The following is a 57,671-nucleotide window of genomic DNA, read 5'->3' on the forward strand; positions in this document are numbered from 1 at the left end:
AAGCTTCTAAAGAGCTCACAAAAGCGGGAATAGCCGTAACCCTCGGGATGCGACCCACGATACTCCTCCCACAGGATGAGCAGGGTGACGCCGGGCTTCTTTAGCTCGACGGCAAGATCGGCCCAATTGGGTTCGACGCGTCGTCTCGTGCCCTGTTTGATGCCGTTGCGAGCGAAGAGCTTGTTCTCGAGCGCATCGTCAGTGAGTTCGCCCGGCAAGGGCCAGCTCAATCCAATTGCTGCTGCGCGCTGCAGATTATCCTGCACCGTACTGCGCGCTATTCCCAATACGACCGCAATCTCACGGGAGCTGGTCCCGCTTCCGGCAAGTCGCAGCATTTGTCGTAACTGTCTCATGGTCAGCCTTCTCTTTGCCGGCATCAAAATGTCCTCGTTCATCACGAGGTATCGATGCCGAAAGTTGCTGACCCAGGAGGTAATCTTCAGTGCCGAAAACCGGCCGGTCTTTGATTGGAACGGTGGCCGGCTTCAAATCGGAATGGTGGCCGGTCTTTGATCGGATTGCCGGCCGGCTTCACGTCGGAATCCGCATTGATGTCTTCGCAGTATCGCACTTCTCTCCGGGATCGACCTGTGTGGCCCTCCCACTATGGGACCAGAAGAATGAGGCGGAACAATCTAATCGGCGACCTGATCGCAATAAACGACCGTACCAAGACAACACGCGAACTCACCTCATCCGTCGTCCTGCGAAGGACATCTTTCCACCACCGGCGGAATCTTCTTGTCTCCTTTTTTTTCGTTACCCTGGTTGCTAACTATGCAGCAACAGGCAAGCTCTCCCGTGTCCAGCAGAATTCGGTTCCGTCACTCCACATGCGATGCATGATCACCGCAAGCCGTCGTGCCAACGCTACAACCGCCTTTTGCCTCCCGCGGCGTCTGGCGATATTCATCGCCCACGCTTTCAGCCACGACCATTTCTTGACGTTTACAAGCAGGACTTGTGCTGCTTCGTAAAGCAGGGATCGCATCATCGCGTCACCGCAACAGGATACGCGCCCGACCCGCTTGCTTTCACCAGACTCGTTCAGTTTCGGCGTCAGCCCGAGCACAGAACCGACCGCCTTTGAATGTGCAAACCGCGCAGGAATATCGATGGTTGCCGTATAGGTGAGAGCGACCACGGGGCCGACACCAGGGATCGTCGTCAATCGGCGACAGACTTCATCCTCGCGGACCAAATCCAAAACCTTCTTGTGCAGCTTGGTGAACTCGTTGCGCAACAGTTTGCGTGCAGCCAACAATGGCTGCATGATTTCGTGTAGATCAGGCCTGTCTTCGACGAGCTCATTGATCCGCTCCTCGAATTTGATCTTGCCGACCAATCCGACTTTCAGACCGAAGTTGCGCAACAATCCGCGAATGTCATTCGCGATGGCGATGGCTTTCTCCTGCAAAAGTTTGCGCGCGGTCAGCAATGCTCGGTGCTTCTGGCTCGTCAATGTCTTCACATGCACAGGCCGATAGAGATTGACGCGCATCATCTGGGCCATGCCACGCGCATCGTTGCGGTCCGTCTTATTCGGTTGGGCTTTCAAAAATGCCTTGGCATGCCTGGTCTCGATGCAGATCACCGGCAATCCTGCCTTGGCAAGTCCGTCATAAAGCCATTGCGACAGTGGTCCGGCTTCAAGACCGATCCGCTCAATCTGCCACTTCGGATCCTTGATCACCGAGATCAAATCCTCAGGGTGAGTGGCTACTTTCGTCTCCCGGCAAATCTTGCCTGTCTCATCAACAATGCAGACCGCGGTCTCTTTCACCGACACATCCAGTGCACAATAGTGTTTCATGCTGCGCTTCTCCCTTTGATGTTTGAGGCTGTTGAAAGACATGACCTCGTTTTACCATCAGCCAGAAGCGCAGCACCCCAATCCACAATGGTCAACGCTGAGACGCAAAGCCGAATATCCCATCTAATCGCACGGCATTTTGCAAGCGTTTTTTTCAAAGATGGGCCGGCCGGCACTGTGGTTAGTCTAGTGCTGAGCAACGAAGCAAAGGCATTCGTGGCCATAGGTGAAAGCTTTGCCGTACACGAGACGGTCAACCACTCCAGCCGCGAATATGTCCGGGATGCCGTCCACGTCAATTCAGCCGAGGGGTTCAATGCTCGGGTCCGGCGAACCATTGCAGGCGTCTTTCATCACATCAGCCCGGAACTTGCCGACCTATATTTCCATGAAACCGGTTTCCGCTGGTCCCAGCGCGTTGTTACCGGCCAAGCAGTGCGGAAAAGCCGAAGCGGCAAGGAAAGCACGAAAACCCTCTGGTCACGGGTAGCTCCCGCACTGCAATTGCAGCAGGTCTTCCGCGCTGCTACCGGCCGCCAGCTGCGCCATAATAGCCCGGCATTCGTGTTCCGCACGGTGTAGAGCGCGGCGCCGGGTAGAATTAGCCGTCCGTTCGGCGCTGTGCCTGCCTTCATCAATCGACGCAAAGATTACGGCACGCGCTGCGGCTGCACCAGTTCTTACCGTCTCATTCGAAAACCGCCAGGGATACTTCTCGACGCGCCCGCCTCCCAACAAGGAATGCATCGCCGAAAAACCTCTGCGACTGTCGCGGCATCGAATAGCCGCACTTCTCTACGACCGTGCACACCGGCGACACCGTAATAGGCATAGTGACCGCGTAGGACAGCGTTAATCGCGCCGACCTGTTTCTTGATCGTGTGATGCCGCATTTCCCGCATCAGTCCCTGCAGCGACAAGACGCTCCGTCGAAGTCTCGCCTTCTCCGTGCGCATGCCAACCTTAAAGTTATCCTTCAGGTTGCGCGTGCAGTACAGCGTCATACCCAGAAAGTAAAATGTCTCCGGGCGGTTTCTGCCGCGTTTGCTCGCGTGCCGCTGTGCGAACCGGCCGAACTCGACCAACTTGGTCTTGCTCGGCTCAAGAGTGAGGCCAAATTTCCCCAACCTGTGACGCAGAGCCTCCTCGACCTGGAGCGCGTCCGAACGATATTGGAAGCAGATTACAAAGTCATCGATATAGCGCACCAGCCGAGCCTCGCCCCGTAACCGGGTCTTCACGACGCGCTCGAACCAAAGGTCCAGCACATAGTGGAGGTAAACGTTGCTCAACAGGACGCTGCTCGAACCGCCTTGTGGCGTTCCTTCATCGCTCGGGTGGACGGCTCCGTTCTCAAGGACGCCCGCTTTCAACCAGCGTCTAATCAAGCTGATCAGACGCGGGTCCCCGACTCGATGTTCGATAAACCGGAGCATCCAATCATGGGACAAACTCCCAAAGAAATTCTTCAGATCCGCCTCCAGCACCCACCGCAATGAGGGCGAGGAACTTCGCCAATCGATCTGCGGTCTCGAGCCTTGCCTTTTCGGCGCCGCAGCCGGATTTCATCACCTTGTGAAAGACCTCGACTTTCCAGCCCAAGCGGCGCGCCTTCCAGCGTTAACGCCAGGCTCGAATGAATCAACATTCCGCACAAGGTCACCGCGTAGGATCGACCCGCCTTATACCCCCCGGCGTTGACGGTTCGGGTGAAGCCGATCTTACCCAGCCGCGTACGGCTGTAAGTGAACTCAGTGGTGTCCTGCACGATAAGGATCGGGCCTTCACTGTCTGCGCAGCGCTTGGCGGTCGCTGCGAAATGGCCAGCCAACACTCCGTGCTCTGTAACCCGAGGATTGTCAAAGAACCGGTACGCCGCTTTCGTCGCGGCCCAGTCGCCACACGCCGCCGGGATGGGGTGACCAGGCGCCGACGTCATCTGGTCAAGCAGCCGGTGCATCCGGCGCGCCAGGCGTTTGTCTGGCAGACGCGATGATATGATCTCATCACCAAGCCAGCCCGCTCCGCCAGCTTCCGTATCCCCGCTCATCTGCGACGCCTCCGTGATTCGGCGTCACAGACAGAATCACAGACGATTCAGCGGATGCAACCTCGCCTGCAGCAGATGTGGGTAATCGGAAGCCACCTCGGATGGATACGACATGACTGCTGTAATTGCGAATACAATCGGCAAAGTTGGTATCATATTGCAACCGTAACCGTACATTCTTGGGAGTCGGGGGGCCGCGTGTTTATATTGATAAGCACTCGTCACGAAAGATGAGCATCCAAATGCAGTAAGATTTTCCTCGTAACCGTCGGTCCGTTATGAGACTTCTACTATGACCTATGATGAAAAGCCGGTCTTATCTGAGCTCTCAAATCCTACAGCAGGCCAGGTAATCAACCGTATCTGGGGCGTGGCGGGTTACATCAGAACAACCGGAAACGAGCCCTGCCCCGCCAACCGCAGCTTCAAGCCGGTGCTACAAGAGACAAAATCAAAGAAGCGTCCGGCCATTATTTCAGCAGAGCCTTCAGAAGACCCCTCGGGAAAAGACGCCGCCTTTAAAAAAGGGACTAACGCCCGCGCAGGCTGAGGTGAAAAGCGACGCCCAGAAGCCGTCGATTTTTAGAGAGGCTGCCGCACACCAAGCGACAAGGGACGATGAAATGATGGCGATGTCAGCGGACTGGGAAGCCGAGCTGGGCAACGAATATGATGACCCAACGAACGTGATCGTATTTGAAGCGAGAACGAGTCCAATCCGGACATCAGGATCCATAAAGCAGACAGTTCAAATCAAGAGCGCAACGGCATGCGCGATGATAAAACCGGCCGTTCGAACTAATTCCAGCTTATGCGACGATCAAGGGTTTCGAGGTTATGCGCGCTTTGCGCAAGGGGTAGGCGGCAATTTTCAACCTGACGGGCGATGTTCGCGGTGAAGCACGCATCGTTGAACGTGCCTTTGGGATCGGACCGAGCACGCTGACGGAGGCCGTCGCCTTGCTTGCTCAAAGTCTCGAAAACGCGAAGCCATAAGATAATTTCGGTTCAAACCAACAGCTACCATAACTAACGTCGAAATTTGCAATAGAGAAGAGTCAGTTCAGGCATGAAAACCTCTAACGACAATCAAACTCGTTGCTTACAAACTTGCCTCACTCTCAAGAGGAACAGCCCAGGCCAACAGAGGATCAGGCAGCAGCCAGCACCAGGGGCAACCATCAATCACTTGGACGGCCGCCGGCCAAACGGCGGCGGATAGAGCCGGATGAACCTGGGACGTCGACACGACGCGGCCAACCCTTGTCTGTGAATGCGCGAACCGTAGCCAGCGAAGGCGCATGGGACAGTCACGTTCGGCAACACGCGGTCACCCACTCGCACCGGCGCGATGATCCCACCGAACGACGCGGTACCGCGCCCGAGCGGCGCCCGGACAGAATGCCCGCTGACGGCAGCGTATCGTCGTCGCATCGTGGGCCACAACGACCAACGCATGGTCTGGAGGCGACGGCAGGTCGCCTGACCGAACAACAGTCCGACCGGACCGCAGGAAAACGACCGCGGGAAGAGCCGTACAGGCAGCGAAAGCGGCCGATGCATCGCTTGGAGTTGACGGTGGCGGATCTGCGCCCGACCGAACATCAGCTCGACTCGGCGGCAAAAAAGCGGCTGCAGGCAGAGCGAGAACTGTATCAGCAACAATTGAGTGCGTCCAGCCAAATAGCTCAGAACCATAACGCCGGCCTGTGCGTGTCCATGGCACGGGACAACGAGCTGGCGCGTCGCATCACTGGCGGGCTGGCGTTGCCCTTCCTGGAAGGGAGCGTCAACGCGCAAACCAACGCACAGCGGCTCGACAAGTACCTTCAGATGATTGCCAATGCAAGGCGGGCCAAGGGGGCAGGCATAACGCACCGCGATCTCGATCGTTGCACCGAGCTCGCGGCGCAGTATCTCTGCGAGACCGGGTGGTTCGAAGGTGCATCGCTGAAGCAGCTGGCTCATGTGGGCAACAAGCTGAGCAAGCACCCGAACCAGCAAGCGTGCATGGATGCAATCGCGTGGATCGCCAGACAGCTCGAGCAGGCCGATGATCTATCGGGGCTGAGTGGCACCCCGTCAGCCCTACTCCTGAACGCCTTCGCCAAGAACATCAACAGTGGTAGGTGTAAACGCGCGGTGGCTCGTTTGGCACGTTACCTGCAACGTGACGACCAGGCCCGGCAGTCTCTGAACGCGCGGGACATCGGCCTGGCACTCAATGCCTTCAGCAAGTGGTTCGATAACCCGGACTGCCAGTCCATGGCGCACTCGCTCGCCGCGTTTCTCGCCAGCGACAGCCGCCTGCGTCATGCGATGGATGCGCAGAGCGTCGCCACGGCGCTCAACGCCCTGAGCAAATGGCCCGACACGGCGGTCTGTGCGGAGGCCGCCGGTGCGCTGGCCGGGCGGCTGGCCGACGAGCCCGGGTTGCGCAAGGCCCTGGACCCGCAACAAGTCGCCAACGCGCTCAACGCCCTGAGCAAATGGCCCGACACGGCGGTCTGTGCGGAGGCCGCCGGTGCGCTGGCCGGGCGGCTGGCCGACGAGCCCGGGTTGCGCAACGCCCTCAACGCGCAAGGCGTGGCCAATGCGCTCAACGCCCTGAGCAAATGGCCCGGACGTGCGAACTGCGAGAAGGCCGCCGGTGCGCTGGCCGGGCGGCTGGCCGACGAGCCCGGGTTGCGCAAGGCCCTGGACCCGCAACAAGTCACCAACGCGCTCAACGCCCTGAGCAAATGGCCCGACACGGCGGTCTGTGCGGAGGCCGCCGGTGCGCTGGCCGGGCGGCTGGCCGACGAGCCCGGGTTGCGCAAGGCCCTGGACCCGCAACAAGTCGCCAACGCGCTCAACGCCCTGAGCAAATGGCCCGACACGGCGGTCTGTGCGGAGGCCGCCGGTGCGCTGGCCGGGCGGCTGGCCGACGAGCCCGGGTTGCACAAGGCCCTCAACCCGCAAGAAGTCGCCAACGCGCTCAACGCCCTGAGCAAATGGCCCGACACGGCGGTCTGTGCGGAGGCCGCCGGTGCGCTGGCCGGGCGGCTGGCCGACGAGCCCGGGTTGCGCAAGGCCCTGGACCCGCAAGGCGTCGCCAACGCGCTCAACGCCCTGAGCAAATGGCCCGACACGGCGGTCTGTGCGGAGGCCGCCGGTGCGCTGGCCGGGCGGCTGGCCGACGAGCCCGGGTTGCGCAAGGCCCTGGACCCGCAACAAGTCGCCAACGCGCTCAACGCCCTGAGCAAATGGCCCGACACGGCGGTCTGTACGGAGGCCGTCGATGCGCTGGCCGGGCGGCTGGCCGACGAGCCCGGGTTGCGCAAGGCCCTGGACCCGCAAGGCGTGGCCAACGCGCTCAACGCCCTGAGCAAATGGCCCGACACGGCGGTCTGTGCGGAGGCCGCCGGTGCGCTGGCCGGGCGGCTGGCCGACGAGCCCGGGTTGCGCAAGGCCCTCAACCCGCAAGGCGTCGCCACCGCGCTCAACGCCCTGAGCAAATGGCCCGACACGGCGGTCTGTGCGGAGGCCGCCGGTGCGCTGGCCGGGCGGCTGGCCGACGAGCCCGGGTTGCGCAAGGCCCTAGACCCGCAAGGCGTCGCCACCGCGCTCAACGCCCTGAGCAAAAGGCCCGACACGGCGGTCTGTGCGGAGGCCGCCGGTGCGCTGGCCGGGCGGCTGGCCGACGAGCCCGGGTTGCGCAAGGCCCTAGACCCGCAAGGCGTGGCCAACGCGCTCAACGCCCTGAGCAAATGGCCCGACACGGCGGTCTGTGCGGAGGCCGTCGATGCGCTGGCCGGGCGGCTGGCTAAAGATCACGATCTGCGACAAGCCATGGATGCGCAACACGTGGGCATGTCGCTCAATGCGCTTAGCAGATGTCTCGGAAGGCCGGCGTGCCAAACAGCAGGGCTGTTGCTCGCAGAGCGCGCAGGCTTGGCCGAACTTCCATGGCAGCAGTTCGAGATGCGTGGGATCGCCATGGTGGCCAACGCGATGTCCCGCCTGCTGCACCTTGACGAGGAACAGCTCCAGACCTTGGGTGGCGCCAAGCTGCAGGCGATAGCCGGGCACCTGGAGTTGCACCGCGAGCGTTTTGAGTCCGCCTCGGTCCTGGAGATTGGGATGCTCTTCAAGGCCCTTGCAGCGGCGCGGCTTCATCGCCAGATGCGTCCGCTGGCACGGCCCGCGCTGGAGCGGGTTTCGGTGCTTATGGGGGACGACAGATTACGTGAGACCAACCTCGAGGGTATCGGCAGCCTATGCATGGGACTGTTGCCGTTAATTCGCAGTCCGGAGCTGAACTCTCGCCATCGGGGCCACGCATTACGGGTGTTCAACACGTTGCAGCCTATCGTCGAGCGCAAGATCGACTTGTACCTGACCGGCGGCGATTCGCAGTCTTCGACCGACATTGATCAGCACGCAACGCGATGCCCGGCACTGACCTTTTTCCAGGTACTCAAGGCCTACAGCATGGTGTCCCGGCAATGGAAGCCGCGCCACGTCGAAGGCACTCGCCAGGAACTGCGCCAGCGCCGCGACCAACTGGCGACATGGGTGGACCGGACGCTGGAGCGTACGCGCGAGGCCATCGAGGCGGACCTCGGCGAGATGAGCTGGAACCTGATCGCGCAGATCGAGGCCGATGACCAGACGTTTGACGCCCTGGATCTGCGCATGGCGAAGGAGGCGCCGACGATTACGCAGGCCCACCCACCGACCAGCTTCGACCTGGACGTTGGGCGCTTGAGCATGCGCTCGGCTCCCGGCCAGCCTGGTGTGCCGGCCAACGGCAGCACGACCCATGTTGTGGTCGACTTGCGGGGCAGGAGGTATCGAACAATGCGACTGAGACGAACCAGCAGTACTCGCTGTTTGCACGGCTGACGGGTCTGCCGCTGGTGGAGGTCCAGCTGCCCGGGGCGATTTCGACGTTCATGCTCGCGCGTACGTTCAACTATCAGGGTGAGCCCTGGCGCTTCGACTTGTTCGGCGGCAGCCGCGCCACGCGCGGCAACATGAGCCGCCCCGCCCAGCTGTTGTCCGGCACATCCGCGGCGCCGTCGCTGCTGCCGGCAATCCGCTATGCCGACACCGCGCCGGGCAGTAGCTTGATGACGCTCGTCGCCAAGCTTGCCCCGCAGCGCGAAGACTGGTCGCGCATGCAGCGTTCACTACTGGAGATGGTGCCGAGCGATCACGTTATTGAGGGCACACTGCGTCTGGGATTCTTTGAAGACGTCAGCGGTCCTGCACACCCGTTCAAACCCTTGGCAGTGGACGGACGCCCCCTGGCGCTGTGCCCCAACGATGGCTGCGGCTTTTTGAAATTAGAGGTAGCCTTGTGCATCCCCGCCTTCCGCAAGCACTATGATGCTTGGCAAGCAGTGCAGGCTGGCCAGGCCAGCCAAGAGCAGCGTGACCTTCTGGCAAACGACAAGGGTCCCACACGGCTGGCACCGCAGGCGCTACAGCACTTCTCGCGCGACGAGGCGGCGCTGCAGGAGGCGCATGAGGCGATGCGGCACCGGCTTGAGGCGCTGCCGCCAGAGCTCAGCCAACTCACGCTATTCGAGCTGGCCACCAGTGGCGGCTACCAGGGCCAGCGAGTCCGGGCGGTGCCCTCCGCCGACGACAAGGTGCATCTGCCGCGCGAGCGCAGCCGGGCCTTCGACGCCGCAGGCGGCCCTTGCTGATTGGCAAGCCACCCTACGACAAAGAGAGATCTGCTACCGGTGCCAGAGGAACGCGTGGCGACCGTGGCGAAGGGCGACGCCACCGCCGAGTTCCTCTCGCAATCCTTCGGCATTCAGTACAGCTACACCGGATTCGACGACCGATCGGGCGACGATGCCCAGATGCTGCACAGCAAGGGCATGCTTATCGTGGTGCCGGAGAAGAACTGGCCGGCCGATTTTGTGAACACGGACCTGGTCTGCTCCAAGGAGGACCTCAAGACGCTGTCGTGCTGGACGGCCGGGCGCGACCGCAGCGCCGTGCCGCGTGACATGCTCAGCACCGGCAGCTTGCGGCTAAAGGACATTGTGGAGCCCGGGCGCATGAGCGCACTGCCGATTGCGGAGCTGCGCAAGCGCAACATGGATACCGACGGCGACGACGCGTTCGTGTACGCGGGCTACCCCAGGCTGGCGGCGCTGATCGCGCGAGATGGCCGATCGCGAGGACAGGCGCGGCCAGCCGCAGTCCTTCAAGCCACCGAAGACGGCCACGCCGGCCATTGATCGTGAGACCGGTCATTACAAGGCCGGGCGGCTGTCCGAGATCATGTCGCTGCAGCTTGGCGGTCAGATCATGGGCGCTGCCAGCACCCTGGCGGCGCGCTTCATGGCGCAACCCGACCAATTACGCGAGGCGATGGCGCGCAACATGATGTTCGGCACCTACGATGGCATTGAGCGCGATCTGCGCACCGGCTTGCGTGAGGTACTCGAAGGTGACGCCCGCGATCCACAAGTGTTGGCGAAACTACGCGCCGATGCGCGCGATGCGATTGAACGCGCCCACATGCCTGAGGCACGTGAAGCCGCCCAACTCCTGCACGCGCAACTGCTTCACCTTGACCACCAGGTGTCCTCCGCTGACGTGCCGCAGCTGCCCGATGCGCTGGCGGAGGCCTTCCCGAACCTCGCCAAGGCGTACGTTGCTGCGCCTTCTGCTGAGGCACGTATCCACGCCATCCTCGACAACTACCCTGTGTGCAGGCTCTCACATGCGCAATTCCCTGCCGGACAACCGGGGTTCATCCCCGACGAGCCGGAACTGACCATGCGCAACCTTTTCACCATTGCGATCAAGGTAGGCACCGATGCGCTGAAATCCGACACCGGCACGGCGCTGTTTGCCAAGATCGTGGAGGCGTGCGAACGATCCGAGCGGGGGTTCGCCGAGCGGGTGCGCGTGGTGCCGTACAGCAAGGCGACAGCCCGGGCCATGCACGATGGGAGATTTGATGCTGAGCAGACCAAGGGGTTCCTGCAGCACATGCCCACAATGGCCGCGGGTGTGATGCAGGATGCGCTGCACGCGCTGCAGCAGGCGCGCCTGATCGATCCGCCACCGCCACCGGCCGAGCGCCTGCGCGACGTAAGGACCGAGGACATCACGCTTAACGCCAAATCCCTGCTGACACGCGCCCGCGATATGGAGCCCGTGGTCACCGACATGCTGAATCGTGCGGCGGAGCCCTATGGTGGGCGACTGGTGGGAACACAGCATCAACTGAAGTCGCACGGCTCGCTGATGGAAAAGCTCAAGCAGCAGATGGCTTTGAAAAAGCAGACCCTGGAAGAAGCGACGGCCGGCGTAAACGACGCGCTGCGCTACAGCGTGGCACTGAATCCGCAGGACTTCACCGTCGGCCTGCGTGGCGTGCTGGCCTCGCTGGACGATCAGGGGCATGTGCGCGTCAAGTTGACCAACACGTTTACGAAGCAGAGGCAGGCATTCAAGGCAGTCAACGTCACGTTGCGCAGTCCCAAAGGCGCGCTCTGGGAAATCCAGTTCCATACACCGCAGACCTTCGCGCTTAAGGAGCAATTCCATGATCTATACAAGCGCAACCATGCGCTGCAGATGAAAGGCGCTCCACTGGCTGATCAGTGGGAACTGCAGGCGGCGCAGGAGGCCTTCAGTCGCGTGGCTTTGCCGCCGGCGTGTGAGGAGATCGACGATTGGGCCCTCGAGATATTACACTTTAGCTCGTCAGGAGAAAGCGGTTCGAGGGTGGCAGGGACCTCCAGGTCGCGCACCGTCGCAAGAAAACAGGCTGCGGTCGCTCGCTCGCCGCAAGCCGGCGAAATCCTCGCGGCCCTGGGCACGCGGCCGGTCGTGCTCGTCGGCATGCCGGCGAGCGGCAAGTCGACCATCGGCACCCAGCTTGCCAAGGAGTTAGGGGTGGAGTTTGTCGACACCGATGAGCGTATCGTCGCCGAGCACGGCAATCTGATGGAGATGTTCGCCGACCCTGGCCGCGGCGAGGCCTACTTCAGGGACCTGGAGACCAAAGAGCTCGCCAAGCAGCTGGAGAGAGGGCCCATCGTCATCGCAACCGGCGGCGGCGGCTTTGGCAAGGAGTCCAATCGAGCCCTGATCCTTAATAAGGCGACGTCGATCTGGCTCGACACCGACCTGAAAGAGCTCTGCAGGCGCCTCAAGAGCGACACCACCCGGCCGCTGCTGCAAGGCCCCGACGTCGAGCAGAAGGTTGAACAGCTGTACGAAGAGCGCAGTCCGCTCTACCAAAAAAGCCGATATCAGGTTGGCCTTGGCCCCGCCCTTTCAAAAAGACAAGAAAAAGCTCGCGCTTGCGTGGAGAAACTCTACGCTTTCCTGTGCCGCGACAGAGAAGCCGCCCTGCCCGCTGCCGAGATATCGGATGTCTCCGGTGCTTCCGGCACCGCCATCAGCATGCCACCCACCGCGCGCCGCATGCACAATGATCATCACAACGGCTACGATTGCGGGGGCGGCGTCGTTGAAACCATCCAGGCGCCGGCGGCACCATTGAGTGAAGCGGAACGGCCGCCGCCCCCCGACTCCCTCACCGCCGCCCCGCAGCCTTTGCTAGCCGGCAGTAACGCACGAGCGGATTTAGCGTCTTCCACGAGAAGCAGAGAACGCTCAAGTCGAGGTCGATAAACTCTAGGCGGCAACAATCAAGGGTTCTTTCGCAATTTTGGTGCAGGCAGGGTGCGGGGTTCAACGTAGACGACCACGCCGGACGAGATCACGCCTTGCGGACCGCCCGTAGTATCTTCTGTGGTTGCCGCCCGTGGGGCAAGAAGTTTCTAACCCAAATATGCGAGTGATCGAGTGCGGTCTTCTGTCAGGCCTTTAAATGCGGCATGTCAAAAGCCGCTGGCCGGTATGGTGATCTGCGGATAAGGCCCAACTCTTTCAAACGAGCTCAGATGCTCAAGATACTACACTGGTTTTCCTGATCCAGATCTGTTCGATCATTTTGCCCATTCGGGTCGTCGCCTTCTTACTCCTCTTTATCCGAAACCAAGCAGCAGTGGCATATCGATCATGCAACGGCTGCCTGTGTCGGAACTCGATAATCCTCATTTTTCGTGAGCACGGCCCAAATCGTACGCGCCATTTTGTTGGCCAATGCTATCGCAACAAGCATTCGTGGCTTTCGCGCGGCAATGCGCGCGAGCCATGAGCCTTCAATGATCGCTTTGCGGGTCAGCCAGGTTAGGCGCGACATCGCGCCAATGATTAGGAGTCGGCGGATATCAGCTTGGCCCGCCTTAGAAATGCGTCCGAGCCGCTCTTTTCCACCGGAGGAGAATTGGCGCGGAACAAGACCTAGCCATGCGGCAAAGTCGCGCCCGCACCGAAAGCTCTCCATGGGCGGGGCAAAGGCCTCAACAGCCAGGGAGGTCAACGGGCCGACACCTGGAATTGTTTGTAGTCGCCGCGCTGTGTCGGCTTCAGCCGCCAGCGCCTTGATCTTCACTGTTCGTGCATCGATGCGGACCGTCTTCTCGGCAATCTGGTCCATCAGGTCGCGACACTCCTCGCGCATCAAATTTGGCAAGTCGCTATTTGGGTCATTGAGGATCTCATCAACGCGTTTCAACTGATGCATTCCCTGCGCAATAACATAGCCATATTCATAGAGGCAGCCCCTGAGTGCGTTGGCCAGTTCTGTGCGCTGATGCACAAGGCGCTCTCGAGCGCGAAACAAAATTGCCCTGCTTTGTTGCTCGGCAGACTTTGGATCTACGAAGCGCATTTCAGGTCTCTGAGCCGCGATTACGATCGCTTCGGCATCTGCCGCATCGTTCTTCTGACGCTTTACAAAAGGCTTGACGTAATGCGGGGCGATCAACTTCACCTCGTGGCCATACCTGCTCATCTCGCGGGCCCAGTAATGCGCGCTGCCACAGGCTTCCATCACGACCACCGCTGGAGGCTGCTCGGCCATAAATTTGGCAAAACTCCCCCGTGACAATTTCTTCCGGAACTTCAGCTCCCCAGTCATCGACGCACCATGAAGCTGAAAAGCCGTCTTTGCCAAATCCACCCCGATCATTGTATCTTTCGTCACGGTTGCCGTCCTTTCCGCTCAGTGGCTGTAAACACCACTATCCTGGCACATTGCGATGCCGTCTGGGGAGGGCGGCAACCACTCCATCTTGCCAGGTGAGCCGGCTCGATTTCGCCGGGGACGCGCACCAGGACATCACCGATGACGATTTCCACCGTAGAACTTGCCACCGGCTCAACGCGGGCGAACTTCACTTCCTCCTTCACGGCTCCCGGCAGGTGTGCAACCAACCCCGATGACAGTGCCTTGCGACGCCACCCGTAAAGCTGCGAGGGATCCAATCCCTCAGAACGCGCATCGCCGAGACATCGGCCTCAGGCAACAACGTCTCGGCAATCAGCCGCTCCTTCTCCTCATCCGGCCAGTCACGCGGTTTGCGTCGCGCCCGCACCGGCGCCGCCGTCAAAACCTCGAGTGTTCGTGGCTGATTCACACTGTCGCTCACAGGATTCTCCGCATGTCATGCAGAAAATCCCCGATCAGCGGACCAATGCTACGTGGGGGCCCCGACGCGTCTCTGATATCCATCCTCGATGCTTTGTGCGCGAAGAGCCCTCGACGGCCCTCAACAGCCGGGTGAGCGCGAGCGCATCTCGACGGTTCGTCTTAACCCGCTCGCCCGGCTTTCTCGGAATCAAGGATGGAGCGACGACCATGCATTCGTGGCCAAGTGAGACGATGAGCCGGTGGAGACCGTACCCAGTGGGGCCGGCCTCGTAATAGAAATGCACGCGATCAAACTTAGCTGCTATTCGCTGGATGATGCGGCGCATGCCGGCGTCTGTCGCCTCTACTTCGTCCAAATACCGCACCTCTCCATCCTGGCCAGATTCGGCAGCCGCAATCGCATTCTTCAGCTTAGCAACATCGACGAAAGCTTCTCTATAATCTGCCACGGCTCGTCCTCCTGTGATGAGGATCGGCTCGGCTCATCCGAGCAACCCTCGGAAGAGCAGTGTAGGGCGAGCCACCTCGGCCACGAAGACGGACATACAGTCTTGCAATGGAATTGCGTAGTGGTCGCGATCTTGTGTTACATTTGTAGGATTCACAGAAGAACAACTAGGGAGCGAAGCAGGGCATCTCCTCCTTAATTATCTGAATACATTTGAAATTCGGGCTGCCAGATTTTTCGGATTACCCAGCTGTTAACCATTAGGTCTTGCAAACTGGAGGGTTTTCGGACGGTAAATCTGACGTTATGGTAAAAAATACGTGATGAGAGATTCTAACGCGACCCTCGCGACAACCCAAACAGCAGGGCGTTGCCCAGCGTCAATCAAACAATTGGTGAGGCTGATTTGCTAAGCTCGCACCTTCAGTCGATTAGTGAAGCGCTCTTTCCGCCCACGTCTCAGAAGTTCCCGCCCGGCGAAGCCGGGCGGTTGATGGGTGTATTTGATTCCACGGTGAGAAAGATGAGCTTGGCTGGTGAAGGCCCGCAGCCTGAACCCACTAGCAACGGTAGGCGGCTCTATACTTTGTCTGACATAGATCAAATTTGGCCTTTGCTCGCGCAATCAACCCGCGTGCGCGGAGGTATCGAGTTCACTTCTCATCGCCGCCCCGGTGAGCATCTTCAGGTACTCGCGGTAATCAACTTCAAAGGTGGCTCAGGTAAGACGACAACGTCGGCGCATCTAGCGCAATATCTAGCGCTGCAAAGTTATCGCGTTCTTGCGGGGGATCTCGATCCCCAAGCGAGCTTATCTGCAATCTCGGCCATGGGTTCGTCGTTGCATGAAAAGGCTGAAAATGCGAAATTGGCGATCAAACTCCAGCAGCAGTTCGCCGAAGGTGAAGCTGTTATCTCCATCGAAACGGCATCGATCCAATCGTCGAAGATCGTCGGCCGAATCACAATCGATGTAGATCCTGCATTCGATGCGTCGGTCGCGAGTATAGCAGAACACCGACAGCAGGTCCCGATCCTCGTGCGGCCTAACCTACAGGCGTCAGCACGATTCCAGATAACTGACGGTCACCGCCGTGTGAAGGCTGCAGAAAAACCAAGTCGTCCTGTCCGCGCGATCATCCGCAACCTTTCGGACGGTCAGCTCTATATTACCCAGGGCCGCGGAAACCTGGATCGAAAAAACGTAACTTTTATCGAAAAGGCGTTCTTTGCAAAGAACGTTGAAGACCGCGGATGCGACCGGCCTACGATCATCGCAGCGCTTACCTCGGACAAAGCAGACGTGAGCCGCTACGTCGCTATCGCGCGGCAGGTGCCTTGCGGCTTGTTCAAGTTGATTGGCCCAGCCCCGAAAGCCGGACGCGCGCGTTGGTATGGCGCTTGTCGAACATTTCTCCCCCGCCAATCTTCAAACTGCCCACAAGCTACTCGTTGGTTTCGCGGAGAGCAAATTGGAAAACGCGGTTGGACGCACTTTTGCGTGCCCTTAGCGAGCCGAGCAAGAAATCGGCGCAGAGAAGAGCATGAATTAAGCCTTGATATAGACAGCACCCACACTGCAAAGAAAAAGGCCCTGAAACTGATCTCATAAGCCCTTATCAATTAGTTCTCAGCTAAGAGATTCGCATTTCCCGGAATCTACGTCAAGAGTCTATGGCATGGTTTTAGTGAGCGTTTTTCTGTTGCCTTTCGAAAGGTAGAGGAAAATGCAGACGGAACACATAGCGGCGCCCTTTGGGCGGCGGCGGATGACGCTTGCGTTGATGAAGACCCAGTTCGATTCCGCGGCGATCAAAAAGGGCAAATCTGTCAGCAAGTGGAAGATCTACCGTGACGTCTGTGAGGCGCGTTCCCTGCTCGGGCTGCGCGATCGCGCTCTAGCAGTGCTCAACGCACTTCTGTCGTTCTATCCCGAAACCGATCTGATCGAGGGCGGCAACCTTGTTGTGTTTCCATCAAACGCGCAGCTAATTGTTCGTGCCAATGGCATCGCCGGCACGACGCTTCGGGAGAATCTTGGGCTTCTCGTGCGGGCTGGTCTGATTCATCGAAACGATAGCCCAAACGGCAAGCGTTATGCTCGAAAGGGGCGGGACGGTTCTATTGAAACCGCTTACGGCTTCAACCTTGCGCCGCTGCTCGCTCGATCGGAAGAACTGGCGCTCATGGCTCAGCAGGTTGCAGAAAAAAACCGGCGCTTGAAGGTTATCAAAGAGAAGATCACGATTGCTCGTCGAGATATACGTAAGCTCATTTCCGCCGCGACCGAGGAGGGCGTTGCGGGCGACTGGCAGAGCATTGAGGACCGTTTCGTTGCGATCACCAGCGGTCTTCGGACCGCAAAAGCGGACGCTCACCTGGCGGAAAGCCTCGACGAACTCACATTGTTGCGAGAAGAGATCGTCAAATTGTTGAAACTTTACATTATTTCAGAAAAATCCGATGGCAATGGTGCCGAAAACCGTCAGCACATACAGTATTCAAATACTGAATCCATCCATGAATTTGAACCAAGCTCCGAAACTGAGCCGGGCGAGAGGCCGGACCAAGAGTCGAAGCAACAACGTGAGCCGATAAGATCTTTTCCGCTTTGGATGGTCGTTAGAGCGTGCCCGGAGATATCGTATTACGCCCCCGGCGGGCGAATTGGCCAATGGCGCGATATGATGACCGCTGCTGTAGTGGTTCGTTCCATGCTGGGTGTTTCGCCGTCGGCATATCAGGAGGCTTGTGAGGTCATGGGGCCGGAACAGGCCGCAATTGCGATGGCCTGCATCCTGGAGCGGGCGCGCTACATTAACTCAGCCGGCGCATATCTTCGAGATCTAACGGCGCGGGCGGGAAGGGGCGAATTTAGCCTCGGTCCCATGTTGATGGCGCTGATGCGGATCGCTGCGCCACCTCAGACAGTGAACTGCCCCCCATTTTCGACCGGAGGCACTGTAACTTATCATGCTCGGGTCGAGGTGCGCCGTGATTTGGTGATCAAGCCACCTGAAGATGGGCGATCTCGCTGCACATCACCATCGCGGCACCTCGCAGTTCGCGATGGTGGTCGGATGGAATGTCGTGGCGAGGAATTTGAAAGAGGTTGGCAATCGGGTCGTGGATCGAAACGAAACGCTGAAGCTGTCGCGCTGACTTGAAGCGCTTCATTATCCTTTCCCGTCGTCGGATCGGTTGATGGGAGTTTTCTGCCCGATTGTGGCATCGTAAACTTAATGGCAATAGGGCACAGACTCTGACGCTGGCCGACTTTATCGTTCACGCCCGAGCGATTTTCCCCCACAGGCTCATGGCCGCTGTGCGCAGTTCTCGGTGATGGCTGGATGGGATGTCGTGGCGCGGGATGTGAAAGAGGTTGGCAATCGGGTCATGGATGGAGACGAAGCGTTGTAGCTGTCGCTGCGACTTGAAGCGTTTCATGATCCGTTCTCGCCGCCGTACGGGCTGATGGGAATTCTCGGCCCGATTGTTCAAGCCTTTGTGCGAGCGATGCTCGACGCCCGGCATTACCTCTCGCTTGGCAGCATCGTAGGACCGAAGCTTGTCGGTGATCATCACCCGTGGAGTTTGACCCTGGCCCTTCAGGAGTTTGCGCATCAGGCGCTTGGCCGCCTTCGCATTGCGGCGGCTTTGCACCAGAACCTCCAGAACAAAGCCGTCCTGATCCACGGCGCGCCAGAGCCAATGGATTTTGCCACGGATCGAAATGACGACCTCGTCGAGATACCATTTGTCACCGAGTTGACCGGATGATCGACGACGGATGCCGTTGGCAAAGGCCCGACCAAATTTCTCCGCCCAAAGTCGGACCGTCTGATGCGAGACAATGATCCCACGGGCAGCCAACATGTCCTCCACCATCCGCAGGCTGAGAGGGAAGCGGAAATAAAGCCACACGGCATGAGCAATGATTTCAGCGGGAAATCGATGGCGGCGGTAGAGCGGATCACGGTGTGTCATGGCCAATAATCGCACACCGATTTCCACGGTTCGTTAAGTTGACGACGCCCCATCGGGACCATAGCGGGCGTTGAGGTCGCCGATCGCCTCAGCGTGTCCGCCCGCCGGAAAATACTGGCCATCGGAGGATGACGTTGTACCATCGCCCCACAAGCTTGCCAGAGGCAATTGTCTCTGGGCGTTGACGAGGATGGCGTGAGCGGCGGTGTAGCCTTCCTCGCGAATGTGCCAGTCATGCGCCCAGGCGAGTTGGCGCATCGTAATGCCGGGGGAAACGTCCGCCATTCTCGTGAGACCGAGATTGATGCCGTCCGCCAGGATGGCAGTGAGGAGCGCAAGCTTGTTGTCGGCCGTCCGACCGCTGCGCAGATGGGTAAAGGCGTTCGAAAATTCCGTTCGGTCGTCAACCTCAAGCAAAAGGTCAGTGATGCGGATCGCAGGCAGACGGCTTTCCACCTTTAGCTTCAGCGACTTGGCGATGTCCGGAAACATAGCCTTGTGCGGCGTGACGCTAAACCCCGCCCCGGTCAGTTCTACATCGTCGAGCTCGCCGGCTGCGGCCAGACGCGAGAGGTCAGCCAGTCCATCGTTCAGGAGCTGGCGCTGCTGGCGAAGATACGTCTCGACATCGGTATCAACAGCGATTGGAAGCGGTCCTTCCTCACGCATCAGCTCGAATGTCGGCGTGGGAATGAGAAAGCTTTCGAAAGACTGGAAGCGTTTGGCTCCTTCCACCCAGACATCGCCCGCATCGAGCCGGCGTTTCAGTTCACTGAATAGGCAAAGCTCATAAGCCCTGCGATCAATCTTTCCATCTTGGAGTATGAGAGGCATCCAGCCCTTCGGCGCAAAGGAGATCGGTGCCTTGTCGGGTATGGCCCTTTTGCCCGTACGATATAGACCCGCGACCACGGATAGCGCCCGCAAGAGGTTCGCCGCCACGGCGTGACCGCGGAACACGAGCGTGGAGAGAAACTGTGGCGCCAGTTTCCTGATCGTCGGATAGCGCTGGAGCATTTCGATTTTACCGTCGATAACATCCGGCGCGATCAGCGTATCGACCGCCTGGACACTGTTTGTAAAAGCTGGCCATTGGATGACCCGATCAAGCGCTTTGGCCATGTCCTCACCCTTCTCTCTGGCCTCGATGATCGCATGGCAGACTTTCGAAACGTCCTTCAACGGATTCTGCACTTCCCGAACGGATCGGGTGACGCGAGCAGCCGCCTGGTTATTGGCTCGCCGCGTCAGGATGCCCATGAGTTTCTTAAACATGTCGATCGCGCAATCGGTGAGATGGCGGGAAAGGTGGAGCACTGTCGCAGCCAGGACAGCATGTCGGCGTTCGGTGTTAAGGTCGCGCAGATGCTGCGCGCTCATTCGCGTCCCCTCTGCAGCAAATTCGTCAAAGACCTTGGCCGGAATGCGATCCATCAACGTCGTCGGCAGGTTCAGAGACCGGAGAAAGCGAATGCGCTCGGCAATTCTGTCGAGGTTGACGGCGGCTGGCGACAATGCCGGTGTTCTCGCCCAGGCAAGGATGGTCACGCTTGTCCCCTCACGCGGATCGAGAAGCTTGTCCAGATCGAGCTTTTGGCCTTCTGAGATCCCGCCGGCCAAGGCCCGATGAGCAATACGAATGCCGCGCCTGACCGCCACATGAATGATGGCTTCGAGCGCCGGTCGCGCTGGCAAGAGAATTCTCCTGCGTCGCAGTTCTTCCACCACCATTTCCGCCAATACATCGGCCTGACGCAGGGTTTGCGCGGCAGGTGTCAGCCAGCCTGTGAGTGCCCGCACGTCCGAAGGCACAAACGGACGCATCTTCATTCTGTCGAAAAGCAGGGCCAGATGCTCGCGCCGCGTCTGCGGGCGCTCGAAATAACGATCGATCTCATGGTGATCGACGCCGATCTGCCGCGCCAGAAATCGTAAGACGCCAGCCGGCAGGACCTCGCCATCCGCAAGCGGTCGGCCCGGATATCGTAGCGTGGCCAGAACACAGGCGAGGCCCAGCCTGTTCGAGGCCTTGTTCTGTCGCATGATCAGGTCGAGATCCGATCGATCCAGCGTGTAATTTTTGGCGATCTCTCTTTCGTCATCCGGGATGATCGTCGCCTGTTGCCACCATGCCTCGCTCACCAGTGCTCTTCGCGCCATTCTCTGATCTTCCCGTTTCGTTGCGGAGAGTGCAGCGAACCGGAAAATGCGTGTCCGACAAACGAACGTTTTGCGGCATCCACAAGTTTTGTCCGCAAACCTTGTCATGAAACGGCAAATCGGACAATGTCCGAATTCAACGGAAAAACGGACAAGTCACAGATCATGACCGCCATCGGCTATGCAAGGGTCTCTACCGGGGATCAGGATACGGCGTTGCAACTCGACGCCTTGCGCAAGGCGGGCTGCGAGAAGCTGTTCGAAGACAAGGCATCCGGCGTGAAGACTGACCGACCCGGATTGGCTGAGGCGATCCGCTACGTTCGCGACGGCGACACGCTCACAGTCTGGAAGCTCGACCGCCTCGGCCGGTCGATGAAGCACCTCATCGAGATCATCACCGAACTGGAGGCCAAAGGCGTCGGCTTCCGATCCATCACCGAAAACATCGACACCACGACATCCGGCGGTCGCCTGGTATTCCACCTGTTCGGCGCGCTGGCACAGTTCGAGCGCGATCTGATCAGGGAGCGAACACGTGCCGGTCTGCAGGCCGCAGAGGATCGCGGCCGACGCGGTGGCCGACAAGTTGTCGTAACCCCGGAGAAACTTGCCAAAGCCCGTCAGCATCTGGCGGCCGGTTTGAACGTCCGGGAAGCCGCCGCCCGCATGAAAATCGGGAAAACCGCCCTCTACGAAGCTCTCAGGGCCGAAAAAGCAACGACATCCACGGTTAAACCAACCTGAGTTCCGGATACGTTCTTAAAAGTCGGACAGATTCGCCACTTTCGTGTCGTGACGCCCTTTGGGAGATGAGGAATCCGTAAGCGGCAATGCAGAGGCTTGCATGATGATGGAAGCCGCGCCAGCCGCGTCCCTCGTAATGGCCGAGACCGAGTTCCTGTTTGAGTTCCTGATAGTCGCGTTCGATGCGCCAGCGCAGTTTGGCGGTGCTGACGAGCTTTGCGAGCGAAGCGTCGGCGGCAAGCGTGGAGAGCCAGTATTTGAGCGGCTCGGTGTCGCCCTCGGGCCATTCGATCAGCAGCCATTCCTCGGCGCGGGGCTCGGTCAAATTGTAATCCCTGGACGCGGGCCTGACGCGCACGGCAGCGAAACGGGAGCCGAGGTCAGTGTTGGTTCCTTCCCGCCAGCCAATGGTCTGCCAGGCATCTTGCGGCAGTTCCTGAGCCAACGCCTTGACCGCTACCGGGCTGTGCTCGGGGCTGCGGCGCATCAGCGAGGTTGGTCGCCCCTTTCCGCGCCAAGGTTTGGGTGGCAACGGGCCATCGCCGGGTCGCCAGACACTGAGTGTCGGCTGCACGCCCACGACATAGTCGAGTCCGAGCGCCGACAGGCCAGCGCGGAATGCGCCGTCGGCGCCATAGCCGGCGTCGGCCAACACCACACCGGATGCAACTCCGGCCGCTTGGGCGGCGCGGATCTGATCGAGTGCGATTGCCGGCTTGGTCTGGAATGCGACGCTGTCAGGGATCTTCGCCTTGCGCCGCCGCTCGGCATCGTCGGCCCAAATCTCGGGCAGATACAGCCGATACGCAATCGGCAAGCTCGCTGCGACGTTGGCGACCGAAAGGCTGACCGCGACCTGGCAGTTGTCCTGCTTGCCGAGCTGACCGCAATATTGCCGCGCAACCCCGACCGAATGCTTGCCCTTCTTGGGAAATCCGGTGTCGTCGACGATCCACGCTTCAATCGGCCCATGTCGCTCGATCAGCGGCAGCACCAAATCGCCAACCCGCCGCAGGAGCGCCTCGTCCGACCACGGCGCTTGGCCGACGAAATGCAATAACGACTGATGTTTGGACGACACTCGCGCCGGCGCCGTTCCGCCGCCAAAGGCTCGACACTCTTGCGCTCCACCGGTAGCATGAGGCCGAGGCAGTAATCCTTCAGCGGCTCGGCTCGATCGGCATGGCCGATCACATCGACAAGCCCCTCGACATAATCTGCAAAGTCTGATTCACTTCCTCCGCTCAGGCCATTCATCTCAGCTCGCTCCTGCTGACCACGAATCGCCACGCTAACACATCATCGCCACGCGCGAATCTCCCATTTTTTGTGACTCAGTAAGACTAGAGTTTATCGACCTCGACTTGAGCGTTCTCTGCTTCTCGTGGAAGACGCTAAATCCGCTCGTGCGTTACTGCCGGCCAGCAAAGGCTGCGGGGCGGCGGTGAGGGAGTCGAGGGGCGGCGGCCGTTCCCCTTCAGCCAATCGTGCCGCCGGCGCCTGGATGGTTTCCACGACGACGCCCCCGCAATCGTAGCCGTTGTGATGATCATCGTGCATGCGATGCGCTGTGGGTGACATGCTGATGGCGGTGCCGGAAGCACCGGAGACATCCGATATCTCGGCAGCGGGCAGGGCGGCTTCTCTGTCGCGGCACAGGAAAGCGTAGAGTTTCTCCACGCAAGCGCGAGCTTTTTTCTCTTTTTGAAAGGGCGGGGCCAGGGCCAACCTGATATCGGCTTTTTGGTAGAGCGAACTGCGCTCTTCGTACAGCTGTTCAACCTTCTGCTCGACGTCGGGGCCTTGCAGCAGCGGCCGGGTGGTGCCCCTCTTGAGGCGCCTGCAGAGCTCTTTCAGGTCGGTGTCGAGCCAGATCGACGTCGCCTTATCAAGGATCAGGGCTCGATCGGACTCCTTGCCAAAGCCGCCGCCGGTCGCGATGACGATGGGCCCTCTCTCCAGCTGCTTGGCGAGCTCTTTGGTCTCCAGGTCCCTGAAGTAGGCCTCGCCGCGGCCAGGGTCGGCGAACATCTCCCTCAAATTGCCGTGCTCGGCGACGATACGCTCATCGGTGTCGACAAACTCCACCCCTAACTCCTTGGCAAGCTGGGTGCCGATGGTCGACTTGCCGCTCGCCGGCATGCCGACGAGCACGACCGGCCGCGTGCCCAGGGCCGCGAGGATTTCGCCGGCTTGCGGCGAGCGAGCGACCGCAATCTGTTTTCTTGCGACGGTGCGCGACCTGGAGGTCCCTGCCACCCTCGACCTGCTATCTCCTGACGAGCCCCAGTTTAATATGTCCCAGGCGCCACAGGGAATGGGGACCGGCTCGCATTCGCTCTGCTCGCGTTGCGCGCGCTCGGCCCGGTAGCTGGCCGGCGTATGGAACTCGACCTCGAAGCGATAGTTCTGCGCGGTTCTGAATGCCGTGTGAACGCCGCGTAACCGCGGCATGCCCATCCTGATGAACCAGTTGGTGGTCTCGACCTCGCTGCAGTCCCGCTCCTCGAAGGCCAGTGCCGCCTTCCTGAAGGCGCGCGTAAAAGCCTCGTCCGGGATCTCGAAAACATGGCGCACGGCGTTGGTGGCCAGTTGAGCCTTTGGAGCCGCGCTCACGCTCTGGCCAGTCAACTCGTCGGCTATCCAGAGCCCGCGCGACCGTTGGTCAAGATGAGACACCTTCACCTCGATGCCGTCCCACAGCAAAAGCTCGGCAACCTCGCGCACAGTTTCGGTAATCGCGCTTTCTTGCGCTTCGGCGGGGGCGGCTTCGAGCCTGGCGCGCTCCAGGGCCTGTTCGCTGCTCAGCGCTATCATGCTGGCGTGGTCGTCGTCTGCCGAGATCGCTGAGGCGCTGGGCAGGATGCGCTGTTCGATGGCGAGTCCGATCGAGGCCTCCATGACGGAGGCCGCCAGGGTAGGATTGTCCTTCAGATCCGCCAGACTGCCATCGACGTCGAACCGGCCCTGGTGTAGCTTTGCCGCCTGCGCCTTGACATAGGACGCCGCCTTGAAGCCCGGCCTCCGCTCCAAAAGCCGCTGCAATTCGGTGGCTTTTTGCTTGAACGTCCGCGCACCGGTATCGGACTTGTAGGCGTCCGTGCCGACCTTGATGCCGACGATTAGCAGATTCATGGCGCTTTCATGCAGATCGTCCGGGTTGTACCCCTCGGGCCGCGGATCGATGCGCGGCCTGTAGTGGGTGAGCAGGAACTCGATGCGCTTCCTGGCGTCAGCGGTTGCCGGATAGGAATCGCGGAGTTCCGGAAAGAGCACACCGGCGTCGGCGCTGACGGCAAGCTTCGCGCCGGTTGAGGCCACGGATCCCGCCAACTGCTGCTTGACGTCCGGCTGCTCATGAGCCGGCTCGCTATTGAGCTGCAGGTTCCAGTCCTGGAGCTCGGCCACCAACAAGGCGGCCAGTTCGCAGGCTACTGGATGCCTTGCGGCCTTGCTGTCTTGCTCCGCCCTGGCGATAAGCTCGTGGAGGGTATGGCCATCCGGCCGATCTTCATGCAACAGGGCGCGGACGTCGGTCATGAGCTGATGATGGATGCCCTCGTAAGTGCCGAAGACGGCACGCTCGGCAAACCGGCGTTGCGCCTCCAACGGCTGCGCCAGCGCGTTGCGCTGCAGGCAGCTGTAGGTCTCGAGCACCAGCCCGGTGGCCGACAGGATCTGCTTGGACCGGCTGAACTGGTAGCCGCCTTTCTCAATGGCCGGCGTGTGCGACTTCGGCGGCTTCATCGAGGCGACGCCGCGCGCCTGCAACCCCGCGTCGAACTGGCGTACGTGCTCGTAAAGGCGAGGCCGGTCGCCGATAATGACGACGCTGTCGCCGTCAAAATCGCCGTCGAGCTTTTTTTGTTCGGCGGTCGGAACCGCAACCAAAGAGCCGGGCGCGAACACCTCCGTCGCCTGCAAGATGCCGACGCACTCGAGCGCGGTGTCGGCCTTGACCCGGTCCTTTTCCTCCAGCCAGCTCGAATGGCACTTGACGTCCTCGGCAGACATCACCACCCCGCGCTCGGCGAAGTCCGCAGGCCACATTTCGTCGGGCACAACGATCAAGATTCCTTTGGCAAAAAGGGTCGGATCGTCGGCGGCAAGCTCAGCCCCCGATCTGTGTGCGACGTTGAAGCTGTATTGGAAGGCCACGCACCGATCCAGGAATGCCGCAGTCGGGTGGCGCCCCGACCTGACCCGGTCGGCGGAAAACGGGCGCAGGTTGGGCTTGTCATAGGGGGAGCGCCCAACAAGCACGCCAGCGTCACGGGTCAAGGTCTTGCTCTTGCCCGCCGGCACATGCAGGCATTCGTCGCTGGACGGCACGGCGATAGCGATCGAACCCTCGATATGCCCGCCCGTGACCGTCCGGAACAGCTCCTCGGCGGTGAGGCTTTGTTGGGTTTCGAGCCAAGCCAGAGCCTTCTCGCGGGTCTCCTGTGCCACCTCGACGCTACGCGGATAATGTTGCAGCGCCGAGGGCGGTACCGCCGATTGCCTTTTATCGGCATAGGCAGGTATCCGCTCGGGAGCGTCGTGGCGAGCCCGGGCAATGGCGGGCATGCGCTCGGCCAGTGAGGCCCTGATGAAGCCGCAGCCGTCATGCGGCCGCAAGGCGATCTCGCCGTCTCGCCCTTCGAACCGGAAGGGATGCACTGCGCCTGCGGGGCGGTCGGGCAGAAGGGACAGTTTGAAGCACCCTTCCAGCGCATAATCATGCGGGCCAACGTCGGGGATGCCCGGCGGCGCGGCAAATCCGCGGCGCTGGGTATAGTAATAAGCTTCCTTGAACGGCGCCCAGGCCCGCGACAGCTGCTCAAAGGCAGTACCCGGAGCCGTCTCGGCATAGGGGATCGCCAACAGCTTGCTGCTTGGGGCCTCTTCGGCCGCGAAGGGCAGCTGAGAGGCACGCTTGGTCAGGCTCTGTTTCGTCGGCTTCAATTTGCTGCCGCCGAACAGGTCCATGCGGTAGGGCACGCCCTCGACCGCGAACGTGCGTGCCAGCATGGCGGCAGTCGGAGTTCCCTTTAGCTGCACCGCCACCACCTTCACCGCGCCCGAGGTCAAGCGGTTGAAAATGGAATAGCGGAACTCGGCTTCGTTTGCCAGCGGCCGGCCTTGCATGTCGACCACCGGCAGCCGCATCAGTCCGGCATCGCCTTGCGGCGGTCTCGGCTCGTGGTCCATGGCCTGAAGGACCCGATGGACATCGAAGCTGGCGGGTTCATGCTGGGCCTGGATGATCGATGCGTTCTGCGCCATGAAGGTGTCGAGCGCTTCGAGCGGCTCCTTCGCCTCGATCTCGGCGATCACGTTCCAGGCCATATAGGAAAGGTCGGCGTCGATGAGGGGACGGGCACCGTCCAGGATCTGCCTGGTCTTGCCGTGCAGCTCTTCCCGCCTGGCCTGCAAGGCGAGCTGGTCGCCGTCGACATTAGGCGGCCGGTAGAGCGTCTCCAGCACCGCCCGGGTCTTGAGCACCTGATAGATCGAAAGCGCCGGGGAGCGGCTTGCATTGGCGCCGCTGGTGCGCTCGGCCTGGCCTGCCTTGAGATGCGCCTCGATCTTATGTTCCACCACCGGCTGGATGGCGTTGAGCAGGTTCAGCGCCGACTTGCGATGCCAGCGCAACACCGGCTTCGGGCTGCACGCCAATGGCAGCAGGGAGGCGCAAAGATTGCCCATCGCCTCGAGGTTGTTGTCGAGCTTAAACCTGGGAGCGGCACACAACACCTCGAGCCTGTCCAGCCCCGGCTGTGCCAGCGCACCGAAATCGTCCAACAACTGCGCCTTGCCCAACGCCTTGAATATACTCGCGACGGCATGGACATCGGCCTGTTGCAGCCGATCTTCGGCATATTGGAGGTAGTGCGCCAGCTTATGCAGCCGGTCCTTCAGCAAGGCGGGTTCGTCGACCTCGCCGGCGGTCTCTCCCTCGATACCCCGCCACAGACCATTGGCGATCCTGACTAGCGCAGGCGTGCTGAAAGTGCTGAAGCGACGGCCCTTGGAACCGAGCTCGCGCGCGATGGCAACCATCGCCTTGCGTGCTTTTTCTTCTTCCGGCCACTTGCCGAAACCGTTCACCAGATTGGCCAATTCTTCATCCGAGAATCCGTCGAGATTGCCGGCGCGAGCAACCACCGCGCCGGCGATGGCAACCGTCGCTTCACGCGTCTTCTGCTGGTCCGGCCATCTGCTGAAGCCGTTCACCAGATCGGCCAACTCTGGATCCGAGAACCCGTCGAGATTGCCGGCGCGAGCAACCACCGCGCTGGCGATGGCAACCGTCGCTTCCCGCGTCTTCTGCTTGTCCGACATTGCGTCCGAGATGGGGTCCGGGCCTCCTTCGTGATTAGGTCGCCCTGCTTGTCCGAGCAAATCTCCGGTACTGCCCATATTCCCTCTCCGCTCCAGCCAAAACGCATCGGCTAAAGTGTGTCAACAACAGGGCGTCGCGGTGGTTTGATTGCGGTCACGCGAGCCTGCAACGGCATGCTTGAAAGCCGCATTCACGCAACGGAAACTGCCTCGACAACGCCGCAATGAAAAGCTTCTTCGCCGCTCAATCGCTCCGATAGCCAAACCAACGACCGCATCAGGCTGAAGCTCAAAGGGCCGAGCCTGTAAAAACGCCGTTAAATCAGCCTATAAACCCTACCATTTTACGGGGTTAGTCGACGGTTTTATTGCGTTACAAATTTAGCAATATCAATGAGGCAGCGTTCGAAATCCAGTTTAAAAGAGCTGTCTTCGGTTTGGCGCCGACCGAGAAATCGGCCACTTCGCCGCCCTTGAAGATCGCGAGCGCCGGAATGGAGCGTACGCCCAATTGGGCGGCGAGTTCCAGGTTTTCATCGATGTTGAGCTTGGCGACCTTAATCTCGCCTTCCATCTCGACGGAGATTTCCTCGAGGCTCGGAGCAATCATCTTGCAGGGATTGCACCATTCAGCCCAGAACTCGACGACAACGGGCGCTGCGGATTCCAGAACTTCCAACTGGAAATTATTGATATCGACTTTCACGGTAGCCATAGGCCGATCCTTTGACCGAAGAAGATATTGAATCACATGCGATGGTGCGGTGCATAATTTTCAATTATCGCGCCGACGCTCTTTGGGACAAAGGGGCGTTTCCCCTGCGATGCCGGAGCCTACCTCCTGGACCACAGCCCCCGACGTTCCTCCCTGCGGCAGCCCTCCCCTTTTGGATAGTTCAGCATTGTCTACCTCCAATGAAAGAACGCAAGGGGCAAAACACCTTCAGTTGGCGGCTTTTCCTTGGGTTCGGTTGTGTTTTGACCGATCGGGTAATCTCTTCCTTCCGCTGGACAGGTTTGTTCTGCCCTTCGGTCTTGAACCATTCTCAATTCGTAACCTGATGCCTTCGTGGCTTCGGTCACAGAGTGGCGTTCGGCTCCCGGTTTCCCATTCTCCTTTAAGAGCGCAGCCCAGTTCTACCGGGCTCGCTAGCCGGCCATTAGGACAACCGGATATCGTCGACGTGTCTTCCATGTTGCTTTGGCCGCGCGGCTCGTAAGCGCGCTGATCGCGCAGGATCTGGAAGGCGATCGTCAAAAGCTTACGCGCGATGGCCACACGCGCCTTGTTGGTTCCTCTGATGTTCAGATGCTCGTATTGGGCGCGCAGCTGTGGATCGCTGGCGATGGCGGGAGCGACCGCTTCCACGAAAGCCCAGCGCAGCCACTTGTTGCCCTGCCTGATGATCTTGCCGTGAAAGGTCTTGCCGCCGGAGGAATAGGTCGAGGGCACCAGGCCGGCATGGGCGGCAAGCTTCTTGGCGTTGCGGAACCGCGATATGTCGTCGATCTCGGCGTCGATCAGCCGGGCGAAGAACTCGCCGATGCCGGGGATGGTCTTCAACAGCTTCACATTGGCATTGGCCTTGGTCATTGCCCGGATCGTTTTTTCCGACTGCTTGATCCGCCCGTCGATGTCGCCGATGAACGCGAGGCCGCGATCGATCTCCGAGACGTTGACCTGCGCCAGCTGGGCACGGCCGGCCTTGCCGAACAGGTCGCCGAGCTTCTTCAACTGCGCCGTCTGTTCGGGATAACGATCAAACACCGTGACGATGCGGTTCTTCGTCATCGTCCGCAGCCGCACGTAAAACATCCGCTCGCGCAGCGCGACGCGAAGCTCTCGCGATCTCTCGCTTGGCGCCCAGGCCTCCGGCACCAGGTCGGCTCTGAGCAGATGCGCCAGCACCGTCGCATCAATCTTGTCGGTCTTGATCTTGGCGTCGGCGATCGCCTTCACCTTCAACGGATGGGCGAGGACGACATCATCACAAATGTCGTCGAGCCAGTCGTAGATCACCATCCAGTTGCGCGTCGCCTCGACAACAGCATGCGAGTTCTCGCGGTAGCGTTCGAGAAACCCGCCCAGCGACTGGCGGTCGTTCTTCACCCGGCCGGATCTCAGCGTCTTGCCGCCCGAATCCTGGACCACCAGGTGGCTGTAGGATTTGTGGTAGTCGACCCCGATATGGTATTCATAAGAGGCAGTCATGCTTCCAACTCCCTTGTTGAGATCTGCAAAACCCCAATAAGGTAAGCCGAAAGGCTGGAAGTGTGACTGTCCTCGATCATCACCTGCATCTCAGTGATCCGTTCTCTCAGCCGGCGCGGCCTCTTTCATGCCGCCTCACATGGGAAAGCCTGCGTCAAGTCATTCACTTCTATTCTCCTCTTCACGGTATCGGCTCCAGGTTCCAAGCCCGACTGCATGACACGGCTCGGTTAGCTGAGCCTGATCAACCTCACATTCGGTCGGCGCTGTTGCGGCCGCACCAGGATCCCGCTTGCGGCGGGTAGGGCTTAGGACGACGAGACCATTCTCCACTACCGGCATTTCGCCCTGGTGGCATGCGGTTCGCCGACCCGGATCCGCCAGGATTGATGAGAATCCCGGTAGATTTCGTAACGGGTGATGTGTGGTGACAATCAAGCTCTCTTCATTATTGCCCCTTCAATGACGACACCCGAGGCAACGTATTTCCAGATTGCGACCAGCAACTTGCGCGCCAGTGCGACAATGGTCGACTTCTTCATACGTCCACCGTTGCGATGGACGCGTGCATTGAACCATTGGCTCAGCTCCGAATCCGGCTGGTGCCGTAACCACAGCCAAGACAGCTGTATCAATGTCACCCGCAGCCGGGGATTACCCGCTTTCGAAACGCCCTGTTCCCGATCAATAGTTCCGCTTTGCCAGGGTGTTGGAGCCAGTCCAGCATAGGCGGCGACCTGGCGACGGTTGTCAAAATGCCGGAACAGACCCTCCGCCCATAAGATGTTTGCAAACTCGGTGCCGATCCCTTTGAGCTCAAGTAGCATCGTGACCGGTGAAGGCTTCATCTCCGCAGTCTGCGCAGCGATGAGCGCGTCGCGCTCGTCCTCGACTGTCCTGATCTGTTCAAGCAGAAGTTCCAGCCGATCCAGCTCCCGAGCAATCTGCGCTTTCATATGCGTCGGCAAGGCATGCCCGTCGCCAGTCTGCAGTACTTCCAACTGTTGCCGCCGGTCCTTGTTCATTGGCTCGTAATTGGTGATGCCTTGTGAGAACAGCAGTCCCTTTATCCGGTTGATATGGGAGACACGCTCGGCTGTTAGCGCTTTACGCTCCCGGCCAATCCGCCGCCGGTCTTCTTCGTCAGGCGATGGTGCCCGCGCCATAGAGCACACGCGGGGTTCTCCCTCTTATACGCCATCAGGACCCGAAGCAGCGCCTCACCATCGATGCGATCCGTTTTCACCCGCCGCTGGCGCCGCGATGTTGCGATCGAAGCCGCGTCCACGACATGACTTTCGATCCTCCTTCTCTAACACGCGATGGATCCAGAAGCCGTCGAGTCCGGCTTCCTGAATGGTGACGACAGGATAGGCGTCCCCGGTTCTGGCCCGGCATCTATCCCGCAATTTCGAAAGCAGATTGAACAATCCGGCGACGTCTCCTGCCTTCAAAGCGTGCTTCGACATCTTCTCGCCATTCCCCGGCGACAGCGACGTGATCAGCCAGGTCGAACGGCTCAGTTCCAGTGAAATGAAGATCGCGCCAAGATTTGTGTGAATGGCGATCGCGGCTTTTTCGGTCTTGAACATCGGGGCCTCACAATATGGGCGTTAATTTACAGCCATTCATTCTGCAAAAATGGAGGCCGTCGCGCACCCATGGGATCTCCTTTATAAGCAGAAGCTCTACAATTAAAGCAAGAGGTGCTGTCTTTCAGCCGCACCACCGGGCCGTTCGATCAGGCGTCCCGCACGAGGCTCGTTTCCTCATCGCGGCCGTTGCCGAGGCGCAGCTCGTTCCAGGCGTGTCCGGTTCGCCTAGCCGAGGTAGTGTTATCGGCGTTTAATTCCCTAATTTCCACCCGGCCGCATGCATTCACGACCGATTTATCATCGCGCAAATGCGGCGCGTGCGAGACTGCAGCGAGCTTGCGAAATGATGGCAAAAGCCTGCGCCCAGCGCGCGCGCCAATGCCATTTCGTTGTGGCCATCGTAACCGGTGTAGACCGCACCTGCGGCTGGGACATTGTGCCCGCGGGACAGCGCGTAATCCACATCAATATTGCCGCGTCCGTGATTGAGGAGGAGGCGAACGTCGTGCACTGTCTGACCGGCCGCGGGGAATCGAGCGGGGCTTCTGACCGGATCGCTAATCATAGTGGACGGAACGCGGTAGGCGAGTTGCTGCATCTCATGTTGCTGTAGTGTCGCACCGCGTCGTTGTTCCAACGTGTCCGGCGACGTTCCCAGAGCGACTCGGGTGGGCATCGCGGAGTGCGAGGTGCTCGCGCCGTCAATATGCTTTAAACCGCAAATTCCCACAATCTCCTTTTTGCTGATGCACCAATGCAGCGCAGCGCCGGCAATTTCAAACTTTGAAAATTCCCTTGCGGATGCCAATTCGAACTGTATGGCTTGGTGCGGGCGGGTCCATGTTTATTCTCCTACATTTGCAATCAGCTATGCGCAGCAATGCTACTCTGGCTAGCTGTCGAGACAACTGACGAAAGGCGGGCCTGTCGCAAATTATTCCTTAGCCGCATGTTGATGCGGATTGAGCTAAGATTCCATATGTGGACGGGCCCCTATTGCAAGAGTTTCGAGCGGATAAATTTGATCGGATCGTTTGCGATCATATGTCCGGCCTGTTGGTGCGCTCGCACATGAACGCTGGCCAAGATGGTTTCCGCGACGTGTGTTCCAAACATGGGGGCGGCCACTAAAGGCCAATGGAATCTTCGGAGTGTCACACATCTTGGATCGATCGATCACACCATCTGCTCTTTTCTTGCAAGTTCCGCCTCAACTCGGCGTGTTGCGTGATAGCGCTCCCACGCCGTCTGAGCGAGTTCTATGCCGCTGCCAAGCTTTCTTGGGAGGCCGGGGCTTTATATCTTTCTCCGGTCGTCATCATTTTCCATGCGATCCGTGCGATCTTGTTAGCGACCGCGATCGCGACAAGCTTGGGCGGCTTGCGCTTGAGCAACGCGACGAGCCACGGTGAGACACGCGTGCTGCGCCCCGATCGAACAGCGCGCAGCATCGCCGTCGCGCCGACAACCAGCGCACTGCGCAATGCTTCGTCACCTGCCCGCGTGATAATGCCCAATTTTACCTTGCCGGCCGTTGAATGATCTTTGGGCCTCAGCCCGATCCAAGCGGCGAAGTCGCGTCCCGATCGGAAGAGCGTGGCGGATGGCGTCTTCATCACGAGGAGCGATGCCACGATTGGCCCGACACCCGGTATTTGGCGCAGGCGCTGACTGCATTCATCGGCGCGATGCCAGGCTGCCAGCTTTTCTTCGATATCCTGCAGTTCGTCCTGTAGTCGGTCATATTCCTTGGCCTGCATAGCGAATAGGTCGCGAGCAAGTTCCGGGATGTTTTCGTCAACCATAATTCGCTCTAGAAGCGGTTCGATTTTGCACATACCTTTAGCTGCCGTGAGACCGAACTCGGTCGCATACCCACGTATCGCATTGGCTAGCTGGGTGCGAGCTCGGATGAGCCGATCTCGCATTCCCACGAGCATCAGCGCGGCTTGCTGCTCCTGGGTTTTTACAGGCACAAATCGCATCGTTGGTCGGCTCATCGCCTCACATAGTGCTTCCGCGTCGGCCGCATCGTTCTTGCCCCGCTTCACATAGGGCTTGGCGAGTTGAGGGGCGATCAACTTCACCTCATGGCCGAAGGATTGCAGAAGACGGGCCCAGTGATGGGATCCGCCGCACGCCTCATTTGCTACTACGGTGGGAGGAAGCTTCTCGAAGAAGGTGATCATTTCCTTCCTTCGTAATTTTCTACGGAGAATTGGCTGTTCACTTTCATTAACTCCGTGAAGCTGGAAAACGTGCTTTGATGTATCCATGCCAATACGAATAATGCCTTCCACTAAAATTCTCCTTGTCGATGTCATGGTGGTCTCTATTCGGCAGTTTACCGCGGGGGCGGGGGCCGTCCACATGGGGTAATCGCGGGAGCGAGTTGCCCCTGATGCAGTCCTGACAATGGAAGCTGGTGGCTGTTCCCCGATAAGATGAAAGTGCGGGCTCAAGACTGGCAGTCAGGCCCAGACATCTAACGGAGAACAGCCATGGAAGAATATATCGGCCTTGATGTGTCGTTGAAAGAGACAGCCATTTCCATTCGTCGCGGCGGCAAAAGGATCTGGCGGGGTAAATGCAAATCCGACCCGGACAGCATCGTAACTTTGCTCCACAAGCATGCCCCCGACGCCAGGCGCGTCGTCTTTGAGACTGGTCCCCTTTCGATATGGTTTTATCATGCGCTGACCGATGCAGGGGTTCCGGCGATTTGCATCGACGCGCGGCATGCCAAGGCGGCGCTCGACATGGCTGCGAACAAAACGGATGCGAACGACGCCGATGGTCTTGCGCATCTTGCTGAGGTCGGCTTCTACCGCGAAGTCCGGGTCAAAGGGTACGACAGCATGCTCGCCCGGACGCTTGTGGCGGCACGAACGCGGTTGGTGACGATCTGCACGGAGCTGTCAAATCAGATCCGAGGCCTGATGAAGACGTTTGGCTTGGTCATTCCGAGTGGCAAGGGTGCAACCTTCGGAAACAACGTCCGTATGCTCCTAGACGGCCACCAGTCTCTTTCGCGGATCATTCTCCCACTCTTGAAGGCCTGGTATGGCACGCGCGAACAGGCGGCCGAACTTGGTAGGCAGTTGATAGCGATCGCGCGGGCGAGCCAATCGTGCCGGCTACTCATGTCGGTTCCCGGTGTTGGGGTTGTCACGGCAACTTCGTTCGTCACCGCCATTGAAGATCCGGAGAACTTCAAGAAGTCACGGTCCGTAGGAGCCTGGCTGGGACTAACGACACGCCGCTATCAATCAGGCGAGGTCGACTATGACGGTCATATCTCGCGCCGCGGCGACGCCCATTTGCGCGGTCTCCTGTTCGAAGCTGCAACTGTTATTCTCACGCGCAGCAGTGCCGATAGCGGCCTGCGCTCTTGGGGTTTAAAGCTAAGGGAAAGACTGGGATTCAAACGTGCCGCGGTCGCCGTTGCGCGCAGATTGTCTGTGATTATGCACGCGATGCTCAAGACTGGTCAGCTTTTTGATCGGGAAGTTGGAATGGATGCCGCCGCTGGATAAGTGTCTCGAACGCCTTCCAAGCTAATCCGACTACTTTTGCCAGCGTCCAAATATGCCTGATGGACCGGCGACAGAACGTCCCTGCCGGGACGTAGGCAGCGTGATTCCGCGTGTTGGGGTGCAATCGCATGTAAATGACGAATTGCGTCGTCCACATTGGAACACTCGACCTGCGAAGCCCCATCATGCGGCGACCGTGTGTCGACCGCGAAGACGACCCTGCTTCCGGCAAACGCTCACTAGACGCCGCGAAATCATATACTTGGCGCCCACATCGCTCGCTCTCCAGCACTAACCACAGTGCCGGCCGGCCCATCTTTGAAAAAACGCTTGCAAAATGCGTGCGATTAGATGGGATATTCGGCTTTGCGTCTCAGCGTTGACCATTGTGGATTGGGGTGCTGCGCTTCTGGCTGATGGTAAAACGAGGTCATGTCTTTCAACAGCCTCAAACATCAAAGGGAGAAGCGCAGCATGAAACACTATTGTGCACTGGATGTGTCGGTGAAAGAGACCGCGGTCTGCATTGTTGATGAGACAGGCAAGATTTGCCGGGAGACGAAAGTAGCCACTCACCCTGAGGATTTGATCTCGGTGATCAAGGATCCGAAGTGGCAGATTGAGCGGATCGGTCTTGAAGCCGGACCACTGTCGCAATGGCTTTATGACGGACTTGCCAAGGCAGGATTGCCGGTGATCTGCATCGAGACCAGGCATGCCAAGGCATTTTTGAAAGCCCAACCGAATAAGACGGACCGCAACGATGCGCGTGGCATGGCCCAGATGATGCGCGTCAATCTCTATCGGCCTGTGCATGTGAAGACATTGACGAGCCAGAAGCACCGAGCATTGCTGACCGCGCGCAAACTTTTGCAGGAGAAAGCCATCGCCATCGCGAATGACATTCGCGGATTGTTGCGCAACTTCGGTCTGAAAGTCGGATTGGTCGGCAAGATCAAATTCGAGGAGCGGATCAATGAGCTCGTCGAAGACAGGCCTGATCTACACGAAATCATGCAGCCATTGTTGGCTGCACGCAAACTGTTGCGCAACGAGTTCACCAAGCTGCACAAGAAGGTTTTGGATTTGGTCCGCGAGGATGAAGTCTGTCGCCGATTGACGACGATCCCTGGTGTCGGCCCCGTGGTCGCTCTCACCTATACGGCAACCATCGATATTCCTGCGCGGTTTGCACATTCAAAGGCGGTCGGTTCTGTGCTCGGGCTGACGCCGAAACTGAACGAGTCTGGTGAAAGCAAGCGGGTCGGGCGCGTATCCTGTTGCGGTGACGCGATGATGCGATCCCTGCTTTACGAAGCAGCACAAGTCCTGCTTGTAAACGTCAAGAAATGGTCGTGGCTGAAAGCGTGGGCGATGAATATCGCCAGACGCCGCGGGAGGCAAAAGGCGGTTGTAGCGTTGGCACGACGGCTTGCGGTGATCATGCATCGCATGTGGAGTGACGGAACCGAATTCTGCTGGACACGGGAGAGCTTGCCTGTTGCTGCATAGTTAGCAACCAGGGTAACGAAAAAAAAGGAGACAAGAAGATTCCGCCGGTGGTGGAAAGATGTCCTTCGCAGGACGACGGATGAGGTGAGTTCGCGTGTTGTCTTGGTACGGTCGTTTATTGCGATCAGGTCGCCGATTAGATTGTTCCGCCTCATTCTTCTGGTCCCATAGTGGGAGGGCCACACAGGTCGATCCCGGAGAGAAGTGCGATACTGCGAAGACATCAATCACCGCAGCTGCGGATAGTCAGAAGGTGCTTGACCTCACCACGCCGAATAGAGAAGACGACCCCAACATGGGGAGTGAATAGCGGCCGGCGCTCTGGCAAAGTGAGGCTGCAAAAAACGCACTCTCCTTATTGGAGACGCCGTCATGGAAGCTGGAACTTCCCAACCGCATACGCCGACCGCTTCTCTATTCGGCGTGGTGAGGTCAAGCGCTTCTAGTGCCCACATTTCGGTGATTTGATGTCTTTCGCAGATTCTTGCTTCTCTCCGGAATCGGCACTTTGGCCCTTCCACTATGGGGTTAGGAGAATGAGGCGGAACAATCTATCCGTCGTCCTGATTGCAGTGTGCAAACGGCACTTCGGTCGGCACGAACTCACCACATCCATCGTCCTGCGAAGGACATCTTTCCACGGTCATGTGGAATCTTTCCATCTTTGTTTCACTTGGGTGCTGCAGCGGGCCTTATGCGGCTTTTGGCAAATTATCTTTCGTCCAGCAAAACTCAGTTCCGTCGCTCCACATCCGGTGCATGATGACAGCCAGGCGCCGGGCGAGCGCCACAATAGCCTTTTGCTTTCCCGCTCGCTTGGCAATTTTCATTGCCCAAGCTTTTAGCCACGACCATTTCTTCACGAGCGTCAGGAGGGTCTGCGCTGCTTCGTACAATAGGGTCCGCATCATCGCGTCACCGCAGCAAGATATTCGGCCAACACGTTTGCTCTCGCCCGATTGGTTGAGAACAGGCGTCAGCCCTAGGATCGGCCCCACTGCTTTGGAGTTCTTGAACCGTTGCGGAATGTCGATTGTGCTTGTGAAGGCCAAGGCGACGACAGGGCCAACACCCGGAATCGTCATCAATAGTTGGCAGATGCCATCGTTTCGGGTCAAATCCAGTAACTTTTTGTGCAGTTTGCCAAATTCATCACGCAGCTTTTCCCGTGTTGACAGCAAAACTTCCATGATTTCAGTAAGGTCGGCATAGCCTTCCACCAGTTCGCGGATGCGTTCTTCAAAGTTGACCTTGCCAACCAGGCCAACCTTCAGACCAAAATTACGCAGCAAACCATGGATGTCGTTCTCAATCGCTATGGCTTTCTCCTGCAGAACCCTGCGTGCCGTGAGCAAAGCCCGGCGTTTCTGGCTTGTCAGCGTCTTCACATGCACAGGCCGGTAAAGATTGACCCGCATCATCTGGGCAATGCCCCGCGCGTCGTTGCGATCTGTCTTGTTGTCAATGCCGGGTGAAATTTCCTCAGAAGTCAGAAGTGCCGAAGTAAAATTCCCCAATTATGGGCTCTTCCGCAATTTCGGTGCAAATTAGGTTCCGATTATGCGTGAACGCAGGAGGTCCATCCCGGCTCTTCCGTACATGGAACGCTTGATGAGCTTCAACTTGTTAATCTTTCCCTCAACCGGGCCGGTACTCCAAGGCATCGTCAATGCAGCGTAAACCGCATCTATGTCGCGGCGAATCCCACGCGCGAACGGAGACATTGGCCCGGTTACGGCATCGTGTAGCCACGGCTTCAGCGCGGCGGTTTCCCGATTGCAGATCATGGACTGGAAGCGTCGTGCCAGACCCGCGGCAGCGGCAACGTCCGGTGAGGCCGAGGAAATGGCATTCACAAAGGCGCGCTCGTTCCGCGGGAGAGTATCGACATCAGCCGTCAAGAGGCGAACGGTTTGCTGGGATGAAGGCGTGTGCCATGAAGATTTGTGCGACGCCCGAGACAATGCAGGTGCAGGGACCTCGTCGCGCAGCCGTACTTTTACCCACTGGCGAAAGGTCTTTGCGCTCTCACGATAACCTCGATCGCACACCTCCCTGTAAAGCCGCGTCGCGTTGCGACAGCCTTCAAGCCAGCGCCTACGGACGTAGTCCACATGGGCATCGGCCGGATTCTCCTCGAAAACCGTACGCTTCCATGTCCCAGGTTGATTGTCTTTCAGCCATTTCCGTATGGTTTTGAGGTCGATACCAAGCTCACGCTTGATCGCCAATTGGCTCCAGCCCAGGTCATTCAGTCGGGTGACCTCCTCAAAAAGAGCACGCCGATCTTGATGCCGATTATTCTGTTGTCGTGTTGCGCGTCCTTGGAGCAGCTCTTCTTTACCGCGCTCGCGGCGCATTTGATCATCCGTATCGATCTGTGCCATAAGCACTTTTCCGACATCCCGAATAAGGCGATATCGCCGCTCCACGACATTCTGTAAGGCGTCGGAACAGTTGCGCAGGAGATGCCAACGATCGGCGACCTGCTGCGAGTTCGGCGCCCCTTCCCGGGCTCCACGCGCGTAAGCGCCAGCCCTGTCCCGGGCGATGACTTCAACCCGGGATGATCCGTAAGCCATTCTGAAAGCGTGTCCTTCTCTCGGTCGGGCAACAGATCGACAACGTTGTTCGTTTCCAGATCGACCAGGATCGTTCCGTAACGCTGACCACGCCGCCAAGCCCAATCGTCGACACCAAGGATTCGTGGCCCCTCGCAATCTCCTGTGGGATATGCCCGCCGCGCAATCCGCAGAATGGTGTCGGCGCTTACAGGCATACCAAGGCGGGTAACAAGCCTCATGCCTGCCTCTCCTCCCACTGCCATGCCGATACTGCGATGGACATCTTCCAGCCGCGTGGTACGACGACAATACCGCCAGCTCACATCGCCTGCGTTCTCTGCAAATATGCGTCTCCGGCATCTCTCGTTGCTGCAACGCAAGCGCCGGACATTCAGGGTTATCGTGACTGCACGCCCTTGCCATGGCAAGTCAGCGAGCCGCCGCTCATAACGGCTATGAACGCGGTGCGAGGCTTTCCGGCACTCTGGACATTTGGCTGCTGCCGTGCGGAAACGGCAATCAATCGATATTCCATCTTTGGATTGTTGAACGTGATCGACGACCAATGACGGCGGGATCAACGGCAGAATGCGCTTCGCCACTTCATGCTCCGGCTGATTCGTTGTGTCGAATCAATAGGATTCAGAAAGTTGCACCGAAATTGCGGAAGAGCCCAATTATGCCGCTCCGGACGACGTGGAGAATTGGGTATTTTTCGGCGGCCTGCCGCGCGGGCGTTGCGGCGGGGCGAAGGATGGCGGGGTGATCAAAGCTTTGGATCGCACGTGTTCAGGCATCAATTCGGCATGCTGGCGCAGCCTGTAGCTTGATCCCTCGATTTGGACGACGACGGCATGATGCAAAAGTCTGTCGAGGAGGGCCGTTGCGACCACGGCATCACCAATGATTTCATGATGCCTGTTTCCTCGATCGTCTATTGCGTTGAGCGCGAGCGCGCAGAATGTCGATCTGGTCCTCCGTCAATTCGATCTGCCATGGTTGTCCTTTCACTAGCTGCCGGCCTTGAATCAGGCCACGTCCCAGGTATTTGAAGATGGTCTGCGGCGTAATGCCAAGAGCTGCAGCAGCTCCTTGGACGGAATAGGTTCCATCTGGCCATCGGAAGGGATTGGGGCTCGTTCCGTTGATTTTGACCGTGGGAATACCCCAGCGTCTGCGCAGGAGCCAGACATTGTCACCTTTGAAGGCGCAATTCTGCGCGGCAAGGAAGCCTTCCGCATTCAGCACCGACGCGATTTCCTTGTCCATTTTGCCTGCGGCGTTCAGCTCCGTCATGGGAATCGTTTCGATCCTTTCGAGGCAAATAGCCGTGGGGCCAGTTTCATCGTCTTCCGCAATCTCGTCCCGCACCTCCAGCAAATCGCGTTTGGCTGATTCCACGTCTTCGAAAAACTGATCGGCACGGTCGCGATCATTCCAGCGTGCTTCACCAAGATTGGCGGCGGTGGTGTAGGTGTAGAGCGTAAGGGTGGGCGCTGTCTGCATCGGTCTCTCCTGTGCGAATATGTTCTGACAGCGCCAGACGGTAGGCATATTGCTGGCTTGGGCAATACGGTGAATTCACAGTAGTGATGCGGCTCTACCGGTCGCAAAAAATCCCCTTGCGCCACCGTCGTTTCCGTCGGGCGACCTCTCGAGGCGCCGGCGAGCGGTCCCACGATTGGGTCTCAGGGATGCCATAGAGGGCGATGGACTTGTACCATCCCGAAGCGGATACGGCGTTCTATGAGGAATGCTGCGCCGGCCTCCTGCTGCTTGTGAAAGAAATGAATGTACGCGTCTCGCCGCTCACCCAGGCAGAGCGCGAGAGCGTGCCCGCCCTGTTATACCAGCGTGAGCGATCTCTGACTCTTTTTGAGGTTTCCAAATCAGTTGAGTTCTGAATCAATATCGCAAACGGAGGTTTGCGGATGAGATCAGGAATTCCACTGCGCAATGACTTCGACGGCTTTGCGCTTCGGGCGTTGGCCAAAGGCACGAAGGATGCGGCACAGGCCCGGCGGCTTCTTGCCCTTGCCGAGATCTATGATGGCCATTCCCGCAGCGATGCAGCCAGGATTGGAGGCGTAACCCTGCAAATTGTCCGCGACTGGGTTATTCGCTTCAATGCGCGTGGCCCGTCAGGGCTCATCAATGGCAAAGCCCCCGGCAATCAAGGAAAGCTTTCCGACGTGCATCGCCAGGCTTTGGCAAAGAAAGTGGCCCGATACCGGCAGTGCATGGCGTTGTTCGCTGGCGGCGCAAGGATCTTGTTCAATGGCTGTTCCAGGAATATCGGATATCCGTCGATGAAACGACCATTGGCCGCGAGTTGAAGGCGCTCGGCTTTGCAAAACTTTCCGCTCGTCCGCGCCACTACGCTCAGAACGAAGGCGACCTGGAGAGTTTTAAAAAAAATTCCCCGCCACACTGGCAGCCATCAAAAGCAGGCTCCCAAAGAACGTCGAGATCGAGCTCTGGTGGGCCGACGAAGCTCGGATAGGCCAAAAGAACAAGATCACCCGGCGATGGGCACGCAAGGGAACAAGGCCTTTGGCACCACACGATCAACGCACGATGTGGACCTATATCTTCGGCGCTATCTGCCCCAAGAAGGGCAAAGGAGCAGGTCTCGTTCTTCCCTACTGCGACACCAGCGCCATGAACCAGCATTTGCTCGAAATCAGCCAGGCCGTCGACGACGGCGCTCACGCCGTGCTGATCGTTGATCAGGCCGGATGGCACGTCACACCGAAGCTCGACGTACCCGACAACATCACACTGCTCTTCCTGCCGCCACGCTCGCCCGAATTAAATCCCGTCGAGAACGTGTGGCAATTTCTGCGTGACAACTGGTTGTCCAACCGGATCTTCAAAGATTACGAGGACATCGTCGCCCATTGCTGCGACGCATGGAACAAGCTGGTCGCTCAGCCGTGGAAGATCATGTCGATTGGAATGCGTGACTGGGCGCACCGGTTTTGATTAACGCACGTTGGTATTAGAAGAGACGGATCGATTTGCTAAGCAGATCCGCGAAGGCAGAGCTTAGTGAAAACGCGGCGCTGATCTCCGGCGCCAATTTGCACCCTCACGCTTAGGTCGGCATCGATCTGTCAAGTCATCGTTCTAGGCGCAAGCTCGTTGCTTCGCTAATCCAATCCAGCCGCTGAATAGTCACTATGGACCCTGCTTAGGCGGACAGGGGGCAATGGCTTCGTCCGTCGGCCGCGCATACCACCGAAGCTCCGATAGATGTTGCGGAGTCCTGCGTTGTGGTCCTGATCGCGCCTTGCGGTGGCCCGTCAGCTATGAAAATTACTCGGAAGCCGCTGGGATAGGCGTCTCGCGCCGAAGACTCACAGCAGAACGGCAGCCGGCTAGTTCGAGGCGAGATGCACGGCTGGTTCACCATTTGTGAAGATCCGGCGGCAATGCTGGGCCATCCTCAGGTGATTCGAGTTGCAAGGACGAAGACGACATGACGGTTGTACAGTTCCCTGCCGATCGGCGCACAGCCGAAGTCAAACGATGCGCAGAAGCCCTCCAGCGCCTTCATGGTGAGGAAGCCAACGGCTTCTGGCGGTCGGAGATGGCTGCATTCGCCGCGGCGCTCGAGCGGCAGGGCATGGTAGCGGAGGAAATATCGTGCCAAGCACGCCGCTTCATGCATGCGGTCCAGATGGAATTGCAACTCACCTTCGCCATGCCATGAGGCAAGGAGCTAGTTTTCCGAAGATTGAAAGGCGCCGAAGCTAGCACCAGGACCGGTGTCGCGGCTCCCACGGGAAAACGACGCCTTCGCGAACGAGCGTGTGGCCGAGATCGCGACTATCAACCGATACGAAGGCGATCGAGTCTCCCCGACCATCCGTGTGGACGCGGGCCATCGTGAATGTCGATCCGTTCATAAGCCGGCCAAGCCTGTCTGTCGCCTGCTCGGCCTTTTCCCTCTCCCTGATGCATCGCGCCCGCCTGTCCGGCGCATCGATGTTGGCTATCCGAACCTGTTCGCGATGATTGCCCCATCGGTTGATGACGAATGCGTCGCCACCTACGATCTGCAACGTGACCGGCTCGCAGGCGCTGTTTTCGCAATAGGTCGCGTGGACACTAAACGAGATAAAGGCCGATCGCGGCGCTGCGTCCGCTGGTGCGGCGGTGACGAGCGAATACAGCGCCGCGGCGACCGCCGAGAACTTGCGCATTCTCTCCATGGTGATCAATCCCAGGGAATGATGACCATGAGGTCTTCGTCATCCTGGCCGGGATAGCGGCCAAGGTTGGCGTTGAGGCGGCCATAGCCGGTGTTGACGGAGAGGGTAAAATAGTCGCCACCGCTCTGGTTCTGCTTCTTCCAGATTCCGCCGATCTCGACGCGCTTGCCGCGCGGGCTTTTGGCGAACAGGCGGTAGACGGGAGCTTTTGCGTTGGCGCTTTCATACTCTTCGCCGGAGATGTCGAGATCGTAGGCGATCGAAGCGATGTTGCCACTGAGGCTCTTTCCGTCACCGGCAAACCGGACGTAATTCGTCAACTCTGTCGCATTTGCAGCCATTTGAGCATTCTCCTTTGGTTTGGATGGAACGTGTGCCGCCAGGCGGCCGAAGGGAGGATCATCCAGGCTTCCTTGATCGTGAAAGCAGCACCCGATTGGGATGCGGCATGTCGGGATAGGCCCAAAGGCCGACACGCGACTGCTCTGCGATCCCCTCTTCGATGCTGTAAGGCAGGTAGACCGGCTTGCCGGTGGTTTCGAGGGCGGCGAAGGCAAAACCTCGGGTGATCAGCATGGCGCCAAGGTCGAGCGCGTTGTTGCCGATGTGAGCCGAGCAGATGACGAGAATAGTGGACGGCTGGCCGGACGCCGGCGCCATCACTTGTGCAACGGGAGCGCAAGTCGGTTTCGTATCCTTGACGATCGCCGCCAGCATCGCCAGCGACACGGCGCCGCAGTCCTGCTTCTGCCCGGATGGATCGGTATAAACCGATCCTCGGATGCAGGCCTGCACGCCGTATAGCCGCATAGTCTGCCCGGCTTGTTGCCAACTGTCGCCCGTTAGAAACGTGACGCCCGACCGCGGAACGGCAAAGACGTGAGACGATGGCTGCGGCGCCTGCGCATGGGCGGGCGTGTAGAACGCCAACAGGACCGCGGCAAGACACACTTTTCCGGCTCCGAGGTGGCTTGTTTTCATTTCTGCAGCTCGTTTGCCGCCACCGGAGTGCAGTCGACACCATCATTGGAGTTGGTGATGCAGCCGACATTGTAGCCGGCGCCGGAGATCAGATAACTGCAAACGCTGGTACCGGCGCCGTCGCGCGTGCCAGCCGCATTGCAGTCGAGGCCGGATTTGGCGAGATTGGAAAGCTTGCCGCCTGAGCCGCAGCCGAACTGGCAGGCCTTGAGGATCGAGGATTGCGAGATGGTGGCGCAGGTACCCTGGTAGCAGACCTGTTGCCCGATCAGGCTTGTGAGGCCGTTTTTCTGAGCCGAGTACCACTGGCTGCGTTCATAACGCTGCCAGGCCGCCACCTGGGCCGACGGGCTGTTCAAAAAATCCTCGCGCGAACCGTCCCAGTACGCCTGCAGCGTTCCGCTGTCGCAGAACTGGAAGGCGCCGTAACAGCGGGTGCCGTTGACGACGGGGGAAATGCTCGCGAAGTTTCCTTCGCTTTGACTGACGTTTGAGGCGTATTCGGCGCATTCGGCTGGCATGCCGGCGGCGAGAAGGCTGACCGCACTTTCCCCGGCGAAAGTCAGCGTTGCAACAAAGCCGATGGCGAGGCCCAGATTAGCAAAAAGGTCTTTCTGGTTCGGCAGCCATTGGGACCAAGCATTCGATAAGGCGGCAGCCGTCATTTGATCGGCCCCACATCATACGAACCGGTAAAGGCCTTGCCATTCTCGCTGATCTCGGAAGTGGTGAGGTTTTTCAAATCCGCCGACAGGATGGCCGTGCCACCCAGCGGCATTTGTGGATTTGCCATATTCACCGGAGTTGCGCCCGGCTTGAGCAACACCAACAACGCCGTGCACATACCCTGCAGATTGCAATCGCCATTGGTCTGCGTGAGCAGCCAGGTTCCTGATGGGGTGGCGACGCGGGCGGTGTAGATGTTCGCAGTCCCCGCCATCTGCCTGGCATCGGCGAGATCGCTGTCTGTCCAGACGCCATCCGGATCCTGGGCGGCATCTTTCGTGGTGAGTTTCAGGGGGAGCTTGTAGCCATCCTGGGCAAAGGCGCCGTGGAATATGCCGGCATTGAGCGCCAAGGTCACGGCCAAAAGAACAGAGGTTTGTTTCATAAGCATGTCCCGTGGAAGTCAATGAGAGAGACGGCGGCGGAGCGCGGTAAGGAATCCAGTGATGAGGCGTCCGAGACGGATGGGCTGCGTCAGCAAGCCGCGCAGAAGTCGGTAGGCGGCGCGAACAACGAGACCGGCGAATTTGAAGAGGTAGATCGCCACGGCGCAGCAAAACCCGATCAGCACCGCGTTGAACAGCAGGTAAAGCGCCAGCACGAGCACGGTATAGGCGAGATTGTCCAGGGGATGGGCGTAGACGTGCCGCGCCTCCGCCGTAACCCAAACTCCGCCGATCGTGGCAATGCCGGCGACCACGATGATCGCGATGACGATCTCGGTGGGGCCAAGCCGCTGAATGAACCAGATCTGCTTGCGCATGTCCCTTACCCTTCTTCAACCTCTGCGGCTCATGCCGATGCAGGCGTCTCACGGAATGAGATCAAACCAGGCGCGCGTCGTCGCCCCGCCCTGTTGCCTGATGTCGAAATAATACGGCTTTTCCCTCCGCGTCCGCGGCTTGCGATCGAGCTCGATGCGCTCGCCACGCTCGGTCGTATACTTGGAGCAGTAGCTCTCCGAATTGCCGCCGTGGCCGGACTGGTCCTCCGCTTCCGAATAGCCGGCCGGGCAATCTTCAAAGGCGTCGTAGCCAGGCGCGCCAGTGCCGGCGCCCGTGCATATCGGCCAGGAAAAGCCGGGCAACGCCATGGCGGCGATCAGCTTTTCCATTGGTGGCACGCAATAGGGAATGCCGTGCCAGCTGGGTGTCTGAGCGGCCACACACAACACGATCTGACAACCCCAATCCGCATCCGCGGCTTGCGCCAGCGCATGTCCGCAAATCCATCCGGCGATCGCGGAGGAGGCAACTAAGCCGCATCTGGTGACGACAGACATAGGCATTCCTTTTCTTTTTGCGAAGTCACTTGCGCATGGCTCATGATTTTATATATATGCACAATATAAACCGGAATCGCCAGATGTCCAGAGCTCGCCAACACATTGCTTTCCTGCTTGCTAGCCTCGTTTGCCCTTCGATCGCGCTCGCAGATGACATTAAGCCGATTGCGGCGCCTAGTGCCGTCTTCCGCGGCTGCCGGGACGGCGTTGTGGAGCCGGACACTGTCAAGCAGATGATCGTCAAAGAGGCGACACGGCAAGGCATTGACAGCCGGCTGGCGCTCGCGATCGCCGAACAGGAGTCCGGCTTCGGCAGCCGCGTCAATTCACCGGCCGGCGCGCGTGGGGTCATGCAGTTGATGCCGGCAACCGCTGTTCGTTACGATGTTTCCGACATTTGCGACGCGGCGGGCAATATCCGTGGCGGCGTCAGTTACCTGAAGGATCTGACCGCGATGTTCGGCGGCAATATCATGCTTGTGGTTGCCGCCTATAATGCCGGAGAGTCCCGCGTGGTTGCGGCGCGTGGCGTGCCTTCGATCGGCGAAACGGTGTCCTACACTGCGCTCGTTACCAATGCCTATTACGGCTTCGACAATGTGCTGAGTGGCGGCAGGCGAGCAGGGCAGATCACTCGGCCCGACGCTTTGGCTCGTTCGTCCGGCGTCGATTTGCTGGCGGCAACGCCACCGTCAGACAAACCCATTCCGATCAACAAAACAAAGGCTGAGGCTGACGGTCGCGACTGGATTGGCGGCTCGGTTCTCTACGTGCAATAGGCAACAAGGAGAATGGTATGAAGACGAAACTTATTGATTTGGCTCGCTCGGCAATTCCCCAAAGGCTGATCAACACCAATCTACTCGCACTCGCGGGAATTGCGGCCGCAACTGCCCTTGGCAATGCCGATCTGGCGTATGCCGCCGGCGATATCTTTCAGCCGATCAATTCGGTCTTCACCACGCTGCTCAACTTTATGACCGGAACCTTCGCCACGACATCGGCGACGATCGCCTGTGCGGCCGTCGGTTATATGGCGCTGACCAGCCGGATTCCCTGGAGCTGGTGTTTTTCGATCATCGTCGGCATCGCCTTCATCTTCGGCGGCGCCCAACTCGTCCAGTCCGTGTCGTCCGGATTGGGTGGCTGATGAGCGGGACCCAGGCAAAGGCAGAGGTGGCGCCCCTCGTTCTTGGTCTCACGCGGCCGCGGATGTTCTGGGGCGTGCCGATCGGTCTTTTTGTCGGGGAAATGATGATTGTCGTGATGACCTTCCTCAACACCAAGAACCTCGCCATGTTCCTGCTGTTCCTTCCTCTGCATGCGCTTTCCTACATCATCACCGTGCGCGATCCCCACCTGCCGAATGTCGTTCGGGTCAGGATCGCCAAATGCCCCTCTACGAAGAACCGTCACTTCTGGGGCGGCAATTCCTATCAACCCTGACGGAGTTTTCCATGCAAAGGGCGGTTCGCAGGGATCTTCGATTTGGCGCCGAGATCGGCCGGGAAAAGCCGATTGCGGCCCATATTCCCTATCTCAGACATGTCGATGAGGAGACCTTGCGGACCAAGGACGGCATGCTGCTGTCGGTGATCAAGATCGACGGCTTCTGCCATCAGACGGCCGACCAGGAGATCATCGATGTCGAGGCAACCGCCCGTAATACGCTGATCCGGGCGCTGGCCGACAGCCGCTTTGCCGTCAACTCCCATATTATCCGCCGGCGCATCCCGCCTGAGATCGGCGGCGCGTTCGACATTTCCTTCTGCCGGGACCTCGATGAGCGTTACAGTTCGAGCCTCACCGACAGCCGCATGTACACCAACGAGCTCTACCTGACGGTCATCCGGAGGGGGTTTCAGGGGAAGGTCGGTCTTGCCGATGCTCTGCTGTCGCGTTTCCGCAAGGCAGCCGGCGTCTCCGAGCAGGCGCTCGATCGTGAGGCGCGTCAGGAGCTGCGCCAGCATCTCGCCAATATCGTCAAGGGAATGGAAGGCTACGGCGCCAGGATCCTGAAGGCGGTGGTTCGCGATCACAGCGTGGCGTCCGAGTTGCTTGAGTTTCTGGCCATGCTGTTGAATGGCGGTCAGCGGCTTAACATGCTGTTGCCCCGCATGCCGCTCGACGAATATCTGCCGACCCGGCGCATCACCTTCGGGCGGCGCCTGCTGGAAATGCGCGGCGGCAGCGATAGCGAGACCCGCTTCGGCGCCATGTTGTCGATCCGCGAATACCCACCTTACACAGCGGCCGGCATGATCGACGGCCTCTTGAAGGTCTCCGGGGAGTTCATCGTCTCGCAAAGTTTTTCCCTGGCTGACCGCGCGCCGGTCTTGTCAGAGATGGATCGCATCGAGCGACAAATCAGCGTGTCGGACGAGCGCGGCACGAGCCTCGAAAGCGCAATCTCGATTGCCAGGGACGAGTTGGTCAATGGCCGGGCTGTGATGGGATATCACCATCTTTCCGTCATGGCGCTCGGCAACTCCATCAAGGAAACTGAGACCAGCGCCCAGGCGATCACCAAGGAACTGCAGCACGCCGGCATGGTGGTGGTGCGCGAGGACCTGAATGCCGAACCGGCCTTCTTCGCCCAGCTGCCCGGAAACTTTGCCTATATAGCCCGGCGGGCGCTGATCTCGTCGCGGAATTTCTGCGGGCTGGCTTCCTTTCATAATTTTGCGCTCGGCAAGCCCAGTGGCAATCATTGGGGACCGGCAATCTCCCTGCTGCAGACCACGTCGATGACGCCGTATTTCTTCAATTTCCATAAGGGCGAGGTCGGCAATTTTATTGTCACCGGCCCAACGGGCTCCGGCAAGACTGTGGCGCTACTGTTTCTGCTGGCGCAGGCGATGCGCGTCAGGCCGCAGCCGCGTTTTGCCTTCTTCGACAAGGACCGCGGCGGCGAGATTTTTATCCGTGCCTGCGGTGGCCAATATGAAGTGCTGCAGCCGGGTATTCCGACCGGCTTCAATCCGCTGCAGCTCGAAGACAGCCCCGACAACAGGTCTTTTGTCTATGCGCTGCTGAGCTACATCGTGCGCCCGAGGGACGAGGCCGAAAAGCTTGGACCCGAACAAGAAAAGATCCTGGCCCGTGCTGTCGAGCAAATTTTTAACGTGCCGGTTCGCGAGCGCCTGTTCTCCGATGTCGTCCATCTGTTGCGCGGCGGCGAGGTTGCCGGCCGTGACGATCTCGCCTCGCGTTTTGAGGCCTGGTGCGACACGCGCGGTTGGCTGTTCGACAATCCTGTAGATCTCTGGGATGCCGATCGCGGCATTTTTGGCTTCGATCTGACCGCGGTGCTCGACGATCCGGAAATCCGAACGACGGTGCTCGGCTATATCTTTTTCCGCACCGGCCAGATGCTCGACGGCGAGAGGCCAATGATGCTGTTCGTCGACGAGGGCTGGAAAGTGGTCGGCGACGACAAGGCCGGCGCCTTCATCAACGATCAGCTCAAAACCATCCGCAAGAAAAACGGCATTGTCGGCATCGGCACGCAGTCGCCTCGCGATATCACGACGTCGCCGATTGCGCACACGCTGCTCGAGCAGAGCCCGACGACGATCTTCTTTCCCAATCCCAAGGCCGACCGGGAAAGTTATGTGACGGGATTTGGTCTTTCGGAGGTCGAGTTCGAATGGGTCAAATCCACGTCGTCGACCAGCCGCCTGTTCCTGGTCAAACATGACCATGACAGCGTCATTGCTCGGCTCGATCTGTCAGCCCTGCCCGAGTTCATCAAGGTCTTGTCCGGCCGCGCCGAAACCGTCGCGGAATGTGAGCGGCTGCGTCGGACATATGGCGATGCTCCGGAACATTGGCTGCCGTATTTCTGCGGCTGGGCGCAAGAGCCATCTGGCGCTTTCGAGCCGATGGGAGGTGCGCCATGAACACAGGTCCGCTCAACCATCTCATTTGCTTCCTCTTCTTGACGATTGCCACCCCGCCCTCACCTGCTCTGGCGCAGGTGCCGGTCAATGATGCGGCGCGGACCACTCGAGAGACGAATACCGCCGTCTGTATGCAGCGGGCACGAACCTTCAAACAATCATCCGTGAGCCCCTCACGCAGTGTGACAAACAGCGTGACAACGAAGAATGACCTTGCCGGCATGCAGCAGGTCAGCGGCGCCGGCGTCTCCGGATCGCCACTCTCCGGAACCACGATTGGCAATAGTGACCTGTCGATCCTTCTGGCCTTCGGCCAAGGCGTGCAGGCACTGAAGACGAAAAATCTCGGCCAGGCGGTGAGCGGGATGGCGGCGGTCGCATCCGCCGTCACCGCAAATACTGCGACGCTGAAGGCTCAGGCAACCACGATCGGCACGGCAAATTCGCTGCAAGGCGCCTTCGACCAGAACACCGCGGCGCGGCTGTCCGGCGCTCAGGTCTGGAACCAGGCCGTCCAGGCGACGACCACCACCATTCAGATGCGTAACCAGCGCCTGATCGATCAGGCGGCGGCAGAAAGTGCTGCGTCGAAAGTCATGACCTACGATCCGAGTGCGGTCTCTTTTGTCGGCAACCAATGAGCAGGAGGCTTCAAATGACGAAGACATTGAGAATTTCGAGGAAGACCGCCTTGGTCGCCGCCGCGGCGCTGCTTCCTTGCCGCGTGGTTTTCGCCCAGGTGCCGGTGATCGACAATGCGACGCTGGAGCAGGCCACGAAGACGGCCTCGAACACCGCCGAGATCATGTCGTCGAACAGCGACATCCTGCAGACAGTGAAAAAGACGCTTGCCGCCGTCACCGGCAATCGCTCGACAAGCGAGATCGCAAACGCCGCTCTCGGATCCGGCTTTTCGATCGGCAATGCGCCGGACTTCTCCACATTGCTGAGCGGTCAGATGTCCTGGGGTAATCTAGGCGCTTACGGCAATACCGCCGCAACGATCTTGAATGGGCTCAATCTTGTCAAGACGCTCTCCGGTGAGATCGACAGCGCGAGTTTGACCCGCGGCGACAAGGCCTATCAGAGCCTGGTCAACACGGCGACGGCGCTGACGGCGTCCATTGCCGGAACGCAAAGCGGCGCGCAGCAGCGCGCCACCGCCTTCCAGGCCGTGCAGGGACAAATCGGCACGGCCACCGACATCAAGGGCTCGATCGACCAGAACTCGCAAGTTCAGACGCAGACGGCGCAAACGGTCAACGAGCTCGTCGGTGCGGTCAATGCCGGCAATGCGGCCCTGAACGCCGAACAGATGCGGCAGTTGGCGGCAGAAGCGGCGACCGCGCAATTCATGACTTATGACGCCGGCAAGCTGTCGTTCGTCGGGCAATGAAAGGGCGGATGATGCAGGCGGTTCGTACACTCTCCCTGGCATTGATTGTCGCCGCCTTTGCGGCCCTGCCCGGATGCGCAAGTCAGAAGGAGCTGAAGGCGCCGTGCTCGGCCGAAACGAGCATGCTCTTCTCTACGCACGCCTACGCTGGCGGCCTCAGCGATCGCTGTGGGCGGATGGTTCGGCAACAGGCCGTGACGGTGTTTTAAAGCCGAGGAGATCCATGAACCCCTTCGACATCCTGTTTGGCAAGATCGATAGCATGGGCGTCAGCGCTGTTCAGACCATGTATTCGACCCTTGCGAGCTACCTTGGGCCGCTGTTCCTGGCCGGTCTCACGGTCTATGTCGTCTGGTGGGGCTACGAGATGTTGTTCGGCCGCGCGCAGATGACCGCCGGCGCCTTTGTCTGGCGGTTCGGCCGGGCCTTCATCTGCTACACGCTCATCGTCTCCTGGGCCACCTACCAGCCTCTGATCGTTCAGCCTTTGATTTCCGCCCCCGACGGCATGGCGACCATCGTTTGCCAATCGACCGGTGGCAGCAATTGTGGTGGCGACGGCAGCTCCGGCTCGTCCGTCACACAAGGGCTGACTGATATCTGGAATGGCGGTATTGCCGTGGTCAAGGCGATGGTTGACGCCGGCGGCATCACCGCGGTCGGCATGTATATCTTGGCCATCGTCGTGCTCGCCGTCGTCTGTATCCTCTGCGCCATCGCCGTCACTCTGTTGATGATCGGCAAGATGACGATGTTCATCCTGCTGGCGATCGGCCCGATCGTTTTGTGCTGCGCCCTCTTCAATCTGACCTCGCGGGTCGTCGACGGCTGGATCACCAGCCTTGCAGGCTATGCGCTGCTGCCGATCATCGTCTATGTCATTCTCGGTTTCATGCTGACCTTGCTGAAGGGCCGTGTCGACGCGCTGACCGCTGACGCGAGCGCAGCCAATATGACGACCTTGGCGCCGTTTCTGCTGATGTCGATTGTGACAGCTTTCCTCCTCACACATTCGATCTCGATTGCGCTCGCCATCGCCGGCGGCGGCCCCAGGATCGATGCGCTTGGCGCGACCGCCGGCGTAATGGCGGCAAGACTCGGCTGGAGAGCCGGTACTATGACGGCCTTGGGGATTGCGAATTCGTCTCGGGCAGCCGGTCAGGCCGGAGGATCATGGTTCAACAACACCCGTGGCGGTCCCGCGACCATCGGTGACGGGGATCCTGCGGCCGCACAGGTGCGTGCCGCAGCCGCCAATGCGCGCCAATAGCCAGCCATGGAGACTTGAGAATGGCCAAGAGTGAACACGAGGCGGCTGAGGTCAGTGCGCCTACTGGGACAGTTGATCCCCGCTATTACAGCGAGGGCGAGCGCTGGGAGCGTTCCGTCTATCGATCCGTGGCCATGTCTCGCGGCGCCTGGCGGATGGTGGCCGTGTTGCTTGGTATTGCGTTGGCGGGTGCGATCGGGCTGCTGTGGATGCTGGTGCCGCTCAAATCCTTCGATGTCGTCGTGCTTGAGGTCGACAAGACGACCGGTTTTGTCGAAGCCAGCCGGCCGCTGCAGGAGCGTGGCGATCTCACGCAGAACGAAGCGGTGACACGGGCGAACATCGTGCGCTTCATCCGGACGCGCGAAACCTACGACCCCAGGGGACTGCGGGATAATTTCGATCTGGCATCGCTTTATTCGACCGGCAAAGCGGCGGCCGATCTCGCCAATACCTATTCCGGCGCCAATCCGAACAATCCGGTCAAACTTTACGGTCCCAACACGGCTATCACCGTCTTCGTCAAAAGCGTCATCTTCCTGAACGAGAGTACCGCCGCCGTTCGCTTCTCGACGACGCGCTCCGGTTCGGGAGGTCCAACGGTGACCGAGCATTGGGTCGCGAACGTCCGTTTCAAATATACCTCCGAACCGATGCGCAATGACTGGCGCTTCGACAATCCGCTCGGCTTCCAGGTGACTGAATATCGTCGCGACCAGGAAACGGTGACGCCGGCGGAGGATAGCCAGTGAGGATAAAGCCCCGCCTCTTCGCCGGAACGATCGCAGCATGTGTGCTTTCACAGGCGCCGATCGTCCTGGCCGAAGTGCAGCCGCAATCGGTGAGAGCCGACGAACGTATTCGCACCGTGCCGTTTCAGAAGGACAATATCGTCTATCTCGCCGGCATGATGGGCGTGTCGACGATGATCGTCTTTAACGAGGACGAACAGATCGCAACCGTTGCTATGGGCGATAGTCTCGCCTGGCAAGCGGTTCCCGATCAGTCGAAGCGCTTCTTGTTTATCAAACCGCTGCAGCCGGACGCGCAAACAAACATGAACGTCATCACCTCGAAGCGCGTCTATACCTTCTTCCTCAATGGGGCCAAACCCGGCAATACACGGAATGCCGTCGTAAAATTGCGCTTCTCCTATCCGGAGGATTCGCTCGATGCCAACTTGCTGGCGGCTGCACGCCAGAACGCGGCCATGCCGAATGTCAAAGCCGCGTTGGCCAATCCCGGCCGGCTGAACTACGACTATGGCGACAAGGGTGCCGTCGAAAACAGGCCGACCTCGATGTTCGACGACGGCACAAAGACCTTTTTCCAGTTTAGTGGCGAGGTGCCGGCCTTTTTCGCGGTCAAACCCGATGGCAGCGAGTCCCTCGTTAATTATCGCCGCGAGGGCGACTACATCGTCATCGACAAGGTCGCCCGTCAATGGACGCTGCGATCCGGCAAGCTCGCGACCTGCGTCTTCAACATGAAGCCGAACATCACGACCCCGAAGCCGGCTGAATCAAGGCCGCAGGAGATCAGCCATGGTCATTGATTTCGAGGAAGAGGCGCGCATCGTCGAAACCGTTGCCAGACCTCCCGATGGTCGTCGCGGTAAACTTATGCCGATCCTGCTGGCATCGGCCGCGTTGGTGGTTCTCGCTTATGCCGGCTATGTCAGCTTCATCAAACCCAATACGCCGAGGAAGACCGGTGCGAACGAGGAGTTCAAGACGGCGAGCCATGCCGGCAATCTGAGCTTCGATCCGGAGAAACCGGTGCCGGCGCCAACCGACAACAAGCTCGTGCTCGCGCCACCGACACCAACGCCGACGGTGGTGCAGCCGCCATCGATAGAGCAGAAGATCCAGGCGCCGGTCGTGGTCCAGCCCGCCATTGACGAAGACGCCGCACGTCGTGCTGCAGAAGAAGCGGAACGGGCGAAGAAGGAAGAAGAGTTTCGGCAGGCGCGGCTGCGCTCGAATATGATCGTCGTCGACCAAGCGGCCAGAGGTGAGCAATCCGCCGCTGTTGTCGGCGCCTCATCATCGCAAAATGCGGGATCTGCCGTGAGCGCTGATGACGATCCCAATCGCAAGTTCGTGCAGTCGGTGGGTGCGCAAGACGTCGAAACAGTAACCGCCTCGCGTAACGACCGCATCGATGCTCTGATCCCACAAGGCACGTTGATCCGCGGGGTGCTGGAGACAGCAATCCAGTCCGATCTGCCGGGCATGGTGCGGGCCGTGATCTCCAACGATGTCTATTCCTTCGACGGCCGCCGCATCCTGCTGCCGAAAGGAACCATGCTGACGGGCGAATACAAAAGCGGCATGGCGCGTGGGCAAACGCGGGTACTGATCGTCTGGACGCGGGCGCTTCGCAGCGACGGCACATCCGTCGCCCTTGGTTCTTATGGAACCGACGATCTCGGCCGTTCCGGCCTCACCGGCTTCGTCGACAAACACTATCTCGAGCGTTTTGGCGCTGCCGCGGTCTTGAGCCTGGTCGGCGGCGTGTCCTCCTTCGTCGCCGGTTTGACTAGCGACGGATCCAGCAGCTCGTCCTCGTCTTCGACCAGTTCGGATGCTCAAACGCAGGCGCAGCAGACGCTGTCGCAGACCATGGCCGAGATGGCCAATATTGCGCTGAAGGACTCGATCAACATCCCACCGACGATCTATGTCGACCAGGGGACCGAGATCATGGTCTTCGTCCGCAGGGATCTCGACTTTTCCTCGCTTTATCCCGATCCGGTGAAGGAAGCCGTTAATGAACTTCGTCGCGCCCAGATCAGACGTTCGGCCGGCAATGCGGTCAAGTGAAGAGCCGAAGTCTCTGTGGGAGAGCCTGCCGATCTATGTCAGGCAGACGGCCCAACCAATCCGGCGATGGTTGGAGGATCCTGATGTCATCGAGATCATGTGCAATCGTCCCGGGGACATCTGGATCGAAAGTCTCAATAGTCCTCATATGATCCGCTTCGACGTGCCGGCGCTCGACGAAAAGGCGATTACGGCGCTGGCGCAGATGATTGCCGGCACCACTCAGCAAAGCGTCAACGAGGAAACGCCGCTGTTGTCGGCCGCTATGCCGAACGGCGAACGCTTCCAGGCGGTGCTGGCGCCGGTTGCCGCTTCCGGCGGCGCCTTCGCCATCCGTAAGCAAGTCATCCGGGACATGACACTCGACGACTATCTGCAGCTCGGCGGCCTGGACGATGTGACGGTCAGCGGCCCGCGCAACAGCGACGTCGGAGATTTGAGCGCGCTCGACGCCGAGCTGATCTCCCGACTGCACGCCCCTTCCCCGCAAGCCCGTCGCGACTGGTTGCGGTTTGCCGTCGAAAACCGGGTGACCCTATTGATTTCCGGTGGCACGTCGAGCGGCAAGACGACCTTCTTCAACGGTCTCTTGAAAGACGTGCCTGAATGGGAACGGTTGATCTCGATCGAAGACACCCGCGAACTGAAGCCCCCGCAGCCGAACACGCTGGCGCTTGTCGCATCGAAGGGCGGACAGGGGCGCGCACGTACGACGGTCCAGGAGTGCCTAGAGGCCGCTCTTCGCCTCCGTCCGGATCGCATCTTCATGGGCGAAATCCGCGGCGCCGAAGCCTTCTCTTTCCTCCAGGCCGTCAATACCGGGCATCCCGGCTCGATCTCGACTTTGCATGCCGACAACCCGCTCGGTGCCTATGAGCGCCTGGCGATGGCTACCATGCAGGCGGGCCTCGGCCTCACCAAGGCCGAGCTGATGGAATTTGTTCGCTTCGTTGTGCCGGTGGTCATTCAGGTCGCCCGCGATCCGGCGACGATGAAGCGCGGCGTGCGGGAGATCTATTTTTGCAAATGGAGCGGCCGATGAAGTGCTTCGAAAAAGTGGCATTGATCATTGCCGGACCGATCGTCGGCGCCGGTGCTGCCTTCTTGAGCTGGTCCGCAAGCTATGCCGCCGCCTCCTACCTCCTCCTGAAAAGCTCGACCATGTGGAAGAGTTTTGTCGGCGGCGACATGTGGATGCCGGCAAAACAGGCCTGGTATTATTTTGGCAACCCGACAGTCACCAAACTTATCTCAGTGGCTACGATCGCCACCCTCGCCGAAGGCGCCGTCGTTGCGGGGGCACTGACCCTTGCGGTCAAGCGTCCCTGGCAGGTGCGCCCGCCGACCGATGGATCGCGCTTCGCAACCCTCAAGGATCTGAAAAGTGCAGGCCTACTCGACGGCCAGCCTGGCAAATCGATCCTGCTAGGCACCTTCGGCAAGGGCAGCTCCGCCGTCGACGTGCGTTATAGCGGCGACAGCCATTTCTTCGTCAACGGTCCATCGCGCTCCGGCAAGGGCCGCGGCTTCGTGATGCCGAACCTTCTCGAATATGAGGGCTCGGTCATCGTGCTCGACATGAAGCTCGAA

General features: G+C 59.5%; 42 protein-coding genes and 13 pseudogenes (2 of these 55 running past the window's edge). 27 read left to right on the top strand and 28 right to left on the bottom strand.

Going from position 1 to position 57,671, the window contains the following annotated elements; all coding sequences use genetic code 11:
* Positions 1 to 380 carry the 5' end (the start) of an IS21 family transposase gene (gene istA / locus QA648_RS36000; protein WP_283054957.1) on the bottom strand. The gene continues 1,156 nt to the left of window position 1, outside the view, so the window shows 380 of its 1,536 coding nt (coding positions 1–380); it begins with the start codon at positions 378 to 380; its stop codon lies off the left edge, out of view.
* 398 nt (positions 381 to 778) lie between these two features.
* Positions 779 to 1,816 carry an IS110 family transposase gene (locus QA648_RS36005; protein WP_120708988.1) on the bottom strand — a complete coding sequence of 346 codons (1,038 nt, stop codon included), beginning with the start codon at positions 1,814 to 1,816 and terminating at the stop codon, positions 779 to 781.
* 189 nt (positions 1,817 to 2,005) lie between these two features.
* Here QA648_RS36005 and QA648_RS36010 point away from each other — a divergent pair.
* Positions 2,006 to 2,398, top strand: a pseudogene (locus QA648_RS36010) (transposase); the annotation flags it as partial.
* A 98-nt stretch (positions 2,399 to 2,496) separates the two neighbouring features.
* Here QA648_RS36010 and QA648_RS36015 read toward each other — a convergent pair.
* On the bottom strand, positions 2,497 to 3,303 hold the full coding sequence (locus QA648_RS36015; protein WP_283055078.1) for a reverse transcriptase domain-containing protein: 807 nt from the start codon (positions 3,301 to 3,303) through the stop codon (positions 2,497 to 2,499).
* Positions 3,285 to 3,866, bottom strand: coding sequence for a transposase DNA-binding-containing protein (locus tag QA648_RS36020; protein WP_283054958.1), 582 nt, complete (start codon positions 3,864 to 3,866; stop codon positions 3,285 to 3,287). The genes QA648_RS36015 and QA648_RS36020 overlap by 19 nt, the downstream gene beginning before the upstream one ends.
* Positions 3,867 to 4,158: 292 nt before the next feature.
* Here QA648_RS36020 and QA648_RS36025 point away from each other — a divergent pair, with 292 nt between their 5' ends.
* The 4 genes and pseudogenes from QA648_RS36025 (at position 4,159) to QA648_RS36040 (ending at position 12,524) form a co-directional block, all read left to right on the top strand.
* Positions 4,159 to 4,416: a hypothetical protein gene (locus tag QA648_RS36025; protein ID WP_283054959.1), complete on the top strand. Its 258-nt coding sequence runs from the start codon at positions 4,159 to 4,161 to the stop codon at positions 4,414 to 4,416.
* A 236-nt stretch (positions 4,417 to 4,652) separates the two neighbouring features.
* Positions 4,653 to 4,862 (top strand): annotated as a pseudogene (locus QA648_RS36030) (IS6 family transposase); the annotation flags it as partial.
* A 723-nt stretch (positions 4,863 to 5,585) separates the two neighbouring features.
* Positions 5,586 to 11,561: pseudogene (gene xopAD, locus QA648_RS36035) on the top strand (XopAD/skwp family type III secretion system effector); the annotation flags it as partial.
* 153 nt (positions 11,562 to 11,714) lie between these two features.
* Positions 11,715 to 12,524 carry a shikimate kinase gene (locus QA648_RS36040; protein WP_283055079.1) on the top strand — a complete coding sequence of 270 codons (810 nt, stop codon included), beginning with the start codon at positions 11,715 to 11,717 and terminating at the stop codon, positions 12,522 to 12,524.
* Positions 12,525 to 12,912: 388 nt separating this feature from the next.
* On the opposite strand, the gene QA648_RS36045 is transcribed toward QA648_RS36040, so the two are convergent.
* From QA648_RS36045 to QA648_RS36055, 3 genes and pseudogenes are all read right to left on the bottom strand, one after another.
* Positions 12,913 to 13,929 carry an IS110 family transposase gene (locus QA648_RS36045; RefSeq protein WP_283055075.1) on the bottom strand — a complete coding sequence of 339 codons (1,017 nt, stop codon included), beginning with the start codon at positions 13,927 to 13,929 and terminating at the stop codon, positions 12,913 to 12,915.
* 217 nt (positions 13,930 to 14,146) lie between these two features.
* Entirely contained in the window at positions 14,147 to 14,389 is a 243-nt protein-coding gene (locus tag QA648_RS36050; RefSeq protein ID WP_283054960.1) for a hypothetical protein, read from the bottom strand.
* Between the two features lie 109 nt (positions 14,390 to 14,498).
* A pseudogene (locus tag QA648_RS36055) lies at positions 14,499 to 14,840 on the bottom strand (IS110 family transposase); the annotation flags it as partial.
* A gap of 369 nt (positions 14,841 to 15,209) precedes the next feature.
* On the opposite strand from QA648_RS36055, the gene repB reads away from it, so the two are divergent.
* Positions 15,210 to 16,451 carry a plasmid partitioning protein RepB gene (repB, locus tag QA648_RS36060; RefSeq protein ID WP_283054961.1) on the top strand — a complete coding sequence of 414 codons (1,242 nt, stop codon included), beginning with the start codon at positions 15,210 to 15,212 and terminating at the stop codon, positions 16,449 to 16,451.
* Between the two features lie 115 nt (positions 16,452 to 16,566).
* Positions 16,567 to 17,757, top strand: a pseudogene (gene repC, locus QA648_RS36065) (plasmid replication protein RepC); the annotation flags it as partial.
* Between the two features lie 88 nt (positions 17,758 to 17,845).
* On the opposite strand, the pseudogene QA648_RS36070 reads toward repC, so the two are convergent.
* From QA648_RS36070 to QA648_RS36080, 3 genes and pseudogenes are all read right to left on the bottom strand, one after another.
* Positions 17,846 to 18,064, bottom strand: a pseudogene (locus tag QA648_RS36070) (IS6 family transposase); the annotation flags it as partial.
* A 60-nt stretch (positions 18,065 to 18,124) separates the two neighbouring features.
* A complete protein-coding gene (locus tag QA648_RS36075) occupies positions 18,125 to 18,826 on the bottom strand; it encodes an IS6 family transposase (RefSeq protein ID WP_283054962.1) in 702 nt (233 codons plus the stop codon).
* Positions 18,827 to 18,880: 54 nt separating this feature from the next.
* Positions 18,881 to 20,986: pseudogene (locus QA648_RS36080) on the bottom strand (Tn3 family transposase); the annotation flags it as partial.
* A gap of 165 nt (positions 20,987 to 21,151) precedes the next feature.
* Here QA648_RS36080 and QA648_RS36085 point away from each other — a divergent pair.
* Positions 21,152 to 21,733: a recombinase family protein gene (locus tag QA648_RS36085; RefSeq protein WP_283055080.1), complete on the top strand. Its 582-nt coding sequence runs from the start codon at positions 21,152 to 21,154 to the stop codon at positions 21,731 to 21,733.
* Here QA648_RS36085 and QA648_RS36090 read toward each other — a convergent pair.
* The 5 genes and pseudogenes from QA648_RS36090 to QA648_RS36110 form a co-directional block, all read right to left on the bottom strand.
* Positions 21,720 to 22,990: pseudogene (locus QA648_RS36090) on the bottom strand (IS701 family transposase). The gene QA648_RS36085 and the pseudogene QA648_RS36090 overlap by 14 nt on opposite strands.
* Positions 22,991 to 23,083: 93 nt before the next feature.
* On the bottom strand, positions 23,084 to 28,060 hold the full coding sequence (locus QA648_RS36095) for a shikimate kinase (protein WP_283054964.1): 4,977 nt from the start codon (positions 28,058 to 28,060) through the stop codon (positions 23,084 to 23,086).
* A 373-nt stretch (positions 28,061 to 28,433) separates the two neighbouring features.
* Positions 28,434 to 28,775 carry a thioredoxin gene (gene trxA, locus QA648_RS36100; protein WP_283054965.1) on the bottom strand — a complete coding sequence of 114 codons (342 nt, stop codon included), beginning with the start codon at positions 28,773 to 28,775 and terminating at the stop codon, positions 28,434 to 28,436.
* A 456-nt stretch (positions 28,776 to 29,231) separates the two neighbouring features.
* Positions 29,232 to 30,272, bottom strand: a pseudogene (locus QA648_RS36105) (IS110 family transposase); the annotation flags it as partial.
* Positions 30,273 to 30,706: 434 nt separating this feature from the next.
* Positions 30,707 to 31,864 (bottom strand): annotated as a pseudogene (locus QA648_RS36110) (IS110 family transposase).
* A 346-nt stretch (positions 31,865 to 32,210) separates the two neighbouring features.
* Here QA648_RS36110 and QA648_RS36115 point away from each other — a divergent pair.
* A complete protein-coding gene (locus tag QA648_RS36115) occupies positions 32,211 to 32,480 on the top strand; it encodes a hypothetical protein (protein ID WP_283054967.1) in 270 nt (89 codons plus the stop codon).
* Between the two features lie 646 nt (positions 32,481 to 33,126).
* Here QA648_RS36115 and QA648_RS36120 read toward each other — a convergent pair.
* A complete protein-coding gene (locus QA648_RS36120) occupies positions 33,127 to 34,167 on the bottom strand; it encodes an IS110 family transposase (protein WP_283054968.1) in 1,041 nt (346 codons plus the stop codon).
* 201 nt (positions 34,168 to 34,368) lie between these two features.
* On the opposite strand from QA648_RS36120, the gene QA648_RS36125 reads away from it, so the two are divergent.
* Both QA648_RS36125 and QA648_RS36130 read left to right on the top strand, forming a co-directional pair.
* A complete protein-coding gene (locus QA648_RS36125) occupies positions 34,369 to 35,403 on the top strand; it encodes an IS110 family transposase (protein WP_283054969.1) in 1,035 nt (344 codons plus the stop codon).
* A gap of 474 nt (positions 35,404 to 35,877) precedes the next feature.
* A complete protein-coding gene (locus QA648_RS36130; protein WP_120708988.1) occupies positions 35,878 to 36,915 on the top strand; it encodes an IS110 family transposase in 1,038 nt (345 codons plus the stop codon).
* 692 nt (positions 36,916 to 37,607) lie between these two features.
* Here QA648_RS36130 and QA648_RS36135 read toward each other — a convergent pair.
* The 5 genes and pseudogenes from QA648_RS36135 to QA648_RS36155 all read right to left on the bottom strand — a co-directional run bounded on the left by QA648_RS36135 (position 37,608) and on the right by QA648_RS36155 (position 40,985).
* Entirely contained in the window at positions 37,608 to 38,432 is an 825-nt protein-coding gene (locus QA648_RS36135; RefSeq protein ID WP_283054970.1) for an IS110 family transposase, read from the bottom strand.
* Between the two features lie 30 nt (positions 38,433 to 38,462).
* Positions 38,463 to 39,029, bottom strand: a complete 567-nt coding sequence (locus QA648_RS36140) for a transposase (RefSeq protein WP_283055081.1) — start codon at positions 39,027 to 39,029, stop codon at positions 38,463 to 38,465.
* A 198-nt stretch (positions 39,030 to 39,227) separates the two neighbouring features.
* Positions 39,228 to 40,081: pseudogene (locus tag QA648_RS36145) on the bottom strand (ISL3 family transposase); the annotation flags it as partial.
* Between the two features lie 75 nt (positions 40,082 to 40,156).
* A pseudogene (locus tag QA648_RS36150) lies at positions 40,157 to 40,390 on the bottom strand (ATP-binding protein); the annotation flags it as partial.
* Positions 40,389 to 40,985 carry a hypothetical protein gene (locus QA648_RS36155; RefSeq protein ID WP_283054971.1) on the bottom strand — a complete coding sequence of 199 codons (597 nt, stop codon included), beginning with the start codon at positions 40,983 to 40,985 and terminating at the stop codon, positions 40,389 to 40,391. The pseudogene QA648_RS36150 and the gene QA648_RS36155, both read right to left, overlap by 2 nt.
* A 209-nt stretch (positions 40,986 to 41,194) precedes the next feature.
* Between QA648_RS36155 and QA648_RS36160 the strand changes: the two genes are divergently transcribed.
* From QA648_RS36160 to QA648_RS36170, 3 genes and pseudogenes are all read left to right on the top strand, one after another.
* Positions 41,195 to 41,383 carry a hypothetical protein gene (locus QA648_RS36160; protein WP_283054972.1) on the top strand — a complete coding sequence of 63 codons (189 nt, stop codon included), beginning with the start codon at positions 41,195 to 41,197 and terminating at the stop codon, positions 41,381 to 41,383.
* 27 nt (positions 41,384 to 41,410) lie between these two features.
* Positions 41,411 to 42,464 (top strand): annotated as a pseudogene (locus QA648_RS36165) (IS630 family transposase).
* Between the two features lie 496 nt (positions 42,465 to 42,960).
* On the top strand, positions 42,961 to 43,194 hold the full coding sequence (locus tag QA648_RS36170; protein ID WP_283054973.1) for a DUF6074 family protein: 234 nt from the start codon (positions 42,961 to 42,963) through the stop codon (positions 43,192 to 43,194).
* 40 nt (positions 43,195 to 43,234) lie between these two features.
* Here QA648_RS36170 and QA648_RS36175 read toward each other — a convergent pair whose 3' ends face one another.
* From QA648_RS36175 to QA648_RS36205, 7 genes are read right to left on the bottom strand one after another with little or no spacing between them, the layout of a single operon-like run.
* On the bottom strand, positions 43,235 to 43,696 hold the full coding sequence (locus QA648_RS36175; protein WP_283054974.1) for a thermonuclease family protein: 462 nt from the start codon (positions 43,694 to 43,696) through the stop codon (positions 43,235 to 43,237).
* A gap of 5 nt (positions 43,697 to 43,701) precedes the next feature.
* The gene (locus QA648_RS36180; protein WP_283054975.1) at positions 43,702 to 44,037 is read right to left on the bottom strand and encodes a DUF736 family protein; all 336 of its coding nucleotides are present in this window, start codon (positions 44,035 to 44,037) and stop codon (positions 43,702 to 43,704) included.
* Positions 44,038 to 44,095: 58 nt separating this feature from the next.
* Positions 44,096 to 44,677 carry a thermonuclease family protein gene (locus QA648_RS36185; RefSeq protein ID WP_283054976.1) on the bottom strand — a complete coding sequence of 194 codons (582 nt, stop codon included), beginning with the start codon at positions 44,675 to 44,677 and terminating at the stop codon, positions 44,096 to 44,098.
* The gene (locus QA648_RS36190; protein WP_283054977.1) at positions 44,674 to 45,342 is read right to left on the bottom strand and encodes an acyltransferase; all 669 of its coding nucleotides are present in this window, start codon (positions 45,340 to 45,342) and stop codon (positions 44,674 to 44,676) included. The genes QA648_RS36185 and QA648_RS36190 overlap by 4 nt, the downstream gene beginning before the upstream one ends.
* Positions 45,339 to 45,788, bottom strand: a complete 450-nt coding sequence (locus tag QA648_RS36195) for a hypothetical protein (protein ID WP_283054978.1) — start codon at positions 45,786 to 45,788, stop codon at positions 45,339 to 45,341. The genes QA648_RS36190 and QA648_RS36195 overlap by 4 nt, the downstream gene beginning before the upstream one ends.
* 18 nt (positions 45,789 to 45,806) lie before the next feature.
* Complete coding sequence (locus QA648_RS36200; RefSeq protein WP_283054979.1) at positions 45,807 to 46,166, bottom strand: hypothetical protein; 360 nt, start codon at positions 46,164 to 46,166, stop codon at positions 45,807 to 45,809.
* Positions 46,167 to 46,214: 48 nt separating this feature from the next.
* The gene (locus QA648_RS36205; protein ID WP_283054980.1) at positions 46,215 to 46,685 is read right to left on the bottom strand and encodes a hypothetical protein; all 471 of its coding nucleotides are present in this window, start codon (positions 46,683 to 46,685) and stop codon (positions 46,215 to 46,217) included.
* A gap of 83 nt (positions 46,686 to 46,768) precedes the next feature.
* On the opposite strand from QA648_RS36205, the gene QA648_RS36210 reads away from it, so the two are divergent.
* The 13 genes in view from QA648_RS36210 to QA648_RS36270 are tightly spaced (at most 20 nt apart) and all read left to right on the top strand, a layout consistent with a single transcriptional unit that may run on beyond the window.
* Positions 46,769 to 47,467 carry a lytic transglycosylase domain-containing protein gene (locus QA648_RS36210; protein ID WP_283054981.1) on the top strand — a complete coding sequence of 233 codons (699 nt, stop codon included), beginning with the start codon at positions 46,769 to 46,771 and terminating at the stop codon, positions 47,465 to 47,467.
* Between the two features lie 17 nt (positions 47,468 to 47,484).
* Positions 47,485 to 47,838 (top strand): TrbC/VirB2 family protein, encoded by a 354-nt coding sequence (locus QA648_RS36215; protein ID WP_283054982.1) that lies wholly within the window; start codon positions 47,485 to 47,487, stop codon positions 47,836 to 47,838.
* Positions 47,838 to 48,134 carry a VirB3 family type IV secretion system protein gene (locus tag QA648_RS36220; protein ID WP_283054983.1) on the top strand — a complete coding sequence of 99 codons (297 nt, stop codon included), beginning with the start codon at positions 47,838 to 47,840 and terminating at the stop codon, positions 48,132 to 48,134. The genes QA648_RS36215 and QA648_RS36220 overlap by 1 nt, the downstream gene beginning before the upstream one ends.
* Before the next feature lie 11 nt (positions 48,135 to 48,145).
* Positions 48,146 to 50,590: a VirB4 family type IV secretion/conjugal transfer ATPase gene (locus tag QA648_RS36225; protein WP_283054984.1), complete on the top strand. Its 2,445-nt coding sequence runs from the start codon at positions 48,146 to 48,148 to the stop codon at positions 50,588 to 50,590.
* Positions 50,587 to 51,231, top strand: a complete 645-nt coding sequence (locus tag QA648_RS36230) for a hypothetical protein (protein ID WP_283054985.1) — start codon at positions 50,587 to 50,589, stop codon at positions 51,229 to 51,231. Before QA648_RS36225 ends, QA648_RS36230 begins: the two co-directional genes overlap by 4 nt.
* Positions 51,232 to 51,245: 14 nt before the next feature.
* Complete coding sequence (locus QA648_RS36235) at positions 51,246 to 51,986, top strand: type IV secretion system protein (RefSeq protein ID WP_283054986.1); 741 nt, start codon at positions 51,246 to 51,248, stop codon at positions 51,984 to 51,986.
* An 8-nt stretch (positions 51,987 to 51,994) separates the two neighbouring features.
* Complete coding sequence (locus QA648_RS36240; protein WP_283054987.1) at positions 51,995 to 52,195, top strand: hypothetical protein; 201 nt, start codon at positions 51,995 to 51,997, stop codon at positions 52,193 to 52,195.
* Between the two features lie 14 nt (positions 52,196 to 52,209).
* Positions 52,210 to 53,256 (top strand): type IV secretion system protein, encoded by a 1,047-nt coding sequence (locus QA648_RS36245; RefSeq protein ID WP_283054988.1) that lies wholly within the window; start codon positions 52,210 to 52,212, stop codon positions 53,254 to 53,256.
* 20 nt (positions 53,257 to 53,276) lie between these two features.
* Positions 53,277 to 54,008: a type IV secretion system protein gene (locus QA648_RS36250; protein WP_283054989.1), complete on the top strand. Its 732-nt coding sequence runs from the start codon at positions 53,277 to 53,279 to the stop codon at positions 54,006 to 54,008.
* Complete coding sequence (locus QA648_RS36255) at positions 54,005 to 54,811, top strand: TrbG/VirB9 family P-type conjugative transfer protein (protein ID WP_283054990.1); 807 nt, start codon at positions 54,005 to 54,007, stop codon at positions 54,809 to 54,811. Before QA648_RS36250 ends, QA648_RS36255 begins: the two co-directional genes overlap by 4 nt.
* Complete coding sequence (gene virB10 / locus QA648_RS36260) at positions 54,801 to 56,081, top strand: type IV secretion system protein VirB10 (RefSeq protein ID WP_283054991.1); 1,281 nt, start codon at positions 54,801 to 54,803, stop codon at positions 56,079 to 56,081. The genes QA648_RS36255 and virB10 overlap by 11 nt, the downstream gene beginning before the upstream one ends.
* The gene (gene virB11, locus QA648_RS36265) at positions 56,068 to 57,123 is read left to right on the top strand and encodes a P-type DNA transfer ATPase VirB11 (protein ID WP_283054992.1); all 1,056 of its coding nucleotides are present in this window, start codon (positions 56,068 to 56,070) and stop codon (positions 57,121 to 57,123) included. The genes virB10 and virB11 overlap by 14 nt, the downstream gene beginning before the upstream one ends.
* Positions 57,120 to 57,671, top strand: the 5' end (the start) of a protein-coding gene (locus QA648_RS36270; RefSeq protein WP_283054993.1) for a type IV secretory system conjugative DNA transfer family protein. It continues 1,863 nt past the right edge of the window; 552 of the gene's 2,415 nt are visible here — the first part of the coding sequence; the start codon lies at positions 57,120 to 57,122; its stop codon lies beyond the right edge, outside the window. The genes virB11 and QA648_RS36270 overlap by 4 nt, the downstream gene beginning before the upstream one ends.

Source organism: Rhizobium sp. CB3171, assembly GCF_029714265.1.
Lineage (GTDB): Bacteria > Pseudomonadota > Alphaproteobacteria > Rhizobiales > Rhizobiaceae > Rhizobium.

What these genes read in the sequence shown, in the direction of transcription:
- QA648_RS36005 (WP_120708988.1), bottom strand. Translation starts at nt 1,816, where the DNA reads ATGAAACACTATTGTGCACTGGATGTGTCGGTGAAAGAGACCGCGGTC.
- QA648_RS36020 (WP_283054958.1), bottom strand. Translation starts at nt 3,866, where the DNA reads ATGAGCGGGGATACGGAAGCTGGCGGAGCGGGCTGGCTTGGTGATGAG.
- QA648_RS36025 (WP_283054959.1), top strand. Translation starts at nt 4,159, where the DNA reads ATGACCTATGATGAAAAGCCGGTCTTATCTGAGCTCTCAAATCCTACA.
- QA648_RS36045 (WP_283055075.1), bottom strand. Translation starts at nt 13,929, where the DNA reads ATGATCGGGGTGGATTTGGCAAAGACGGCTTTTCAGCTTCATGGTGCG.
- QA648_RS36075 (WP_283054962.1), bottom strand. Translation starts at nt 18,826, where the DNA reads ATGACACACCGTGATCCGCTCTACCGCCGCCATCGATTTCCCGCTGAA.
- QA648_RS36085 (WP_283055080.1), top strand. Translation starts at nt 21,152, where the DNA reads ATGACCGCCATCGGCTATGCAAGGGTCTCTACCGGGGATCAGGATACG.
- QA648_RS36095 (WP_283054964.1), bottom strand. Translation starts at nt 28,060, where the DNA reads ATGTCGGACAAGCAGAAGACGCGGGAAGCGACGGTTGCCATCGCCAGC.
- trxA (WP_283054965.1), bottom strand. Translation starts at nt 28,775, where the DNA reads ATGGCTACCGTGAAAGTCGATATCAATAATTTCCAGTTGGAAGTTCTG.
- QA648_RS36115 (WP_283054967.1), top strand. Translation starts at nt 32,211, where the DNA reads ATGATGGCAAAAGCCTGCGCCCAGCGCGCGCGCCAATGCCATTTCGTT.
- QA648_RS36125 (WP_283054969.1), top strand. Translation starts at nt 34,369, where the DNA reads ATGGAAGAATATATCGGCCTTGATGTGTCGTTGAAAGAGACAGCCATT.
- QA648_RS36130 (WP_120708988.1), top strand. Translation starts at nt 35,878, where the DNA reads ATGAAACACTATTGTGCACTGGATGTGTCGGTGAAAGAGACCGCGGTC.
- QA648_RS36155 (WP_283054971.1), bottom strand. Translation starts at nt 40,985, where the DNA reads ATGCAGACAGCGCCCACCCTTACGCTCTACACCTACACCACCGCCGCC.
- QA648_RS36170 (WP_283054973.1), top strand. Translation starts at nt 42,961, where the DNA reads ATGACGGTTGTACAGTTCCCTGCCGATCGGCGCACAGCCGAAGTCAAA.
- QA648_RS36175 (WP_283054974.1), bottom strand. Translation starts at nt 43,696, where the DNA reads ATGGAGAGAATGCGCAAGTTCTCGGCGGTCGCCGCGGCGCTGTATTCG.
- QA648_RS36180 (WP_283054975.1), bottom strand. Translation starts at nt 44,037, where the DNA reads ATGGCTGCAAATGCGACAGAGTTGACGAATTACGTCCGGTTTGCCGGT.
- QA648_RS36185 (WP_283054976.1), bottom strand. Translation starts at nt 44,677, where the DNA reads ATGAAAACAAGCCACCTCGGAGCCGGAAAAGTGTGTCTTGCCGCGGTC.
- QA648_RS36190 (WP_283054977.1), bottom strand. Translation starts at nt 45,342, where the DNA reads ATGACGGCTGCCGCCTTATCGAATGCTTGGTCCCAATGGCTGCCGAAC.
- QA648_RS36195 (WP_283054978.1), bottom strand. Translation starts at nt 45,788, where the DNA reads ATGAAACAAACCTCTGTTCTTTTGGCCGTGACCTTGGCGCTCAATGCC.
- QA648_RS36200 (WP_283054979.1), bottom strand. Translation starts at nt 46,166, where the DNA reads ATGCGCAAGCAGATCTGGTTCATTCAGCGGCTTGGCCCCACCGAGATC.
- QA648_RS36205 (WP_283054980.1), bottom strand. Translation starts at nt 46,685, where the DNA reads ATGTCTGTCGTCACCAGATGCGGCTTAGTTGCCTCCTCCGCGATCGCC.
- QA648_RS36210 (WP_283054981.1), top strand. Translation starts at nt 46,769, where the DNA reads ATGTCCAGAGCTCGCCAACACATTGCTTTCCTGCTTGCTAGCCTCGTT.
- QA648_RS36215 (WP_283054982.1), top strand. Translation starts at nt 47,485, where the DNA reads ATGAAGACGAAACTTATTGATTTGGCTCGCTCGGCAATTCCCCAAAGG.
- QA648_RS36220 (WP_283054983.1), top strand. Translation starts at nt 47,838, where the DNA reads ATGAGCGGGACCCAGGCAAAGGCAGAGGTGGCGCCCCTCGTTCTTGGT.
- QA648_RS36225 (WP_283054984.1), top strand. Translation starts at nt 48,146, where the DNA reads ATGCAAAGGGCGGTTCGCAGGGATCTTCGATTTGGCGCCGAGATCGGC.
- QA648_RS36230 (WP_283054985.1), top strand. Translation starts at nt 50,587, where the DNA reads ATGAACACAGGTCCGCTCAACCATCTCATTTGCTTCCTCTTCTTGACG.
- QA648_RS36235 (WP_283054986.1), top strand. Translation starts at nt 51,246, where the DNA reads ATGACGAAGACATTGAGAATTTCGAGGAAGACCGCCTTGGTCGCCGCC.
- QA648_RS36240 (WP_283054987.1), top strand. Translation starts at nt 51,995, where the DNA reads ATGATGCAGGCGGTTCGTACACTCTCCCTGGCATTGATTGTCGCCGCC.
- QA648_RS36245 (WP_283054988.1), top strand. Translation starts at nt 52,210, where the DNA reads ATGAACCCCTTCGACATCCTGTTTGGCAAGATCGATAGCATGGGCGTC.
- QA648_RS36250 (WP_283054989.1), top strand. Translation starts at nt 53,277, where the DNA reads ATGGCCAAGAGTGAACACGAGGCGGCTGAGGTCAGTGCGCCTACTGGG.
- virB10 (WP_283054991.1), top strand. Translation starts at nt 54,801, where the DNA reads ATGGTCATTGATTTCGAGGAAGAGGCGCGCATCGTCGAAACCGTTGCC.
- virB11 (WP_283054992.1), top strand. Translation starts at nt 56,068, where the DNA reads ATGCGGTCAAGTGAAGAGCCGAAGTCTCTGTGGGAGAGCCTGCCGATC.